At 40.7% G+C, this 57,671-nt stretch carries 40 protein-coding genes, 1 pseudogene and 1 CRISPR repeat array (1 of these 42 running past the window's edge); of the genes and pseudogenes, 22 read left to right on the forward strand and 19 right to left on the reverse strand.

All coding sequences use genetic code 11. From position 1 onward, the window contains the following. Positions 1-126: 126 nt before the first annotated feature. The 4 genes and pseudogenes from UH38_RS27685 to UH38_RS16035 form a co-directional block, all read right to left on the reverse strand. A pseudogene (locus UH38_RS27685) lies at positions 127-915 on the reverse strand (PDDEXK nuclease domain-containing protein); the annotation flags it as partial. Positions 916-988: 73 nt separating this feature from the next. Beyond that, entirely contained in the window at positions 989-3,775 is a 2,787-nt protein-coding gene (locus UH38_RS16025) for a DUF3131 domain-containing protein (RefSeq protein WP_045055687.1), read from the reverse strand. Between the two features lie 90 nt (positions 3,776-3,865). Further along, positions 3,866-5,302 (reverse strand): DUF3131 domain-containing protein, encoded by a 1,437-nt coding sequence (locus tag UH38_RS16030; protein WP_052672424.1) that lies wholly within the window; start codon positions 5,300-5,302, stop codon positions 3,866-3,868. Between the two features lie 94 nt (positions 5,303-5,396). Continuing rightward, the gene (locus UH38_RS16035) at positions 5,397-6,620 is read right to left on the reverse strand and encodes a hypothetical protein (RefSeq protein ID WP_045055688.1); all 1,224 of its coding nucleotides are present in this window, start codon (positions 6,618-6,620) and stop codon (positions 5,397-5,399) included. A gap of 256 nt (positions 6,621-6,876) precedes the next feature. Between UH38_RS16035 and UH38_RS16040 the strand changes: the two genes are divergently transcribed. From UH38_RS16040 to UH38_RS16055, 6 genes are all read left to right on the forward strand, one after another. Continuing rightward, the gene (locus tag UH38_RS16040; protein ID WP_200892466.1) at positions 6,877-7,341 is read left to right on the forward strand and encodes a CBS domain-containing protein; all 465 of its coding nucleotides are present in this window, start codon (positions 6,877-6,879) and stop codon (positions 7,339-7,341) included. Between the two features lie 22 nt (positions 7,342-7,363). Next, positions 7,364-8,032 carry a phycobilisome degradation protein NblB gene (nblB, locus tag UH38_RS16045; RefSeq protein WP_045055689.1) on the forward strand — a complete coding sequence of 223 codons (669 nt, stop codon included), beginning with the start codon at positions 7,364-7,366 and terminating at the stop codon, positions 8,030-8,032. Next, positions 8,033-8,194: a hypothetical protein gene (locus UH38_RS27690; RefSeq protein ID WP_235355300.1), complete on the forward strand. Its 162-nt coding sequence runs from the start codon at positions 8,033-8,035 to the stop codon at positions 8,192-8,194. Further along, positions 8,178-8,291 carry a DUF6888 family protein gene (locus UH38_RS28215; RefSeq protein WP_407640457.1) on the forward strand — a complete coding sequence of 38 codons (114 nt, stop codon included), beginning with the start codon at positions 8,178-8,180 and terminating at the stop codon, positions 8,289-8,291. Before UH38_RS27690 ends, UH38_RS28215 begins: the two co-directional genes overlap by 17 nt. 2 nt (positions 8,292-8,293) lie before the next feature. After that, the gene (locus UH38_RS16050) at positions 8,294-8,506 is read left to right on the forward strand and encodes a DUF6887 family protein (protein ID WP_200892467.1); all 213 of its coding nucleotides are present in this window, start codon (positions 8,294-8,296) and stop codon (positions 8,504-8,506) included. Between the two features lie 190 nt (positions 8,507-8,696). Further along, positions 8,697-9,272, forward strand: a complete 576-nt coding sequence (locus tag UH38_RS16055; RefSeq protein WP_045055690.1) for a hypothetical protein — start codon at positions 8,697-8,699, stop codon at positions 9,270-9,272. A 304-nt stretch (positions 9,273-9,576) separates the two neighbouring features. Here the strand turns inward: UH38_RS16055 and UH38_RS16060 are convergent, their stop codons facing one another. Continuing rightward, complete coding sequence (locus tag UH38_RS16060; RefSeq protein WP_052672415.1) at positions 9,577-10,509, reverse strand: hypothetical protein; 933 nt, start codon at positions 10,507-10,509, stop codon at positions 9,577-9,579. Between the two features lie 155 nt (positions 10,510-10,664). Between UH38_RS16060 and UH38_RS16065 the strand changes: the two genes are divergently transcribed. After that, positions 10,665-10,901 carry a ribbon-helix-helix protein, CopG family gene (locus tag UH38_RS16065; protein ID WP_045055691.1) on the forward strand — a complete coding sequence of 79 codons (237 nt, stop codon included), beginning with the start codon at positions 10,665-10,667 and terminating at the stop codon, positions 10,899-10,901. Between the two features lie 44 nt (positions 10,902-10,945). Here UH38_RS16065 and UH38_RS16070 read toward each other — a convergent pair whose 3' ends face one another. From UH38_RS16070 to UH38_RS16080, 3 genes are read right to left on the reverse strand one after another with little or no spacing between them, the layout of a single operon-like run. Further along, positions 10,946-11,845 carry a DMT family transporter gene (locus UH38_RS16070; protein WP_045055692.1) on the reverse strand — a complete coding sequence of 300 codons (900 nt, stop codon included), beginning with the start codon at positions 11,843-11,845 and terminating at the stop codon, positions 10,946-10,948. Continuing rightward, positions 11,845-12,573, reverse strand: coding sequence for a pyridoxine 5'-phosphate synthase (locus UH38_RS16075; RefSeq protein ID WP_045055693.1), 729 nt, complete (start codon positions 12,571-12,573; stop codon positions 11,845-11,847). The genes UH38_RS16070 and UH38_RS16075 overlap by 1 nt, the downstream gene beginning before the upstream one ends. 42 nt (positions 12,574-12,615) lie before the next feature. Then, positions 12,616-13,284 (reverse strand): pyridoxamine 5'-phosphate oxidase family protein, encoded by a 669-nt coding sequence (locus tag UH38_RS16080; protein ID WP_045055694.1) that lies wholly within the window; start codon positions 13,282-13,284, stop codon positions 12,616-12,618. An 89-nt stretch (positions 13,285-13,373) separates the two neighbouring features. Here UH38_RS16080 and pdxR point away from each other — a divergent pair, with 89 nt between their 5' ends. After that, complete coding sequence (pdxR, locus tag UH38_RS16085; protein ID WP_045055752.1) at positions 13,374-14,834, forward strand: MocR-like pyridoxine biosynthesis transcription factor PdxR; 1,461 nt, start codon at positions 13,374-13,376, stop codon at positions 14,832-14,834. On the opposite strand, the gene lepB is transcribed toward pdxR, so the two are convergent. From lepB to UH38_RS16100, 3 genes are all read right to left on the reverse strand, one after another. After that, a complete protein-coding gene (gene lepB, locus UH38_RS16090) occupies positions 14,827-15,363 on the reverse strand; it encodes a signal peptidase I (RefSeq protein ID WP_235355302.1) in 537 nt (178 codons plus the stop codon). The genes pdxR and lepB overlap by 8 nt on opposite strands. Positions 15,364-15,525: 162 nt before the next feature. Further along, positions 15,526-16,350, reverse strand: coding sequence for a DUF3598 family protein (locus UH38_RS16095; protein ID WP_045055696.1), 825 nt, complete (start codon positions 16,348-16,350; stop codon positions 15,526-15,528). A gap of 4 nt (positions 16,351-16,354) precedes the next feature. Beyond that, on the reverse strand, positions 16,355-18,232 hold the full coding sequence (locus tag UH38_RS16100) for a sensor histidine kinase (RefSeq protein ID WP_052672416.1): 1,878 nt from the start codon (positions 18,230-18,232) through the stop codon (positions 16,355-16,357). Between the two features lie 310 nt (positions 18,233-18,542). Between UH38_RS16100 and def the strand changes: the two genes are divergently transcribed. From def to cas2, 6 genes are all read left to right on the forward strand, one after another. Then, positions 18,543-19,118, forward strand: a complete 576-nt coding sequence (gene def, locus UH38_RS16105) for a peptide deformylase (protein ID WP_045055697.1) — start codon at positions 18,543-18,545, stop codon at positions 19,116-19,118. Continuing rightward, positions 19,115-19,315, forward strand: coding sequence for a hypothetical protein (locus UH38_RS16110; protein WP_045055698.1), 201 nt, complete (start codon positions 19,115-19,117; stop codon positions 19,313-19,315). Before def ends, UH38_RS16110 begins: the two co-directional genes overlap by 4 nt. Positions 19,316-19,399: 84 nt before the next feature. Next, on the forward strand, positions 19,400-20,752 hold the full coding sequence (locus UH38_RS16115; RefSeq protein ID WP_045055699.1) for a PrsW family glutamic-type intramembrane protease: 1,353 nt from the start codon (positions 19,400-19,402) through the stop codon (positions 20,750-20,752). A 102-nt stretch (positions 20,753-20,854) separates the two neighbouring features. Then, positions 20,855-21,130 (forward strand): CRISPR-associated protein Csx18, encoded by a 276-nt coding sequence (csx18, locus tag UH38_RS16120; protein WP_045055700.1) that lies wholly within the window; start codon positions 20,855-20,857, stop codon positions 21,128-21,130. Next, positions 21,130-22,122, forward strand: coding sequence for a CRISPR-associated endonuclease Cas1 (cas1, locus tag UH38_RS16125; protein WP_045055701.1), 993 nt, complete (start codon positions 21,130-21,132; stop codon positions 22,120-22,122). The genes csx18 and cas1 overlap by 1 nt, the downstream gene beginning before the upstream one ends. A 2-nt stretch (positions 22,123-22,124) precedes the next feature. Next, positions 22,125-22,403: a CRISPR-associated endonuclease Cas2 gene (gene cas2 / locus UH38_RS16130; RefSeq protein WP_045055702.1), complete on the forward strand. Its 279-nt coding sequence runs from the start codon at positions 22,125-22,127 to the stop codon at positions 22,401-22,403. Between the two features lie 182 nt (positions 22,404-22,585). Beyond that, positions 22,586-34,465: direct repeats of the CRISPR family, unit length 36 nt; unit sequence GTTCCTATTAATTAGGGAAATTATTTGAATGGAAAC. 46 nt (positions 34,466-34,511) lie between these two features. Here cas2 and UH38_RS16135 read toward each other — a convergent pair. Beyond that, a complete protein-coding gene (locus tag UH38_RS16135) occupies positions 34,512-34,988 on the reverse strand; it encodes a hypothetical protein (RefSeq protein WP_045055703.1) in 477 nt (158 codons plus the stop codon). Positions 34,989-35,129: 141 nt separating this feature from the next. Here UH38_RS16135 and UH38_RS16140 point away from each other — a divergent pair, with 141 nt between their 5' ends. The 7 genes from UH38_RS16140 to UH38_RS24905 all read left to right on the forward strand — a co-directional run bounded on the left by UH38_RS16140 (position 35,130) and on the right by UH38_RS24905 (position 44,158). Further along, complete coding sequence (locus tag UH38_RS16140; RefSeq protein ID WP_045055704.1) at positions 35,130-35,333, forward strand: hypothetical protein; 204 nt, start codon at positions 35,130-35,132, stop codon at positions 35,331-35,333. 106 nt (positions 35,334-35,439) lie between these two features. Beyond that, positions 35,440-38,544 (forward strand): type III-B CRISPR-associated protein Cas10/Cmr2, encoded by a 3,105-nt coding sequence (cas10, locus tag UH38_RS16145; protein WP_045055705.1) that lies wholly within the window; start codon positions 35,440-35,442, stop codon positions 38,542-38,544. Beyond that, positions 38,544-39,641 carry a type III-B CRISPR module-associated Cmr3 family protein gene (locus UH38_RS16150; RefSeq protein WP_045055706.1) on the forward strand — a complete coding sequence of 366 codons (1,098 nt, stop codon included), beginning with the start codon at positions 38,544-38,546 and terminating at the stop codon, positions 39,639-39,641. The genes cas10 and UH38_RS16150 overlap by 1 nt, the downstream gene beginning before the upstream one ends. Continuing rightward, positions 39,634-40,422 carry a type III-B CRISPR module RAMP protein Cmr4 gene (cmr4, locus tag UH38_RS16155; protein ID WP_045055707.1) on the forward strand — a complete coding sequence of 263 codons (789 nt, stop codon included), beginning with the start codon at positions 39,634-39,636 and terminating at the stop codon, positions 40,420-40,422. Before UH38_RS16150 ends, cmr4 begins: the two co-directional genes overlap by 8 nt. A 10-nt stretch (positions 40,423-40,432) precedes the next feature. After that, positions 40,433-40,831 (forward strand): hypothetical protein, encoded by a 399-nt coding sequence (locus UH38_RS16160; protein ID WP_045055708.1) that lies wholly within the window; start codon positions 40,433-40,435, stop codon positions 40,829-40,831. Between the two features lie 3 nt (positions 40,832-40,834). Continuing rightward, positions 40,835-42,619 carry an RAMP superfamily CRISPR-associated protein gene (locus UH38_RS16165; RefSeq protein ID WP_052672417.1) on the forward strand — a complete coding sequence of 595 codons (1,785 nt, stop codon included), beginning with the start codon at positions 40,835-40,837 and terminating at the stop codon, positions 42,617-42,619. Positions 42,620-42,652: 33 nt separating this feature from the next. Beyond that, the gene (locus UH38_RS24905; RefSeq protein WP_052672418.1) at positions 42,653-44,158 is read left to right on the forward strand and encodes a hypothetical protein; all 1,506 of its coding nucleotides are present in this window, start codon (positions 42,653-42,655) and stop codon (positions 44,156-44,158) included. Positions 44,159-44,250: 92 nt separating this feature from the next. On the opposite strand, the gene UH38_RS16175 is transcribed toward UH38_RS24905, so the two are convergent. From UH38_RS16175 to UH38_RS16185, 3 genes are all read right to left on the reverse strand, one after another. Next, positions 44,251-44,859: a hypothetical protein gene (locus UH38_RS16175; RefSeq protein WP_045055709.1), complete on the reverse strand. Its 609-nt coding sequence runs from the start codon at positions 44,857-44,859 to the stop codon at positions 44,251-44,253. 225 nt (positions 44,860-45,084) lie between these two features. Then, entirely contained in the window at positions 45,085-46,704 is a 1,620-nt protein-coding gene (locus UH38_RS16180; protein ID WP_045055710.1) for a CHAT domain-containing protein, read from the reverse strand. A 201-nt stretch (positions 46,705-46,905) separates the two neighbouring features. Further along, positions 46,906-49,290, reverse strand: a complete 2,385-nt coding sequence (locus UH38_RS16185) for a protein phosphatase 2C domain-containing protein (protein ID WP_052672419.1) — start codon at positions 49,288-49,290, stop codon at positions 46,906-46,908. Between the two features lie 244 nt (positions 49,291-49,534). On the opposite strand from UH38_RS16185, the gene pbpC reads away from it, so the two are divergent. Then, positions 49,535-51,844: a penicillin-binding protein 1C gene (pbpC, locus tag UH38_RS16190; protein ID WP_045055711.1), complete on the forward strand. Its 2,310-nt coding sequence runs from the start codon at positions 49,535-49,537 to the stop codon at positions 51,842-51,844. An 80-nt stretch (positions 51,845-51,924) separates the two neighbouring features. On the opposite strand, the gene UH38_RS16195 is transcribed toward pbpC, so the two are convergent. From UH38_RS16195 to UH38_RS16210, 4 genes are all read right to left on the reverse strand, one after another. Further along, positions 51,925-53,481 carry an RluA family pseudouridine synthase gene (locus UH38_RS16195; protein WP_045055712.1) on the reverse strand — a complete coding sequence of 519 codons (1,557 nt, stop codon included), beginning with the start codon at positions 53,479-53,481 and terminating at the stop codon, positions 51,925-51,927. Positions 53,482-53,489: 8 nt separating this feature from the next. After that, positions 53,490-53,705 carry a hypothetical protein gene (locus UH38_RS16200; RefSeq protein ID WP_045055713.1) on the reverse strand — a complete coding sequence of 72 codons (216 nt, stop codon included), beginning with the start codon at positions 53,703-53,705 and terminating at the stop codon, positions 53,490-53,492. Further along, on the reverse strand, positions 53,702-53,887 hold the full coding sequence (locus tag UH38_RS16205; protein ID WP_045055714.1) for a hypothetical protein: 186 nt from the start codon (positions 53,885-53,887) through the stop codon (positions 53,702-53,704). Before UH38_RS16205 ends, UH38_RS16200 begins: the two co-directional genes overlap by 4 nt. Before the next feature lie 95 nt (positions 53,888-53,982). Continuing rightward, positions 53,983-57,671: the 3' portion of a CHAT domain-containing tetratricopeptide repeat protein gene (locus tag UH38_RS16210; protein ID WP_052672420.1), read on the reverse strand. The gene runs 214 nt beyond the window's last position; only the last 3,689 of its 3,903 coding nucleotides appear in the window; its start codon lies off the right edge, out of view; it ends in the stop codon at positions 53,983-53,985.

Raw genomic sequence — 57,671 nt, forward strand, 5'->3', positions numbered from 1 at the left:
TCCGCAAAGCTTTCGCGGTTTGTCCTGAACAATTGGATGCGGCAGCGATGGGATGAATTTGATAACTTTCGTGATTGTGTTGATGCCGCCTTCAAAGACTGTCCTAATGTTCTTGCGTAGAGCTATACCAGAAAACTCTGGCTGGAAATTAGACATTTTCAAGTCAACGACCACATAGCATCTCAATCGTAGATGATAGAACAATAAATCGATGTAAAAGTCTTGTCCTCCTACCTCAAGATGGTACTGGCTACCTACAAAAGCAAAGCCTACTCCTAGTTCCAACAAGAAATCGCGGATGTGGTCTATCAAAGCTCGTTCTAAGTCGCGCTCTCGTGCATCTTTTCCCAAACTCAAAAAGTCAAAATTATAGGGATCTTTCAATAACTGCTGTGCAAGTTCTGATTGAGGTTGAGGGAGAGTGCGATCGAAGTTATTAGTTGCTTTTCCCTGGCGGCGATACAGTCCGCTTTCAATCTGATGAACTAGAACGTTGCGACTCCAACCGCACTCAATTGTTTGCTGGATATACCACAGCCGTTCGCTAGGGTCTTTTACCTTATCTAAAATAGTACAGTTATGAAACCAAGGTATTTGTCCAGCAAGCTGCTGGACAATTTGCTCGTCCGAGTAAGCTTCAGCAAATGCTCTCATGTAAAGCAAATTTGTCCTAGAAAAGCCTTTCATTTCTGGAAACGAGGTTCGCAAATCAGCAGATAAGCGCTCAATTACCTTTGCTCCCTAGCCTTGCTGTTGTTGTCTACTCAGGATATCTCGCCCAATCTGCCAGTACAGTAATACTAATTCGCGGTTGACAGCTAGTACCGCCCGCACTTGGGCGCTGCGGATGCGTTCTTTCAAATCTCGGAGGAAGTCATCGTAACCTTTAGCTATTGAAGAGCGATCTTTTGCCATACTATTTCTAGTGTTTCAGCAGGTCTATTGTAAAGGCACAATGCGATCGCGCCTTTACAACATCATTTATGTTTTAACGATCGCTTGTTACCCAATATTTGCCTGCATTATCAGACATCATTTGCGCTTGGGGTTTAGCAATTGTTGGTAAACCACGACCAGAATTTCCCGATGCGATCGCTCGCCACCAAGGAGATTTGGCGTTACGATTCGGTTGAATAAAAGGCTGCTGCGTTGCTGAGTACAACAATGATTGCAAAATTGTACTGTTGGTACTGCTAGTAAAACCGATCGCAGTTTTCCCAGTTTTTTCATAGAAGCCCTCATAGAATCCTAGCAATGGGTTATATAAGTCAGTCGTTGCTGCTGCTAACTCTTGAGTATATTCATTGTCTGGAACCAAGGCTTGAAAAGCGAATGCAACTGCTGTACTCACCAATCGCTCATCTGGTGCGGGTTCGCCATCATCTCCTACAGCTACCCAAGGCTTACCTTCAGCGATAATTGTGCTGTGAATAGTGTAAGGTTTGCGGTCAATTAAGGTAGTTGCTGAGGCTGTAAGGGTTTTGGTTTGACGGTAACGTTCGGCTTGCGCCATTAATATTGGCTCAAAAAGCGATCGCATTTTCGGATCTAAGCCAAATTCCAACCCGTACAACAAGAAAGGATCGCTAACTGTATATTGGTTTTTAGTATTAGTATCGTTGCGGCGGCGTTGGATTGGAACTTTCATTCCTTCAACTTCAGCCGTTTGATATTCACCGCCCACAGCAGATTTATTTACATCAAAACCCCACAATTGAAAAGCCCGCGCGGCGTATTCTTCATAACCCAAGCGAGTTTCAGGGTTGACACGGGTAAAGAATCGCCCGTCAGCATCTTTAGTCACGTTAGCGCTAGATAAAATACCATCGCGCACTACTCGCAAATACGACCAATCGAGGACAATTTTATCGACAGCAGTTGTATATTCGGGGTGAAAAGTCTTTAAGTTGTAGAGCGCTGCTAGCATTCTACCTACATCCAAAGCCGACCAGCCAGTACCTTCAGGAACTACATTGCCACCATAGTCTACAGGTTTTAGCGACCGAGTATCGTAGCCGCGATTGGGCAGTTCTCCAGCAAATAGCGGCAATTTACCCACAGCAGCTAATAAATGGCGTACTCGATAGTCGAATTTCTGTGCAGAGATTATATCAAGCGATCGCGCGGCGTGGAGTGCTGCTAAATAATCGCCTAATCCCCACAAAGTTGCACCTTTAAAGTCACTGCGATCGTCTATCAGCCCGTTTTTATCATGATAGTTGGTATCAAAATACTGCCAAGCTGCCGTTGCATAACGTTTTTCTACAGCACTTAGGGGTTTAGCTAATTTGATAGATGCAGATTTAGGCTTACCAACTGCGGCTATTGGTTCAACAGCAACTTCCAATAACTTAGGTTTAGTAGGAGCAGGATTAGCCGGAGTTGAAATAGTAACTTGGGCATTAGGACTAGGTGTTTCTGCTGGTGGGGGAGTATTTTCCCCAGGCGTACCCGTAGAAACGCTCACACCACTAGAAGCAATTAAAGGACGATTTCCCCTAGCTTTATAGTACAAAATTTCCAAAATCAGCCCGTTTGTATTACCAGTTAGAGCTTTATTTGGTTGTTTTGTCTCTTCATAAATTCCAGCATAATAGCCGCTATCTTCAGGGCTACGGAGGTCTTTGACTGCATCAAAAAGCTTTTGAGCATAAGCATTATCTGGATAAAGATAGCGCCAGCCAAAAGCAGCTTTGGTACTGATACTACGCAGTTGAGGATAAGGCTGGTTAGTATCGGTAATTGTTGCCCAAGTCTTACCGTTAGCATAAACAGTGTTATAGAGAAAGTAAGGAGCTTGGTCAATATTGTCTTCTGTGACCGCTGTTAGCTGTCCTGTCTCTTCGTAGCGACGTTTTTGCACTTCCAAGACTCTAGCCGCATAGTCGGCTAAATCGCCTTGCAGACCAAATTCAATCGCATCTAGGATGTAGGACTCGCTGACGACATAGTTATTAGCGTTTGTAGTTTGAAAATCGCGCGTATCAACTGGGATTTTTACACCATTGATTTCAACTAAAGTAAATGGTTCAAATGCGATCGCTTTATCAGCCTTAAAACCCCAGCGTTCGTAACCTCTAGCGGCATATTCTTCATAACCCAAACGACCTTCTTGGACTAAAAGCGTACTTTTATCAGCCTGAATCGTTGCTCCTTGCAATTGTCCCTTAGCAAGCGATCGCCCTATTTGCCATTTGGTAACAATACTTGTGAGCCAATCATTATATTGAGGATGACAAGAGCGCACAACATCAAATGCTGCTAGCAACCGCCCAATATCTAACGCCGACCACCCAATTCCGCGTTCTACTGGATTATTGCCATAATCGCTCATCTGAGCGTTAGTTGTGTTGTAGGCTTTGTTGGGTAAAGTATCTTCAAATAATCTCAGTCCGCTAAGAGTAGTCAAAAATTTATTCAAACGCGCGTCAAAGTCTGCTTGGTCGATCAAATTCAACCACCGCGCAGAATTGAGCGCCATTACATAGTTACCCACATCCCAAAGCGTAGTTGAGGGATAACCACCTGTAGCATTAGTAAGTCCGGTTGCAGGTTGATAGTTTTTGACAAAATATTGCCAAGACGCACGAGCATAAGTTAGTTCGTCAGGAGTAAGAGGAACGGTAATATTACTACAGCTATTTGGGGTAGAGGTAGGACTAGCATTCTGCGCTAATGATTGGGTAGGAACGTATAACAAAAATGAAGTCAGCGTCCCAATCAAAAACAAAGCAATCCATCTCACCCGCTTTGATCGGCGGTGTGTTTGCATCATAGTTAAGTAAATTGTTGGTAAATTTCAATTAATAATGCGGGAACGGCATTTTTGGTCCGTAATTACGAATTACGAATTACGAATTACGAATTATTCACTAACTCCAGCCCAAACAATCAGAGGTTTGCCTACTTGTTTGTAGAGCAAGCTTTCTAAAATTACGCCGTTATTATTAGCAGTCAAAGAGCGATTTGGTTGCTTGAGCGTTTCATAATAGCCGTTATACCAACCACTTTCTGATTTGAGGTTAGCTTGGACAAAATCAACTAAAGAGCGGGTGTAGTCAGTGTGATAAAGTACGTGCCAACCGATCGCAGCTTTGGCACTCAAAAAGCGCAAATCGTTGTGTTTTGTGCGAGTATCTGAGATTGTTGCCCAAGGTTCGCCGTTGACAAACAAGCTGCTGTAGACAAAATAAGGCGCTCGATCTAAGTTATCTTCGGTAACGGCGGTTAATTGTTTGGTTGCTTGATAGCGAGCCTCTTGAGCGGCTAAAACTCTGTCCGCATAAGCTTTAGGTAAGGACTGAAATCCTGTTTCAATCCCATCTAAGATATATGGTTCGCTCAGTACGTAGTTATTAGCGCCAGATGTTTTATAATCGCGGCGATCGTAGGGAACGCCTTGTCCGTAAAGATTGACAAAAGCAGTGTTAGAGCGATCGCCCAATGCTTTCCTCACATCCAATCCCCACAATTTCAAGCCATAAGCAGCATAATCTTCATAACCTAAGCGCCCTTCTTGGTTGTACTGTTCTTTGCCATTAACTACAGCAGTACCATACATTTGCCCGCCAGAAGTCAGCCGTTTGACTTGCCAATGTTTCCAGACTGCGGCTGTTTGCCCTTGGAACTGGGGATACTTTGCTCCAACAATTTTGAGCCATATTGCCATTCTGCCTAAATCGATAGCCGACCACCCAATTTCCGCGCGTTTGTCTAATTGTCCGTAGTTGACAGGGACGAGAGTTTTGGCATTGTAGACTTTGTTTGGCAATTCTCCTTTATACAAAGGCATAGATGCTAGAGTTTTTAGCATCTTAGTCATTTTGCTTTCAAACTCAGCTTGGGAAACAAGGTTGAGTTCTTTGGCGCTAACTAAAGCTGCAATCCCCGCTGCTTGATCCCACATCGTTACCGAACTAAATTTGTCGGCAGAATTAACTAAGCCAGTTTCATCGTTCCAGTTACGCTCGAAATACGACCACGCAGAAGCCGCAAGTTCTTTTTCGGCTGAAGTTAAACTGCCAACGTTGGGCGCAACATAAGCAATTTTATTAGCTGTCAGTTCGTCAGGACTTATAGGTTGTCCAGGTAAAACTACTGATGCCGCATCGAGACTAGCAATTGATTCAGCTTGGGGGACTGTTTTTGCAGATGTCGTTGCTAATTGTTGTTGGTTAGCCGATTTGGTAAGCTGCTGCGACCAAAAATTTAAACCAGCGATCGCAATTACTGCTGTCACCACTCCACCTAGAGAAGCTAGCCAGGATAACTTTGTCGGTGGCGGTTCAAAATCAAAATTCATCGGGAATGCAACCTCTTGGATAAATGTAAGTTTTTGTTGCTTCATTCCCTCTTCATACTTCCCAAGTTTTTGCATTAAGTAACATTAATTTCGATCAAAATTTAAATCGCAGTTGACCTGTTAAAGTGCGACCGTTGTAGTTCTCAGCACCCGTATTATTTTTGACGTTAGAAAAAGCATAGCCAAGGTCTGCTTCTACATTGGGTGAAATTTTCGCCGTACAACGAGCTTGGTAGTCATTAGCACGATCGATTTTTCCCTGCAACCTTTGTCGTCCTAAAGTTGCAGATAGCCGACAGCTTAAAAACTCAAAAACATCGCCTTCCCAAGCTAATTCAGCGTTGTAAACCAAGAAATCAGGTGGGGAAAAATAGCCGCTGGTAGATTCTAAATTGCGATCGTAACTCCAGTTAAATAAGTTAGCAGCTACCGAAAATTGCCCTAATTTGCGCTCTAACCTGCTAAAAAGCTGCCGTTCGTCGTTGCGATCGTTGTATTTACCCAAGCGAAATGAAGCAAACAAGCTAGTATTAGAGTCAATTTGCCAATATAAGTCAGGACCAAATCGCCAAGCAGTAATTTGATTGTCTAAAGTTCTAGCATTGTGTTTGTATGGTCCTTGTTCTAAATTTGCCGATACCACCAAACCCGATCGCAATTTACCCGTAGGATCGACGTTTATACCAATAGGCGCTTCTACCCTAGCATCAAGATTAATAGCTGTAGGCAATCTGTCAAATAAATCGACTCCTAATGCTGTTTGCACAGTCAGTTGGTTAATTTTTCCTTCCCAGCCAACTTGAAAGGGAATATTGGTAATTGATTCTACTCCTGGTTGGTCAAAAGAGTTAAAACCTGTTTTAAAGATAATTTTGTTCCCATTTTGCAAGCGAAACTGCGCCGTTGGTTCGATAAATTGATTGCTTTGGTCAACATTATCTAAATTGTTGCGAAAATCTACTTGCAGGCTGTCCCATACGACAGTAGGTTTAGTGGTCTCTATCAGGGCTGGAGGCTTTGGTGCTTCTGGAGGTTTTGGTGGTGGTGGCGGCGCAATTTTTAAGCTGGGATTGAAGTTTTCTGGCGCAGCAATTAATAACGGTTGACGGCGTAATAAGGTTGAGGAACTTGCTCTATTAGTAGTGTCCTTATTGATAAATTCTCGACTGAACCCAGTCTCAGGTAGTTGGGTAGCAGCTTGTAAGTCGGCGGTAAATAACAACCAAATGCAGAGATTTCCTATTCCCCATCCTAGAAGCTTTAAAGTAGATACATCATGCCCAAACAGAGAAAGATTAGCTAGAAAAATTTTTAGCATCTCAAAGTACGGTTTATGGGAAACAGCGCGATCGCATTAGCAGGTGTGAGAATACCTAGCTAAAGCGTTTGTCCAAGGAAAATTTCCTTTTCCCCTTCATAATTCCCAACCGATCGGTAAAAGTAACGTTGCCTAGAGATTTAATTTGCACGCGATCTAGGCATTTGTAGAAATAACAATCTTTACATTAAATTTCTGGGGAGCCGCAATTTTCTACAATAAATGTAGAACCACAATCTCAACAAGCAGCTTATCAATGCCTAAAACCGTTGCTGAAGCGATGACACCTCAACCAGTCGTCGTTAAGCCCCAAACACCTCTTAATGAAGCGATCGCAATTCTGGCAGAACGCCGAGTTAGCGGGCTACCAGTTGTAGATGATGACAATCGTTTAGTAGGAATTATTTCGGAAACAGACTTGATGTGGCAAGAAACTGGCGTAACTCCGCCTGCCTACATTATGTTTCTCGATAGCGTCATTTTTCTCAAAAATCCTGCTACTTACGAGCGCGATTTACACAAAGCATTGGGGCAAACTGTTGGGGAAGTCATGAGCAAAGATCCTGTGACTATTGCACCTGACAAGCCTTTACGCGAAGCAGCGCAGATACTTCACGATCGCGACGTGCGCCGTTTACCTGTAGTAGATGGCGAAAGTCATGTTATCGGGATTCTTACTCGTGGCGATATTATCCGCGCGATGGCAGCAAGTCAAGATTAATCAATTTATCAAGTATAAAAAAATGACTGTTACTCCTGAATCTGTTAAGCAAATGCTCAGTTCTGAGGATTTGGGCGATCGCTTGCGGGCGGTAAACCAAATCCGCGAATTGGAAGATACAAAAGTTGCTTTTGAACTTGTCCAAAGCGCCAGTCAAGATCGCAACGCCCGCGTGCGCTATTCTGCTGTGAGTCAAATGGATACGCTAGGCGGACAAGATTTGGAACTATCTTTGCACTTATTGCGCGATCGCTTAATTAACGATCCAGAACCAGACGTACAAGCCGCTGCTGCTGACTGCTTGGGGGCTTTGAAACTTACTCAAGCTTATGAAGACTTGCAGCAACTTTATCACAATACTCCTGAATGGTTAGTCAAGTTTAGTATTGTGGCGACGTTGGGGGAATTAGGAGATCCGCGATCTCTAGATTTGCTGACTGAAGCACTAAATTCAGAAAATGACTTGGTACAAACTGCGGCGATTAGTTCTTTGGGCGATTTGGGAGACAAGCAAGCAGTTGAACTGTTAATTCCTTACGCTAGTAACGCAGATTGGCAAATTCGCTATCGAGTAGTACAAGCTTTGCATAAGTTAGGCGGCGAACAAGCCCGTAATACTATAGAGACGTTGGCAAATGATGAAGTAGAAGCAGTAGCTACCGAAGCTAAAAATTGCTTGCAGTCTGCATAATTGGAGGAGTGGCGATCGCATTTGGAACCAGATTGTGGTGCGATCGCTAGCAGCAATGTAATGAAGATGTCAAAAGAGGAGACAAGCTATTCCTACAACAGCACAAATAATGCGATGTTATATTCTAAGTTGCTGGGCAACGAGAATGTATTTACCCATTAATTTCGTCCGCTTTGACGATCGGACTAACAATATGTTTATGTTAATTGGGGAAGAGGTTGAGATTGAAATAGACCCACTTGGTGAATGGATAGAGTAATTATGAAACCAAATTTTCAGACAATGAGTAAGGAAGAGTTACGAACTTACGTCTTAAATCATCGCGATGATGAAGCAGCATTTCAGGCTTATATGGATAAGTTGCACGCGCAGGAAAATAGAATTAAACACCCAGCTACGAATTCTTTTGACGAACTAGAAAATTATCCTGAATTTGCTCGTAGATTGCAAAAAGAGGCTAGCAGACAAAAATAGAACTTTGCATTCAAATTACATAGTTACATTGTGTTAGTAAAGCTGAATAACGGTAGCTTTTACTATTAGCTGGGAAATTGTCAAATTCAGTATTAAAGTACCTTTCTAGTCTCGTATTATTATGCTTGTGTAGGCGCGATCGTCAATTATCTACTTAAGTAGTCCTTAGTGGAAAACTAAACTATAACAGATGGCAAACTTCAAGCAGAGACTAAGTACCTTTTTTGAATCAGATATATTTGTATTACATGAAGATGAAGTCGATACTTTTTTGAGCAATTATCCTCCAGAAGAGGTTGTTGAATGTTTAACAAACAAACTAAAGCTTTTATCAGTATTTCGAGACGGAGATGAAGCATGGCGATTAGGACGGATATTTTGTTACATCTCCTCTAAATATTCTGCTGACACGCAAGTATATTCTCTACTGAATACTTCTACACTGTTTAATAGAGAATCAATGATGCATTTTTTATCGGGGTACTGGTATGGTGATTCAAATGCTGATTTAGAGATTGTAGTGAAAATTGCCGAAGAAGTTGTAGATGCAATTGCTAATACCGACAATGTGAAATGCATTCAAAACTTGATTTTAGTAGCGATTGAAGCTGTCTCTGTTGCTTATTCGTACAACGAACAGTCATTTAAAGATAATAGAAATTTAGATAAGCAAATAAAAGAAAAAACTACAATTTTTAAAAAATATGTACTTGAGGTTGTTCCTACATCCACACATTATCAATTACTCTTGAATATTAAAGAATAAAAAATATACCGTCCATCACTCTAAATTGTAAGTCAAAACCTAAAATAATCTATGCAGTGACGCAATGACTGGTAAAACTTTTATTTCTGTGTGTTGTTTTGTCTAATGGCTAGAGCCTGATGTTTACGAAGTCACTTGCTAAAGTGATTAGTTATTCTGCTACCTGTACGTAAGCCATGATGTAAATTTTGAGATTAGTTCTAGTTGCTGGTGCGATCGCATCTGGGGCGAAATTACGGTGCGATCGCCGCAAAAATTCTGAATTCACATAAACTGAGTCTCATTTTTTAAAAGAACATACTCATCAAGTCTCGGTGTCAATTTTGTATTCTCGTTCTAGAAAAGTTAATAATTTCTCTTCTAAATCAGTCAAATAAGTTTGTTTACTCAAAGCCTCTAACACAGAAGTCGCACCTCTGTCTAACTCGCATTGCCACAGCCGCCTAATTCGTCTCAAGACGATCGGAAATTGATGTACTACGTCAGGCGAATCAACTGATTTTAAATTTTCTGGTTTGACAGCGATCGTTGTATTACAAACATCCACCTTGACAGTAAATTCATTCAAATCTACCGCCACACAAGGGTAGCAATTATATCTGCGTTCCTCCCCCTCTAATTGAGTGAGCGTAAAAACATCGCCAACAGCACAAAATTCAGTAGCATAACGCAATGGTCTTTCCTTCAGTTGCTCAACAATACTTTTGACTATACGACCACTGGGGGCTTTCCCGCCTGCTGACTCTACAGCTTGCTGCCAAATCATGATTTGTTGGGCTGGTTCTAACTTGGTTAGCGGTCTAACTTGATATTCATTGGTTGGGAGAATGTGTGCGCCACTTGTGCCTGATTTTTTTTGTGCGCTATTAGCGCACAAATTCTCTACTACATCTGCAGCATCAATTAGTTGATAACAGTGACGACGGTGATATCCAAACCGATTTTTGCAGTAATCCTCAAATGTCCGATGCGTGTCTCTGTAAAGCTTTCTATCTCTAAGTTCTCGTAGTGCTGTCCCTGCCTCATAAAATACCCGTTCTACTCGCAATTCCAAGCGGTGGCGATCGCTCAATTCATCATCGCTTAATTCCTCAACAACTTCAGAACTAAAGTTGCGATCGCCATCTAACTCCAAGCCCAATTGATAGAAAGATAGGGAAACTTGCTTCTCAGCAACACGAGCAGAAACTTTTATAACTGAGTACGACTGACGGGCAGTTTGTTCTAGAATATTCATGGTGTCTAACCACTAAAAAACTGGGATGAGCGAGGTTCCAGCTTTCTCATCCCTAAATTAATAATATCATTGTACGGCGCTATAAAGACTATTAATTCATGCTATTTAACCCTGAAAAGCGCTATAATTAACCCATGTTAAGTTAGACTTTGCAAATGGCGCGACCAGGTGGCAATCCAGACTTTGGGACGAAGTACCGCTTTGATAACGGTAGAGCCGAGCCGCTATCAGAGCAGGTAAAGGCGCAGGTGCATCCAGATGTCAAGCACCAGCTAAAAGAGTTAGCGATCTCCAAACAATGCACAGTACCAGATTTAATCAGAGAGGCGATTGAGCAATATTTAGCGAAGGCGCAAGCTGAAGATACAAGCAAAGACGCGATCGCCCTTTAGTTATTCTGCTTGCAAACACAATTGCTAGCGATCGCACCTTTATTCTACCGAGCGATCAATTGGCGTTGAACTGCTGCTTTTTTGCCTAAAATTACAGAGATAAACACAAGAATCGCACAGCCAATAGTTATAGGTGCGATCGCTTCACCTAATAACAAAGCTGAAGCAAAAATTGTCAAAAATGGTTGCAACAGTTGAATTTGACTAACCCTGGCTACACCACCAATTGCCAAGCCTTGATACCAAGCAAAGAAGGCAAAAAACTGACTGACAACACAAACATAACCAAACCCCAACCAAGCCGTAGGCGAAGCAACTAACCCATGCTGCATTATTGCAAAAACGGTGGGTAAAAATGCGATCGGGGCAGCTATTACCAAAGCCCAACAAATAACCTGCCAACCACCCATTACCTGCGCCAAACGTCCGCCCTCAGCGTAACCGAAAGCAGCAAAAATCATTGCTGCTAGTAAGGCAATATCTGCCATTTGCAAATGCCCTGCACCAGAAATGACAGCAAAACTAACTACTATAATGCTGCCGAAAATACTAGCAAGCCAAAAACCGAGCGTTGGACGATCGCCCGCGCGGATAGTTCCAGCGATCGCTGTTGCCAAAGGACCTATACCTAAAACAATCGCCCCGTGAGATGCAGGTAATCGCTGCATCGCCCAAGCAGACAATAGAGGAAAGCCGAATATTACACCTAATGCAACTATTAATAGACTTTTTATTTGCGTTCTAGAAGGGCGCTTTTGTCTAGTTATGCCTAAAAGTGCTGCTGCTAAAATAGCTGCAACCAAAGCACGTCCCAAGCCAACTAAGATAGGATCTAAATCGGCTACAGCTACCCGCGTTGCTGGCAAAGTTAGACTAAAACCGAGTACGCCAAAAAAACCGTAGATTAAACCAAGAGTTTCTACCTCTATAGGCGATCGCTGCATCAGTCTCCCTTTGTATTCGACAGAACCTTTAAGTATTGTTTGACTGCATTAAATAACCCCATATCTAAAGCATCAGCTACTAATGCATGACCGATAGATACTTCTAAAATGCCTGGGATAGAACAAAACTTACCAAGATTATGCAGATTTAGATCGTGTCCAGCATTTACACCTAAACCAATTGATTGAGCTTTACGAGCAGCATTAGCGTATTGTATAAAGACTGATTCTACATTACCCGTTCGATATGCTGTAGCATAGGGTTCTGTATATAGTTCAATTCGATCTGCTCCTATTTCTTGAGCGCGTTGAATTTGAGCTAGATCGCATTCCATAAATAGACTAACTCTAATTCCCAAGTCTTTTAACTGTTGAATAATTGGTATAAGGCAATCGCTTTCCTCTAATAAATTCCATCCCCGATCTGAAGTAAATGCATCAGGCGCATCGGGTACGAGAGTGCATTGAGTTGGTTGCACTCTACAGACAATCTCCATAAATTCCGGCGTGGGATTGCCTTCAACGTTAAATTCAACTGTTAGTATCTCTGCTAGTGCATAGACATCCGCATACTTAATGTGTCGCTCATCTGGACGTGGGTGAACGGTGATACCATGTGCGCCAGCGTTTATACAAGTATTTGCCGCTTGAATAACGCTAGGTAGGTCTAAATTACGACTATTTCTAAGTAGAGCAATTTTATTTAAGTTAACGCTGAGATTAGTCATTATCTATAGCCTGAAACTTGCAATCTAAGCTCGATAGTCCTCTTACACCCTATTTTTGCTAGTGTAATTCTGCACGTAAGCGGGTAACTCAATTTCTGAGCGCAAACGAGAATCGGCAATTGGTGTAGATGCGACTAACTGCAATGGTATTTCTCCAGCCCATACTGGTAATTGATAATCTGCTTCATCATCATTAGGCGCACCAGTACGGATTTTGGCACTAGCTTCTACCAATGGTAAAGATAATACTAGAGTGCCAGCAATTTCCTGCGGACTTGGCGATCGCACTTCTGCCCATCTTCCAGGTATTATATGCTCGGTAAAGGCATACAGGGCTGCTAGCTTTTCTTGAGGATCTTGCACTGTTATTACTGTACCAAATACTACTACTGAGCGGTAATTCATCGAGTGATGAAATGCCGATCGCGCCAATACTAAACCATCTAGTAAGGTAACGTTAACGCAGACTTCTACTCCTTTTTGCAAAGTCCGTAACATCCGACTAGCAGGCGAACCGTGAATATACAAAGTGTCTTCAATTCGCCCGTAAGCTGTAGGTATTACATAGGGCTGATTGTCAACAACAAAGCTGACGTAACATATCAATCCTTCATCCAAAATTTGGTAGATAGTTGCGCGATCGTATTCTCCCCGCTGCGGTAAGCGCTTAATATTGCTTCTTGGTGTCGGTGTAAAGCAAGTCTCGCTCATGTCTATTTAATTTTTGACTACACAGCTACACTAATAATTAAATTGGACTTATACAAGTGCCAATTTTAAATTTATCTACCAGTCCAGTTATGGAATTTGCGATCGCTCTCGATCCTCAAAGTAACCTACCCTTGCACCGCCAAGTGTACGAAGCCTTGCGGCAATTAATTTTAGCTGGGAAATTGTTACCCAAACAGCGATTACCTTCAACGCGGGCTTTGGCAAAGTCTCTATCAATTTCCCGCGCTACAGTGACTCAAAGCTACGAACAGCTAATTAGCGAAGGATATCTGCAAACAATTAGCGGCGGGGGTACTTATGTCTGCGACTTTTTACCTGAAGAATTTTTGCACTCTAAGCCTACCCTGCAACCAAATACAGATTGCGTAACCGATAACATCAATCTCTCTACTTATGGCACTAACTTAATAACTAATGCACCTTTATATTCGCCACGCTTGAGTTTACCAATTGAGTTTCGCTACGGACAACCTGCTTTAGATGCTTTTCCTTTAAACTTGTGGCGGCAATTAATCTCGCGTCATTGTCGGCAAAGCGATCGCCTAATGTTAGATTATGCAACTGATTCTTTGGGATATCAACCCCTTAGAGACGCGATCGCCCGTTATCTAATCCAGTCGCGGGCTGTTCAATGCCACGCCGACCAAATTATCATTGTTGGCGGTTCTCAACAAGCCCTCGATTTAGTTAGCCGCGTAGCGATCGATCCAGGCGATGGAATAGCAGTAGAAGATCCAGGCTATTTAGGAGCGCGTCATGTTTTCCTTTCTCAAGCAGCCAAGCTTTATCCTATACCAGTAGATCGCTTAGGAATGCAAATCGAGCAACTATACCAGTTGTCTAATATCAAATTAGTCTATATCACGCCTTCTCACCAGTTCCCCACTGGAGCGTTATTATCTTTGTCGCGACGGCTAGAACTATTAGCTTGGGCGAAGCAAACAGGCGGATTAATTATTGAAGACGACTATGATAGCGAATTTCGCTACGAAGGACGACCTATACCAGCATTGCAAGGATTAGATCGCACTAATTCTGTCATCTATATTGGTACATTTTCTAAGGTTCTATTTCCTTCATTGCGAATTGCTTATTTAGTAGTACCGCCTAAATTAGTAAATGTATTTGCCCGCGCTAAATGGCTGGTAGATAGACAATCGCCACTTTTAGAGCAATATGTGTTGACAGATTTTATCAACGAAGGGCATTTAGAAAGACATATCCGCCGCATGAGGGCGCTTTATGACAGGCGACGACAAGCTTTAGTAGAAGCATTAGTAAACGACTTTAGCGATCGCATCACAATTTGCGGCGAAAATGCAGGTATGCACTTGATGGTGCGATTATCTACTAATTTGAGCGATCGCACCATAATTGAACGGGCTAGGGCTGTAGGTGTAGGCTTAGTTAGCGCTCGTCAGTATTACCTCAAAAACACTTGCAACTGTGAGTTTGTCTTCGGTTACGCAGATTTAGACGAGGCGGAGATTGCAACTGGAGTACAAAAGTTAGCCGCTGCAATTAACTAGGTAAAATACTAATACGTTCGGGGGGCCAAAAGCGAACGACTGCTTTACCAATAATGCGATCGCTACTAACAAATCCCCAAATATGTCCATCGTAGCTCTGATTGCGATTGTCTCCTAGTACCAAATAAGAGTTAGCAGGCACAACTTGCGGTCCCCAAGTATAATTTGGTTGAGCGGCAATGTAATTTTCTCTTAAAGGCATATTGTTCGCGTACACCTGCCCGCCTTTGATTTCGATTTGCTCTCCTGGCAAGCCAATTACGCGCTTAATAAACGGATCGTTAGAACGCTCTTTCTCAGTGACTTTTTGCGGTGGCGTAAATACGACGATATCACCGCGATTGGGTTTGGTGAAATGATAGCTAACTTTATCTACAACTAAGCGATCGTTCGTTTCTAATGTTGGTTCCATCGAACCAGAAGGAATTAAGTAACACTGCGCCGCAGCCATGCGAAAGCCAAAAGCTAAAATAACGGTTAATCCTACAGTTCTTACTGCTTCTAGCCCAGGATTTTCGGATTTGCTCAACTGAAAACTTTGCAAACGAACAGATTTAGCAATTGACTTCACGATACTTCTCAGTATTTTTTCTAGATACTATTAAAATCTGATGTTACACATATCTATCAATATGCGTAGATTTACGTAGTGTTTTTGATTTTACCAAACAAGTACATAATCAGGAAAAAATTATTGACGCTGCTCCCTAATTAAAGTTAAACTTATCCATTCTCCCTTATCGCTGTAGGCGCGAACCATCCTTTGGCGTTGTTGGGGTGCAACTAGCCAACCGACTTCCAGAAAAAAAGCTTTTCCTCCTTTTACCTGACAAGGAGAAGTAGCAGAAGCACCATCAGGGAGTAACAAAATTTGAGTATCGTCGAAGTAGAGAACAGAACCATTGATACTTGCTTGGGAAGTAATATTGCGTCCTAAAAAACTTAACTCTTGGCGCAAGCGATCGCCTACTTTGATTATTTTCAAGCTAGTAGGGTAAATATCGGGCGATCGCCAATCGGGATAAATCGTTACAGCCTCACCCAGCCACTCTCCTACCAAATCGTCTACAGTTAATTGCGGGCGTTCAGGGGTACTTGTTCCAGCTAGCTGTTCGCGGATTAAAGTTAATCTATCTAATTTTCCGTTGTTAAATAACTGTACCAAACGCAAGCGGCGATCGCCCAAAATCAAGCCTAATTCTGCGCCAAATTCCGCAAAAGGCGCTAATTGGATCGAACCAGAGGAAAAAGCGCCATTATCAAAAAATAAGACCCCGCGTCCTAAAGAACTATATTCTAAAACCTTCTCATCTACTGGTTGATTAGGTGGCATTCGCCGGACGACTTGGCGCATTGTTTGGTTGTCATTTAGTCCTGTAAAAGAAACTACCGTCGGTGTATCTTCTAATACATTACCTTGAGGCGAAAAGCGGGTAAAAGAACCATGCCATGCGCCTAAATTTTCTAGCAAACACTGCCATTGCGATCGCGTAGTTTGAGTATTTGATTCTGGCATAGCTTCATCCTGCCTGCACTAGCGGTATTTTTAAGATAAAGCAGGTTTGCCCCCCACCGCTACGAACTTCAATCGTGCCATTTAAACGCGCGACTATTTGGTTAACTAAAGCTAATCCTAACCCCGTCCCTCCCTGCTTCCAAGGATCGTTGTTGGGGATGCGGTAAAACTTCTCAAAAATGAGGGTAAGTTCGCGTGGGGGAATTTCTACACCATAATTGCAGACACAAATCTGCATTGTATCTGCTTGAGCGCTGACGCTAACGCTAATTTTTTCGCCTTCAGGCGTATATTTGCAAGCATTATCTACTAACTCGCACAGCACGCGCCCCAAACTGGTCGAATCGCAAATTAAACTAGGTAAATCGGCAGGAATATCCAAAGTTAAATCTTGCTGTTGGCTGCTAGCGCGGTGGATGAATGGTTCTACTAATGGCGGCAACCATGCTTGTAGTTGAATCGATGTTAATAGTAAAGGTTGCTCGTCTGCAAATAGGTGTTGCAAATCTAAAAGATTGTTAATCAAAGATAGTTCGCGATCGCACTCGTTTTGCAAAATCTGATAGTAACGCGCTACTTTACTTTGTTCGCCTGGGGGTTTTCGCAGTTCGTTAAATAGTTCTTGGCTGCGATTTAAAATAATTCCTAGCATCTGAATTGCCATTTTCATATTGGCTAGGGGTGTCCGCAGTTCGTGAGAAACGGTGCTTAAAAAGTCATCTTTAAGCCGATTTAACTTTTCTAATTCTTGAACTTGAGCTTGCACTGCTTGATACAACCGCGCTTGTCTAGTGGCGATCGCGCATTGATTGGCGACTTGCTGCACCAGTTTAATTTCTAGCTGGTTAAAAGCCTCTGCTTGGGGCTTAAACAGCCATAAATCGCCGATGACACCGCGATCGTCAAAAATTGGACAAGCCAGCATGGCGACCTTACCCCGACTACCTGGTACTAATTCGCAAAATTGAAAAAACTGACCTTGCAATAGTTGATTGTAACCAACTTGGAAGTCTTCCATCCGTACTACTTTGCCTTGTGCGGAAGGTAAAGTAGTAGTGTACTCGTAGCTGATAGTAGCGGTAGTTTGACCAAGATCGTACAAAGCACTATCGCAACCATTTATATTCATCGCTACAGCTAACTCCCATACGGCAATTTGCAATATTTGATTTTCGTCTAGAGTGTCGCGCACGTCGTCGCTGATGCGTTTGAGGATTGCTTCGTAGTCAAGCGATAGCTGTAATTCCTTGGTGCGCTCTTTGACTTGATTTTCTAGCTGGGCATTTAATTGTAAAACTTGCTGGTATAGTTGCGATTGTTGAATAGCAATCGATACTTGCGTTCCTAATTCTTTGAGTAGTTCGACTTCCAATTCTTGCCACTGACGCGTTTTAGAACACTGATGGATAGCTAATAATCCCCAAAATTTGTCGCCATATAGCAAGGGTACTGTCAGGCTAGCTTTGACTTGTTGCTGCTGCAAAAACTCGTTGATAGCCAGGGGGCTACTTTCTTGTTGGATATCGTGGAGGACGCGAATATCGCCTTGTTGGTATAGTGCTAAACGTTCGCCAAACAAGGGAGTTGCAATAGTTATATTTAATAGTGACGTGCAGTTTTGCAGTGCTGATTCGGCAACAACTCTAGCTGTTCCAGTGGCTAGTTCGACTTGGTAAACTACTACGCGATCGCAATTAAGAAATTGTCTGACTTCTCTGGCTGTAGTATTAAGAATTTCGTCCAAGTTTAAAGTAGCGCGAATTTGAGCGGCGATCGCTGCCATCAATCTTTCGCGTTCTGTTTGCTGCTTAAGTTCAGCCAGTAGTCGCTGTCTTTGGGCTATTTCTTGTAATAAAGCTGCGTTAGCTTGAGAAGGTTCCACTGTCTGTAATTTATTTGCTTAACTTGGGCGCGTCAAAAGAGCGATCGCTGATATCTCGTCATCACTAATGTAATTCAAGTTTCTCGTACATCATCAACTTTTTGGTACAACCTTGGGGATAAGGGGGCTAGGGGACAAGGGGACTACAGGGGGATCTCTACCCGCTCGCTTACTAACTCAAAACTATTTTTACTTCTTTTAACTCAAAACTTAAAACTCAAAACTACTCTTTACTCTACTGCTCCAAGAGTTGTTAAAATTGAAACTAGATAAATTTGGGAAAGTAGCATAAAAAGCGAGTCATCGGTACATGGCATCTATAATTGCAGTCGAAAAACAAAAGTTAAAAAATCCACCGTTAGAGCTGCGCTATTTGGGCGATCGCGCTTTGCGGCAATCTACTAAGCGGGTGGCTAAGGTAGACCAGGAGTTGCGGCAGTTAGCGCGGGAAATGCTCCAAACAATGTACACTGCTGATGGTATTGGTCTTGCTGCACCCCAAGTAGCGGTGCAAAAACAACTAATTGTAATTGACTGCGAACCAGATAATGCCGCGAATCCACCACTGATTTTAATCAATCCAACAATTAAGCGTCTCAGTAAAGAGTTATGCGTCGCTCAAGAGGGTTGTCTGAGTATTCCCAATGTTTATATGGATGTGACTCGCCCTCAAGTAGTAGAAATTACCTACAAAGATGAGTACGGTCGTCCCCAAACTTTGCAAGCTACTGAATTATTATCGCGTTGCATTCAACATGAGATCGACCACCTCAATGGTGTATTGTTTGTAGATCGAGTAGACAATGCTTTGGCTTTAAATCAAGAGCTATCAAAGCATGGCTTTTCGGCAAAAGCTGTTAAACCAATTACTGAGGAAACAAAATGAATGCAATGACTCCGAAAAGTGGGTTGTTCTTAGGGGGTTCTTGCATAGCGGCGATCGCGGCTGTCGGCTCAATTTTTGAACTATCTTCTGGCAATCCCGATTTAGGCGGGTTAACCACGAGTATCATTTTGGCTATTAGTGCGCCGCTAACGGGGTTATTTTTTGTTGCTGCTGTGCGCGATGCGAATAATCGCTGAGGTAGATAGAAAATAGGGAAAGGGTAAAGGAGATCGATCCTGTTATCCTTTTTGTTTTATCTATTTCGGCAAGAAGTCTGTACTATGACAAATCAAGAGGTTGGCGAGTTTTTTTTAGAGCAGTTGCCCGCTTCAAATAGCGGACGCAATATCCCACCTCGTCGCTACTTGCTGGCAAAGGATCGAGAAACTGAGATCGGGCGCGATCCTAGTTGCCAAATTGCGATAGATTCTGCTGTTTATGGCATGGTTTCTCGCCGTCATGCAGCAATCAGACCTCAAGAGCGAGCGCGCGTTTTGTTATGGTCGGTCTGCGATTTGGGTAGTGCTAATGGTACTTATGTAAACGGACAGCCGTTGTCTGGCTGCCAGCAGTTGCAATCGGGCGATCGCTTGATGTTGGGCGATCGCGGTCCAGAATTTAGGTTTGTCTGCCCAGAATTACCCCCAGTAGGGACGCACTTTGCGGTCAATGCTAATTTAGCTAGCGATCGGCAAGAAGCTGAGGTAAGTATTACGCAACTATTTCCCATTATTTCTACAGGACGCGATTTAACTAAGAAAGCCTATTTGGTTCCAGGAATTTTGACTGTTGTTTTTGTCGTCTTAATGTTTGCAACTGTAGGGCAAAAAGAAACAGCATTTTTCAATCAAATGCTGGTTGCTACTTATTTGGCGGGTGCTGCTTATTATTTTGTTTATCAACTTTGTGGCAAGCATAAGCCTTGGTGGGTATTATTTGGCTCGGCGATCGCCACTGCACTAATTTTACTCAGTCCTATATTACCGTTATTTATTGTTATTTTCCGCGTTATTCTGCCTGGGCGGTTGCCAACTCCAGATGAAGCTGTGGGGGTTCCTCAGTTGCTAATTAGAATGTTTTTTGGCGCTGGGTTGATGGAAGAATTGCTCAAAGCTTTACCTATTCTAGCAGCGTATTTTATCGGTCGGCGGCTTGCAAGTCCTTGGCGGGAGCGAGTTGGCGTGTGGGAACCTTTAGATGGAATTTTGTTGGGTACGGCTTCAGCAGTAGGTTTTACGTTGTTAGAAACTCTCGGTCAATACGTGCCGGAAATTACTCGTAATTTTAGTTTGCAGGCGGGGGATGGCATCGGTCAATTAGTGGGTTTTCAGTTGCTAGTACCGCGAATTATCGGCTCTGTAGCCGGACACATGGCGTATAGTGGCTATTTGGGGTATTTTATTGGTTTAAGCGTTCTGAAGCCACGCCAGCGCTGGCAAATTTTGGGTGTAGGTTATCTAACAGCGGCAGGGTTGCACGCGCTATGGAATACTACAGGGTTAATTAGCGGGTTATTTTTGGCTGTTGTTGGGGTGTTGTCTTATGCTTTTTTGACAGCGGCAATTTTGAAGGCGCGATCGCTGTCGCCAACGCGATCGCAAAATTTTGCTACTCGCTTTATCGAACGTCCATAAAATCGGCGCAAGTGTGAAGATAAGGCAGCGATTTAGTTTGCAGAGGTTACATTTCTAGAGTATAAGTTTATACTTTAGTAAAGAGATTTTTGCTAGTCAAATATGTATATTTCACCTCGCGCTACTTTAGTTCGCAATGTATCTGTGTCCTTGATTAATGGTACAGTGACGTTGATAATATTGCTGATTGCACCGCTAGGATTAATGGCTGTAATTATTAATACTGTACTTATTGCATTAGCTACTTATATTGTATCGGTAGGTGCAGACCGAGTAACAGCATATTTGCAGCGTGAAGAGCAAGCGGAGTTGCTAGCGAAAGACAGGCGATCGCAAATGCGGGTTGCTAGTTCTGCTAAAGTAACTCGGCGGCGGTAATGCGATCTTTATATATTTCCCAGCAGGGATGTTATGTTTGCTTGCAGCAAGAAACAATCCTTGTCAAGCAAACAGATAAAATTCTCGGACAAGTGCAATTACCTTTATTAGAGCAGATTCTAGTATTTGGGAAATCACAAATTACCACGCAGGTAATTCGCGCTTGTTTGTGGCGCAATATTCCCATTGTTTATCTTTCGCGCATGGGGTATTGCTACGGGCGGATTATTCCGATTGAGCAGGGGTATAGGCAGTTATCTCGCTATCAGCAGCAGTTACTAGCTGTAGAGAGGTTAGTAGTAGCAAGGCAAATTGTGCAAACGAAGCTCAAAAATAGTCGGGTAATTTTGCAGCGTCAGCAACGCCGCCAGTCTTCTAATCTGAGTGCGGTAGCGATTCAAAGTTTGGAGCATTTGATTGAAAAGGCGGCTAAAGCTGATAGTATCGAGCAGTTGATGGGGTTTGAGGGGGCGGCTGCATCGCAATATTTTTCAGCGTTAGGTGAGTGTATCAGTAATTCTGAGTTTATTTTTACTGGGCGCAGCCGTCGCCCGCCAGGAAATCAAGTAAATGCAATGTTGAGTTTTGGCTATCAGGTGTTATGGAATCACTTGTTAGCACTAATTGAGTTGCAGGGTTTAGATCCATATCATGCGTGTTTGCATCAAAGTTCGGAGCGTCATGCAGCTTTGGCTTCTGATTTGATTGAGGAGTTTCGTGCTTATTTGATCGATTCTTTGATGTTGTGGTTGGTAAATCGTCGCAGTATGGATGCTGGCAATGATTTTGTGCATCGCGATGGCGGTTGTTATCTTAATGATTCTGGGCGCGCTAAGTTTTTGCGTGCTTTTGTGCAAAGAATGGAGGAGGAAGTGCAAAATGATACAGGTGAGAGAAGACCAAAATGGGATTTATTGATGCAGCAGGTGAAGGCTTATAAAAGGTTTGTTTACGATCCCAAGCAGCTTTATTTGCCCTATCAAATTCGTTAGTAATGTTGTTCTATTTAGTGGTGTATGATATTCCATGCGATCGGCGGCGTAAGAAAGTATCTGATTTATTAGAAGGGTACGGGCAAAGGGTACAATACAGTGTTTTTGAGTGTTTTTTAACGCAAGTTCAGTATGATGAATTGCGAAAAAGATTGAGGAAAAGGGTAAAATTATCAGAAGATAGTGTGAGGTTTTACCCATTATCTAAGCATACTTTTAGTCAAGTAGAGGCATGGGGTGGCTTTCCAATTACAAAGATTCCTGGTTCGGTAATTATTTAGCGATTAGCTGCGAGGTTAGGGTAATATGCCAGAAATTAAGTAAATACGTTGCGAACCTCGAAGCAGTGCAGTATAAAGTTTTGAGCTATTATTTTTCACCAATGCTATCTATTTTTCCTAGTAAAATCAGCAACCCTCGCAAACTGGTAGTGGACACCAGGCTGGATATAGGTTTAAATTGGGTTCCTATTAATTAGGGAAATTATTTGAATGGAAACCGCACTTTAGCTGTAGTATGGCGTTTGCTATATGAAGTTCCTATTAATTAGGGAAATTATTTGAATGGAAACCAAAGAAGCTCTTTTAGCAGTAAAGCAAGGGTTAAAAGGTTTCTATTAATTAGGGAAATTATTTGAATGGAAACAAAAGTCAAAACATCTAAGATAGTACCAGAAGGTAAAATCCAAGTTCCTATTAATTAGGGAAATTATTTGAATGGAAACTGCATCATTTACTTCTACACGTGGTAATTTGATAACTTTCTCGTTCCTATTAATTAGGGAAATTATTTGAATGGAAACAAACGTATTCATACTAGCCCACCTACTAGGTTAATGTAAATAGGTTCCTATTAATTAGGGAAATTATTTGAATGGAAACATGACTTAGCGGCAGCATTAGTCATGACCAATAGAATGTTCCTATTAATTAGGGAAATTATTTGAATGGAAACTGTGGCAGCGGGTACAACGACCATAGACTGCTATTCGCGTTCCTATTAATTAGGGAAATTATTTGAATGGAAACACGTAAAGAAGGATATGTTACAGAGAGTTTCACTTTAGGTTCCTATTAATTAGGGAAATTATTTGAATGGAAACGGATGTTGAAACCTTTGTCAGCTAAGAAAGCGATCGTCTTGTTCCTATTAATTAGGGAAATTATTTGAATGGAAACGGTCTTTGTGGTAAATACCAACGGATCTTTTTACGAGTTCCTATTAATTAGGGAAATTATTTGAATGGAAACAAGCGGCGGTATGAAGCCAACGACTTGCGAGTAGGTTTGTTCCTATTAATTAGGGAAATTATTTGAATGGAAACTTATCTAAATGCTTAGAGAAACTATATCGAGACTTATCAGTTCCTATTAATTAGGGAAATTATTTGAATGGAAACTACCATACTGCAAACCTTTGTGTTCTGCCTTAATAGTTCCTATTAATTAGGGAAATTATTTGAATGGAAACATCAGTTATTGAAGTTAGCAATGCTTTTGGTAGTAAAGCAGTTCCTATTAATTAGGGAAATTATTTGAATGGAAACTTTTTAGCTCGTAAAGAAGATTAGCAAATTCTTCCTTAGGTTCCTATTAATTAGGGAAATTATTTGAATGGAAACATTTGGATTAACAAATGCTGGTCCAGAACCAGAGGTTAAGTTCCTATTAATTAGGGAAATTATTTGAATGGAAACATCTTAAAGTTATTGCAGGAACACAAAAAGTTTATATGTTCCTATTAATTAGGGAAATTATTTGAATGGAAACATAATGTATATTCTCTCAGTCTGGTTTTTTGCTTTTACACTTGTTCCTATTAATTAGGGAAATTATTTGAATGGAAACGATGTGCTCCAAAACCTAATACTTTTGCGCTTTTGATGGGTTCCTATTAATTAGGGAAATTATTTGAATGGAAACACCATTATCTTTGGTAATGTCGAAAGAGATGCCATCTGGTTCCTATTAATTAGGGAAATTATTTGAATGGAAACAAAGTCCAAGAAAGGCTAGCAACTATTGGTACAGGCAAGTTCCTATTAATTAGGGAAATTATTTGAATGGAAACCAGACAGAAACTTTAGGGCATTTACACATCTTTTTATTAGGTTCCTATTAATTAGGGAAATTATTTGAATGGAAACTAAAATCTTCACTTCCATGAAATAGAAATACTTTAGTTCCTATTAATTAGGGAAATTATTTGAATGGAAACAAAAGTTGTGACAGCAGCTATGTTTCCATAGCTCTCAGTTGTTCCTATTAATTAGGGAAATTATTTGAATGGAAACACACAAATACTCCTATTGCTACTGTTTGATTTGTTTTAATGTTCCTATTAATTAGGGAAATTATTTGAATGGAAACTAAAATGGAATCTAAATTTAACATTTTAGAATCTAAAGTTCCTATTAATTAGGGAAATTATTTGAATGGAAACGTATTGTTTCTGCCAAATGTACATTTGTTCTCTAGCAGAGGTGTTCCTATTAATTAGGGAAATTATTTGAATGGAAACTTTATCCCCAAAACAAACTAAACACTACAAGGGGGTAAGGTTCCTATTAATTAGGGAAATTATTTGAATGGAAACATCTCTAAATAAATGATACATTACTGTATCAAGTCTGTTCCTATTAATTAGGGAAATTATTTGAATGGAAACACAATAGGTTGATGAGCTTTTTTACCCGTACCAATAGTTCCTATTAATTAGGGAAATTATTTGAATGGAAACCAAGGATGTGTAATGATAATCCACACAGATAGAGGCTAGTTCCTATTAATTAGGGAAATTATTTGAATGGAAACGCTAATGTAGTTGGACGCTCTAAGTCTGCTTTTCGTGTTCCTATTAATTAGGGAAATTATTTGAATGGAAACATAACCAAACTTTAATTATGTATTTTGATGCTTCCATTATTGTTCCTATTAATTAGGGAAATTATTTGAATGGAAACAAGTTAACTCAATATGGCGATCGATAGAAGTATTTATGTTCCTATTAATTAGGGAAATTATTTGAATGGAAACAATACTGTCTTGCGGCTAAGAGCTTCTAGAATTCCAAGTTCCTATTAATTAGGGAAATTATTTGAATGGAAACGATAGTAAGAAAGCCTACATTCTAGGTCATCTAAAGTTCCTATTAATTAGGGAAATTATTTGAATGGAAACAGGTCCGAGCTAGGTTTATTTACCAACACTCCTTCCTGTTCCTATTAATTAGGGAAATTATTTGAATGGAAACTGGAGATACCTGGTTTAAACATCCCTAAAGAGTTTTGTTCCTATTAATTAGGGAAATTATTTGAATGGAAACGAGGTTTTAAATTAACTTCTCACATTACTGTTTATTGTTCCTATTAATTAGGGAAATTATTTGAATGGAAACCTGTTTCTACCCAGCGATCGCGCTCGGCTTTGTCTAGTTCCTATTAATTAGGGAAATTATTTGAATGGAAACTGATACATTACTGTATTAAGTCTAGATGAATTATATTGTTCCTATTAATTAGGGAAATTATTTGAATGGAAACGACTCTTTCTTAGATAGTGCTTTATCGTTAGGTAGGTTCCTATTAATTAGGGAAATTATTTGAATGGAAACAACAGAACTAGGAGTGCGGTTAGTTGCCAGTGCTATACCGTTCCTATTAATTAGGGAAATTATTTGAATGGAAACGTCGCCTCGGTAGCGTTTCGGTGCTTCGGGCGGAAAGTTCCTATTAATTAGGGAAATTATTTGAATGGAAACGTTAAAGTCGTAGCTACGGGTGAATATACTTGAAGTACTGTTCCTATTAATTAGGGAAATTATTTGAATGGAAACTTATATGGGCTATGATTGATTTAATCGTCAATTCATGTTCCTATTAATTAGGGAAATTATTTGAATGGAAACCGCTCACCAACTTCTTATGCAAAGCTAGAAGTCCCAAGTTCCTATTAATTAGGGAAATTATTTGAATGGAAACAAGCGATCACGCGCTGCTCGTCAGCTACACCTTTAGCCCAGTTCCTATTAATTAGGGAAATTATTTGAATGGAAACAGTTAGAAGCGGAGCGATCGTCGTTTGGGCTTCTCTAAGGTTCCTATTAATTAGGGAAATTATTTGAATGGAAACAGGAAAGTAGCTCAAGCTACTTTGTTTTGCGGTACAAGTTCCTATTAATTAGGGAAATTATTTGAATGGAAACAATGCAAGCAAACGATAAAGGAATATTGTATTCCTTTGGTTCCTATTAATTAGGGAAATTATTTGAATGGAAACTCTTTCAATGCAGTTTGTGGATTAAACACAATATCACGTTCCTATTAATTAGGGAAATTATTTGAATGGAAACACAGCAGCTATGTTTCCATAGCTTTCTGTTTGTTTGATGGTTCCTATTAATTAGGGAAATTATTTGAATGGAAACTCTCTACATAGATAGCATACTTAGCATCGTTAGTAATACGTTCCTATTAATTAGGGAAATTATTTGAATGGAAACAGCCGAGCTTGCTGACGAATATGGTAGCTTTGACAAGTTCCTATTAATTAGGGAAATTATTTGAATGGAAACGTAGGGTAAGCCGACTTGCTCAGGTGCTATGTATTGTCGTTCCTATTAATTAGGGAAATTATTTGAATGGAAACGGCACAATTCGAGTAATGCGATCGCTGAATGGATCAATTGATGTGTTCCTATTAATTAGGGAAATTATTTGAATGGAAACACACGTACCAGCTAACCTACGTGTCATAACCACTAAGTTCCTATTAATTAGGGAAATTATTTGAATGGAAACTTAAATTGCCGTCGGCTAAAGCGTCAGCTAAAGAGGTTCCTATTAATTAGGGAAATTATTTGAATGGAAACACCAATGCTATAGAGACTTTGAACTCTTTAGACTACTGTTCCTATTAATTAGGGAAATTATTTGAATGGAAACTACTTAAACCGTAACCTACTACTGCATAAGCTATCTGAGGGTTCCTATTAATTAGGGAAATTATTTGAATGGAAACTCATCAAATATTTCGACAGCACTTCACAAACCGATAGAGTTCCTATTAATTAGGGAAATTATTTGAATGGAAACAGTTGGAGGCTGGTGAAAATGTAGCAAACACTCTCAAGGTTCCTATTAATTAGGGAAATTATTTGAATGGAAACCAAAGACTATCAAATTGTTTTAATTTTGATAGTTTTTGTTCCTATTAATTAGGGAAATTATTTGAATGGAAACTAAACCGCAATCGTTAATTGCAGCAACTAAAGCTTTTGGTAAGTTCCTATTAATTAGGGAAATTATTTGAATGGAAACCTCTAAACCTGTTTGCCAAGCTAATTCTTCATCAATGTAGTTGTTCCTATTAATTAGGGAAATTATTTGAATGGAAACGAACATATGTCATGTACCGTACTACCCTTAGCACGGCTGTTCCTATTAATTAGGGAAATTATTTGAATGGAAACTAGACATAAGAGAGTACCTGCGTATAGGTGTACAATAAGTTCCTATTAATTAGGGAAATTATTTGAATGGAAACAATGACCGTATTACCCGTTTGATGAATTTCTCCTAAAGTTCCTATTAATTAGGGAAATTATTTGAATGGAAACTGGTATTGCGAGTTCCTATTAATTAGGGAAATTATTTGAATGGAAACTCGTTATCTAAAGTAGCACCGTAGTTCTTCGCTTTAGTGTTCCTATTAATTAGGGAAATTATTTGAATGGAAACCGTCTTGTAGGTGTTCTAAAACTTGAAGATATTTATGTTCCTATTAATTAGGGAAATTATTTGAATGGAAACTCTAAAGGCTAGCCTTCTAGCTGGTATACATAACACATAGTTCCTATTAATTAGGGAAATTATTTGAATGGAAACTCATCTCGCCAAGGTAGTGAGCAATCAAAAATAAAGTCTAAGTCGTTCCTATTAATTAGGGAAATTATTTGAATGGAAACACAAAGAGTGACGTGCTAGCATTGACGCTGAATTACTTATAGTTCCTATTAATTAGGGAAATTATTTGAATGGAAACATAAACATTCCAATTAGTAGACTCTCTCTTATCAAGTTCCTATTAATTAGGGAAATTATTTGAATGGAAACATCATCTAAGATTTGTAGCGCCATTTCTTTTGCTGTTCCTATTAATTAGGGAAATTATTTGAATGGAAACGCTTTAGCTGTGCGGGAGTAAGGTAAGTTACAGTAGCTAGTTCCTATTAATTAGGGAAATTATTTGAATGGAAACGCAAAAGTTTTATTTTGAAATCTTCAAATGGATAGGAGTTCCTATTAATTAGGGAAATTATTTGAATGGAAACAGACAAAACAAGTTGGGGTTTCGATTCCATAGTAAAAGTTCCTATTAATTAGGGAAATTATTTGAATGGAAACAGTCATCGTAGTAGCTACCTTTGTCTAGCGACTTAACTGTGGTTCCTATTAATTAGGGAAATTATTTGAATGGAAACTTGTTATATAATATTCTAACAAAAAGAAAAATAGTACAAAGGTTACTATTAATTAGGGAAATTATTTGAATGGAAACTTAAGAATACCTAAATAACAAAAAAAGGACCACTTTAAGTTCCTATTAATTAGGGAAATTATTTGAATGGAAACACCTACAGCAAAAACTATTGAAGACATTCGATCGCATTAGTTCCTATTAATTAGGGAAATTATTTGAATGGAAACTAGCGCTTCAGTAACTACTAAAGATAAGCGCTTAGTCGTTCCTATTAATTAGGGAAATTATTTGAATGGAAACCAGGAGTGCCAGTAAGTTTTAGTGTCTTCCATACAGGATAAGTTACAGGGTTCCTATTAATTAGGGAAATTATTTGAATGGAAACACGATGGAGAATATCACGGTTACTGGCTGAAAAGCCCAGTTCCTATTAATTAGGGAAATTATTTGAATGGAAACGATATTCCTTTAGCCAATTTGAGAGTGCAGCCGAAAGAGTTCCTATTAATTAGGGAAATTATTTGAATGGAAACTAAAATAAGTTTGTCAGAAATACAAACAACTTTGAAGTTCCTATTAATTAGGGAAATTATTTGAATGGAAACCACTGATAAATTTTCATAAGGTGCAGCAGAAATTAGGTTCCTATTAATTAGGGAAATTATTTGAATGGAAACTTAACAATCAAACTAAAAAAGAAAGTTAAAGGTTAAACAAGTTCCTATTAATTAGGGAAATTATTTGAATGGAAACCCACCATTGCATATAATACTTCTTCGTTGCGTAAGTCTTTGTTCCTATTAATTAGGGAAATTATTTGAATGGAAACTTATTGAGATTAAAATAAGTTTGTCAGAAATACAAACAGTTCCTATTAATTAGGGAAATTATTTGAATGGAAACGAGTTTCTGGTTAGAACGTAAGTTTAAAACACTTATTAAGTTCCTATTAATTAGGGAAATTATTTGAATGGAAACTCAAGTAGTAGAGCATTGCGAAGAGAAGCGATTTTGGTTGTTCCTATTAATTAGGGAAATTATTTGAATGGAAACGGTTACTGTGCGTGCTGGTTGTGCGGACATGCAAGCAGTTCCTATTAATTAGGGAAATTATTTGAATGGAAACTTTAGATTCTAGAGATTGCAGAGTTTCTCTGATATCTTTACAAGTTCCTATTAATTAGGGAAATTATTTGAATGGAAACATTTCGCTAACTCTGCTTCTTTCAACAACAACAATCAAGAGGTTCCTATTAATTAGGGAAATTATTTGAATGGAAACCTGGTCCAGCATTTGTTAATCCAAATCTAACTTTAGATGTTTGTTCCTATTAATTAGGGAAATTATTTGAATGGAAACACGTCCGTAGTCTGTTCATCCATAGGGTAAATGAGTTGGTGTTCCTATTAATTAGGGAAATTATTTGAATGGAAACGACCAAATGCTCAAAGCTCAGGACGCAGCCATCTTTAAGTTCCTATTAATTAGGGAAATTATTTGAATGGAAACTTAACATGATTATTAACATACTCAAAGGGTTGTTTGGTAGTTCCTATTAATTAGGGAAATTATTTGAATGGAAACCCCTCCTGCAACGAAAAAATTAGACAGTAAATTATTTACTGTTCCTATTAATTAGGGAAATTATTTGAATGGAAACGGTTAGACTTTGAGTGCTTTCTAGAAGACGTAGGAAAGTTCCTATTAATTAGGGAAATTATTTGAATGGAAACCTCTTACGAGTAACATATGGCTTAGGTGTTTCCATTGTGTTCCTATTAATTAGGGAAATTATTTGAATGGAAACGGTACAGTTGTATTCTTGGCTAACAACGACCTAAACCAAGTTCCTATTAATTAGGGAAATTATTTGAATGGAAACATATCAAAGAAGATGTACATGTTATTAAAGAAGACAGTTCCTATTAATTAGGGAAATTATTTGAATGGAAACGTAGTAAGCCTTTTTGGAGGATTCTAACATTTTGTTGATGTTCCTATTAATTAGGGAAATTATTTGAATGGAAACACCTTTATGGGCTGACTCTACCAGAACCTTTCCAGAGCGTTCCTATTAATTAGGGAAATTATTTGAATGGAAACGGAAGGAGTAATATCTGCTTCCTCAGTTCTCCAGAAACTCGTTCCTATTAATTAGGGAAATTATTTGAATGGAAACACTACATCGATAGTTTTCCAATACTTAGGTACTTCGTTCAGTTCCTATTAATTAGGGAAATTATTTGAATGGAAACTTCGTCAAAATCAATCTCTAAGCTAACGCCTAAAGCTTGTTCCTATTAATTAGGGAAATTATTTGAATGGAAACGTTAACCGTACTAAACTATTCACCTGCAATAGTGACGTTCCTATTAATTAGGGAAATTATTTGAATGGAAACGCAAGAAGTCTGACCGCGCCCTATTCTATCAAAATCTCCCGTTCCTATTAATTAGGGAAATTATTTGAATGGAAACAAACCAAATAAATGGTTTGATTTAATTAGAGGAATTAATAGTTCCTATTAATTAGGGAAATTATTTGAATGGAAACTTTAGCAGCGTAACCAGGAGTAATATGAGGATTTTCACGTTCCTATTAATTAGGGAAATTATTTGAATGGAAACCTACTTGGAATAAATCTTATCTAGATAAACGTACTAAGTTCCTATTAATTAGGGAAATTATTTGAATGGAAACCGAAAAAAGGCTTAGGTATCACTAACGATGCTAAGTGGTTCCTATTAATTAGGGAAATTATTTGAATGGAAACCATCACCCTTAGTGTAGTATCTACCAGCTTTTACAGTTTGTTCCTATTAATTAGGGAAATTATTTGAATGGAAACTTAGCCACAGCTTGAGCATCTGGGCAGTTGTTTAAGTGTTCCTATTAATTAGGGAAATTATTTGAATGGAAACTTGATAGTTTCTGTTTTATCTACATAGCCTTTAACTGGTTCCTATTAATTAGGGAAATTATTTGAATGGAAACATTACTCAAAACAAACAACCAGTTTTAAATATTTTAGAGTTCCTATTAATTAGGGAAATTATTTGAATGGAAACTGATGCATCAGGGTTAGTTAATCCAGCATCAGTAGAGTTCCTATTAATTAGGGAAATTATTTGAATGGAAACTTGGAAACAAGAGTTGTTTCTGCTCGTCAAGAACGTGTAGGTTCCTATTAATTAGGGAAATTATTTGAATGGAAACTTTATATTGAAATGGTGTTAATCTTATAAATGCTTTAGTTCCTATTAATTAGGGAAATTATTTGAATGGAAACTCCATGAAAAGTGAATACTGTTTGATTCTCTTTTTTGTTTGTTCCTATTAATTAGGGAAATTATTTGAATGGAAACCTCTTGTTCTTCATCTTTAGGAAGAACCTCAGTTTGTGTTCCTATTAATTAGGGAAATTATTTGAATGGAAACTCCCAACAAATTTGTTTACAGGGATAGGAGGCTTATGGAGTTCCTATTAATTAGGGAAATTATTTGAATGGAAACAAGAGCGTTTAGCAGCTATTGGTACAGGTAAGAAAGGTTCCTATTAATTAGGGAAATTATTTGAATGGAAACCAAATTCAATTTTGTACTTCATTTGTTTCTATCCAATCTGTTCCTATTAATTATGGAAATTATTTGAATGGAAACTTTTTGGGAGGATTAGCGCTAGTGAAGTAATTTAAGCAAAGTTCCTATTAATTAGGGAAATTATTTGAATGGAAACTTTCATCTGTCGTCCAATATCCTACATGGTTAATTGTTGTTCCTATTAATTAGGGAAATTATTTGAATGGAAACAAAGTTAAATGGGGAACCGACTACAAATCCTTTGAGGAGTGTATGGTTCCTATTAATTAGGGAAATTATTTGAATGGAAACGCACTACCTGCTGATGCTTGTCCGCTGTCAGAGGAAGGTTCCTATTAATTAGGGAAATTATTTGAATGGAAACATCTTCCGCAACGGTTTCTAGTTCGATATCGTTTAGTTGTTCCTATTAATTAGGGAAATTATTTGAATGGAAACAACTCAATTACTAATTCTTCTAAAGTGACTGCCATAAGTTCCTATTAATTAGGGAAATTATTTGAATGGAAACCATTTGCTCTGTGGGGAATGTAACCGTATAGCTTAGTGTTCCTATTAATTAGGGAAATTATTTGAATGGAAACTGACGTCTTTACGCAATAAAGCCTGTTCGCCTTGTTTTTTGTGTTCCTATTAATTAGGGAAATTATTTGAATGGAAACTGATTTATCAGCAGCATCTACTGACTCGGTTTGAGGCAGTTCCTATTAATTAGGGAAATTATTTGAATGGAAACCGACTATGCGATTAGTCGTGAGATTAACTAATGTGAGTTCCTATTAATTAGGGAAATTATTTGAATGGAAACGCGACTCCTTGGATTGTTTGCTTTTTATTGCTTCTAGGGTTCCTATTAATTAGGGAAATTATTTGAATGGAAACCAAACAATAAAAACCAAGTAACCGCGCCAAAAGATGTTCCTATTAATTAGGGAAATTATTTGAATGGAAACACGCTTTCGACGACAACATAGCCAAACAACTAAAAAGTTCCTATTAATTAGGGAAATTATTTGAATGGAAACACCGCCGCAAATTTCTTAGTCGTCATTTTGTGGCAACGTTCCTATTAATTAGGGAAATTATTTGAATGGAAACGACAAAGTAGCATCTTGATAAATTACCGCTTTAAACGTTCCTATTAATTAGGGAAATTATTTGAATGGAAACGGAAACGTCTTTTGTAACCCACCTGGTGGAAAGTTAGTTCCTATTAATTAGGGAAATTATTTGAATGGAAACGCTCTTCTTTAGACATAAAGTCTAGTCCGATAATAGTTCCTATTAATTAGAGAAATTATTTGAATGGAAACGAACTGCACCCGACCCTTCGCGTTTCATTGCGTCTTGGGTTCCTATTAATTAGGGAAATTATTTGAATGGAAACTTATGACTACAAAGGTAAGCTTTATATTAAACATAGGTTCCTATTAATTAGGGAAATTATTTGAATGGAAACTGGTCTTTTTGGTTGCTCTTGTAATTGTCTTACTAAGTTCCTATTAATTAGGGAAATTATTTGAATGGAAACCCCAATATAATGGTTTGTTTCTATCTATGATGTACAGTTCCTATTAATTAGGGAAATTATTTGAATGGAAACCTGCTACCATACCTACGCTAATTCCAATCGATACGCGTTCCTATTAATTAGGGAAATTATTTGAATGGAAACCCTTCAACTACTGACGAGATGAGGCGTTCTTTCTGGTCGTAGTTCCTATTAATTAGGGAAATTATTTGAATGGAAAGCCGATTACTACACAAATAGCGAATCTACTGAAAAAGTTCCTATTAATTAGGGAAATTATTTGAATGGAAAGGATCGCAAACTCAGCTTCCAAGTCTTGAATGCGACGGTCTTGTTCCTATTAATTAGGGAAATTATTTGAAGGGAAAGTCTAGCGTCTCATCAATGCAACCAAAGCGATCGCACAGTTCCTATTAATTAGGGAAATTATTTGAAGGGAAAGTAAGAATCATGAAAACTCACAAAATTGCAGTTGAGTAGTTCCTATTAATTAGAGAAATTATTTGAATGGAAAGCTGTTGATAGTTTCTTACAAACTTTGCATTGATACCGTTCCTATTAATTAGGGAAATTATTTGAATGGAAATAATTCCTCGTCTATGTAATTGTCATCAGCAAGATAGAGTTCCTATTAATTAGGGAAATTATTTGAATGGAAACTAGAAAAACTGAATGTTGGGCGGTGACAGGACGCAGGTTCCTATTAATTAGGGAAATTATTTGAATGGAAACTTAAAGAAGCGATCGCCCTACACTCTAAAAACAATTGTTCCTATTACTAACTCGCAACTTTTAAATCCTTTATTGGTACTGGGAAAGCCAACAAATCTAGTTGAGCTACGCCATTGACGATCGCCACAATTGCAAACGGCTCCCACTGCTGCAAATAAGCTAAAGTCGGCTTGTACTCTACTAACCGGACACGATCGCCTACTCTAAAACTAGCACTATGCTGACTGCGAAGATTATTAATCGCGATCGCCAACTCCCTAACTATCGCCAACCACGCGCTAGTTAGCCTTAAATCTAACTTTTGACCCAAAACCTGGAGATACTTCTTAATTTCTGCCGTACTGCTGCACCCAGAACGTTGAAAAGACCGCTTTTTTGCATCTTTAAACCTAATGCGTTGCTTATCGCTGTAACGGGCGCGACGTTGAGGCGTTATTAGCCGCCACACCACTACAGTAATTAAACCAGATTGAAACTCTAAATCCTGCTCTGCTTCAATTTGAGCGATCGCAAAATTGTTCATTACGTTAAAATATTCCTGAGCGCGAATAGCATTTAATGCTTGTTTGCCTTTTTACTCGGCAAGTCGAAGGGTTGAAGTTGGTAGCTTGTCCCTTCGCTTTGCTAACACAATTATAACTCAATACAAGCGTTAACTTTCAAAATGGGTAGAGGCAATCCAAATCCGAAACATAAATACGTATCTCCTAATCCCGAACCTATGTCAGAAAGGACGATAGGAGTAAGGCTACCTTTGGAATTAGATGCATACGTGCGATCGCTACCCAATCGAACAGAGTGGTTGCGGCGGGTAATTGCTGAAGCAATAGAGCAAGAAAAGTCGCAAGCCAAAGTAGATAGAGCATAACAGCATCGAATCCTCACTAAATAAAGTTTTGTAAATTAGTTAGTTCCCACTTAGAATTGGGCATATTACCTCTAGCGCAGTTTAGACACCTAGAGGAAATCAATTTGTGTCCGATATATACTGGCAAGCAAAAATCTGGGGATTACTCCACGATCCAGCCCTTAAAGCCTTACATAACAATAGTGGACGAGGCGAAAATAGCTGCTGGCAAGAACTAGCCGTAATGAAAAATTGGCAGGAAAATAACTGGAATCCAGAAGATTCCCAAGGAATTGCCCTGAAGCATATCTTGTTAGCAGATTACATCACCTCTGCTAGCGATCGCTCTGCCATTGGTAGTTTATCTGCAAGCATTAACTACGCGCCTAAAAAAGCCCCCAACAAAGGACTAGAAATCGCTCACCTACTATCAGGAGCAAAACATCAGTTTAAGCTAAATAATGCCAAACATCAAGAACTAATTAGTCAGCCTCATCGCGGCAAATATTTAAGCAAACTAGAACAAGACCTATTTTCATTACAAATAACAGATCCAAGCGATCGCACCAATCCCCAACAGCTAAAAACAATTAGAGAAGTAGAAGATAAACGCAAACTCTTTTGGTGGCTGTGGCGTTGTCTACCTATCGCTACCTGTAACGCCTTTGGCGACGAGCAATCTTTGCTCCTCATGCCAGCAGAGACACGCATTCCCGACAGTTCTATCTGGAGTCATACCAGCCTCACCGCCGCCTTATCAGGTGCATTAGCTGGATACGACCTGACAGCAGAAGAACTGCAACGCTGGACAAACAATAAAACTCCCTCTCACCCATATTTAGCAATATTTAGCTTTAGCCCCGTTCAAGAACTAATCAAAGCCAGCCGGAAAATGCGCGACTTTTGGGCGGGTTCTTGGCTGCTGCATTACCTCTGTGCCAAAGTATCTTGGGCGCTAGCATGGAAATATGGACCTGATTGCTTAGTATATCCCAGCTTATTTGCACAACCTTTAATAGATAACTGGTTGCTAGAAAAATGGGCTGACTTTCAACCTTGGGTAAAACAACCAACTAACCGCCAACTCCTCACTGCTGGATTTCCCAACGTCTTAGTCTTAATTCTACCCAAAGACAAAGTTGCCTCAGCAATGCAATTGGCAGAACAAACCCTAAGAACAGAGTGGCTAAAAATTGGCAGCATCGTACTTACAGAATTGCAAAGCCGTCACTGGATGCCAGGACTTGAAAAAGATAGCAAAAATTGGAACGGCTGGCTAGATTCGCAATGGCAAACATATTGGACAGCTTCACCAATAGGTAAAGAAGGAGAACAACTCAAAAACTCAGCCATCCCCAAAACCGAAGCAGAGAAACTAAAATCCTGGCTAGATACGCAGAATATAGCTTACAACCTGCAAAATAATCACAAAGAACAATTATTCCAAGCAGCAGAACTAGACTTTCTGCGGGCTGCTTATGACTTGCGACTCAAGCAACAACGTAAATTTAGCGTCAACGTTGGTTCTTGGTGGTGTCACGTCTTCGATCAAACGCGCTTGAGCCTAGCAGCCGTCAAAAACGCGCGTAACTGGCAACTACCCACAGCCTTCAGCGTCCGTTCTACAGTATCGGGAATAGGCGCAGCAGTGCATCCTGGCGATGATTGGCTACCAGAGGGAGAAGTCAAAAAGTTGTGGAAACGCCACGCAGGTTTATTTGATGGTAAAGAACAATTAAATGCAACTGAAACATTAAAACGCGGATTGCATAAAGTTTTACCACAGTTAATCGGTGACTTGAATGCCAACGCAATTGACGCATCTTACCCCGACTTAACAGCAGGAGTAGCAGGCTACTTAAAAGTAAGCGACTTCTCCCATCTAGAATACTTCCATAAAGTCTGTCGTTTCCTAAAACGCGAATTATCTCAAGAAGTTCCGCAAAAATGGGGAATTCCTTGGATAGACGAACATCAAAATGCAGACTTGCAAAAATTTCCTTCTCGTTATTTAAATGCAGGTTGGCTAGCAGAAGAAATAAAAACCTCAGAAACCCAGCAAATAGAACAAAAAATCAACCGCGAACAAGATCCATCAATTGTCGATTCACTCAATCAAGAACTAATCGACATCAAAAATCAATACCGCGCAACTATCCAAACCATCCTCGATAAATCCTACCCCGCCAATAATCCTAGCGATTGGTATGTCTTAGCTGCTGGTGATGGCGATGGGATGAGCGAATGGCTAAAAGGCAAAAAGCTAAAAAACTACCGTGACTACATTCCTACAGAATTATCTAGCTTAGAAGAAGATCCAGACAATAACTCTAGCGAAGAATCTCCCGAAAAAAGACAAGTCCGAGAGACTTTCCCCAAGTTTTTAAACGAGCAAAAGCGCATGGGACCTTCTACCCATAGTGCATTAAGCCGCGCCTTACTCGACTTTTCCAATCAACTCGTACCTTACCTTACCGAACAGCGCTATGCAGGGCGACTAATATATAGCGGCGGCGATGACGTATTAGCTTATACAAATCTCTGGGAATGGGATAACTGGGTTTGGGATATTCGCCAATGTTTTCGTGGTGCAAAAGAAGATTCTGAGTTTGAAAACAAAGGCGATTATTGGTGCTGGAAAAACCCCCAGCAGCCACCACAAAACCTCTCAGCTAGACCTTTATTTACAATGGGTAGCACAGCAACAATTAGCTTTGGCATCGTTATCGCCCATCATAGCGTCCCCTTAGCGATCGCTCTCGAAAGCCTCTGGGAAGCTGAAGCACAAGCCAAAGAACATATATACGTCAAAAATAACCAAAAACAAGTAAAAGATGCCATTCAAGCCCGTGTAATTTACGGTAATGGCAACACGCTCAAAGTTACGAGCAAATTTGATGTATTTGACAATTGGCGATCGCTTGTAGAACTAACTAAACCAATTCCCAATTTAGACAGCGCCATATTTGAACAAGCCGCCCAAGTATGGCAACAACACCCCGCCCCAATTAAAGATGCGATCGCATCTTGGACGCAAGCATTTTGCAACCGTCGAGACTTATTTGCAGGGAAAGACGAAGATCGAGAGAAATTTAGCTACTACCTCACTAACTTTATTGCTACTCTCTGGGAAACTACTACCGCCTTAAAACGCGACGAAGAAATTCAAAACTGGTTAAAACTTGCAGCCTTTGTGTTGCGCAACCGCCACATTGCTATAGGAAACATTTGATGTATTGGTACACCATAACCCCTCTAGATGTGCTATTAATGCGCGATGCCAAGCCCTTTACACCAGGAGAAAGAGCATGGGCAGGCAGCATATTTCCGCCCACAGGTCATGCGCTCGCTGGGGCATTACGGAGCATACTAGGGGGCGATCGCTTAGAAATAATTGGACCATTTTTCTGCCGCGATCGTACTCTCTACTTACCCCGCCCGCTAGGATTTTATCAATCAACTCCCTTAATTCCTTTAGATTGGGAGCATAATTCTCCTCTGCATCACTGTTTAACTAACTCCATGCAACCGCGCCCATTAGTTAAGGCTACTGAAACTGGATCGCCAAGCGACGTGGAAGATGACAGCGATGAAACTAAATTTCGTCAGTACATTCCTGCTGATGTTGCCCAGTCATACTTAAAAACAGGCAAAATCGAGCGGAAAAATTGGGAACTTAAGTATGCAGGTGAAGACAAGCCTTGGCTAGTTGAAACTCGTTCCCACAACTCCATGAATGCGGGAACGCGCCAAGTTAAAGATGCTGACGGTTACTTTGTTGAGAATGCCATCAGATTGCTGCCAGATTGGAGTATAGCGATCGCCCTCAACCAAAATATTCCTACCCCAGTAACATTGAGGCTAGGAGGAGAAGGGCATCGAGCCATTTTAGCCAAATGCGAAGCTTTAGCCGCACAATGGGATAAATTGCAGAACTTATCTCAGCAAAACTTCAGCAAACCAGGTAAATCGCTAGCTTATCTAGTTACTCCTGGCATATTTGAACGCAAACACGATGGCGGAAACTCAACTTGTAAAGCTTATCCTTGGGAGTGGAAACTAGCTCATGCTAGAGGGAATTTAGTTAGCGTTGCAACCGAAAAGCCAGTAGCAATAAGTAGCAGAAGACGCGATCGCACAGACAAAAGTATCCCCGCACCTCAAGTATTTGCCGCACCTCCAGGCAGTATTTACTACCTCAATCAACCGCAAAGCTTATTTGCCGAGGATGCAGCATCCAAACCAGGCAAAGCATTAGATGCAGCCAAAAATCTGCGTCAACTAGGTTACTCACAACTACTTTGGATTTCCTATCAAGAACATGATTAACAACATTGTTTATCTCTACCTCATTTCGCCATTACATACAGGCGGTACAACTCAAGAGGGAAACTTACTCGGAATTGCCCGCGAGTCTCACACTAACTTGCCTTATATTCCTTCTAGTACAATACGGGGCAGATTGCGGGCAAGCGTTGCTAGCGAAATGCGATCGCAACTATTTGGTACAGATTTAAAAGATACTCAGCAACTAGAACAAGGCGATATTTGGATTGGTGATGGCTCAATTTTGTGGTTACCCGTTCCATCCCTAAGTCATGGAGTTGTATGGATTAGTTGCCCCATGTTATTGCAACGTTGGACGAGATTTAATCCTGGTGTAACTAATATTCCCACCGAGTACAGCAGTAGTTTAACAAATACTACTCGTGTCTACCTCAAAGATGCAATTTTAGACAAGTTGCAACCTTGGCAAGATTGGCAGTCATTTGTTCCTCAAGTAACAGAAACTAGCTGCATCAAAGAAGTAATTGTGCTGCCCAACCAACACTTTGCTACCCTTACGCAGATGAGTTTATGGAGACAAGTAAAAGTCAAGCTAGACGAACACAAATCTGTAGAAGGTGGATTTCGTTATGAAGAAGCAATTCCCCCCGATACTTTGATGTACTTTCCTTGGGGAACCACATCTCAAGCCAACGGTACAGCAAAACAATCTCACGCTAATTTTGAGAACCTTCTAGACAGTAACTCTATTTTGCAAATTGGCGGACAAGAAAGTTTAGGGCGGGGGTTTGTGCAACAGTGGATGTCTGCTAGTGCTAAGTAAGGAGATTTAAATGATATTCGATCCGCGTACTATTGCTACACCTGTATATAATGCTTTAAGCGAATTGCGATCGCAGCCTAACCAAGACGACACTCGCCTTAAAGAGCAAAAAAATCAAGCAATTGAACTATACACTTATCTATCTACTTGGGGCATGATGCGCCTCAAAGCAGAAGAGAAAGCCTTGAGTCAAGAAGGTAAAAAGCAAGTAGTCAAGAAGTTTTTTGAGTGCTTGCAGGAACTTTCTCTTGTTAATAATCTTGCTGGTAACAATGGTCTAAATCATCTCAAAAATTTAAGTACAGATGATTATTTAGGGCTTACAGGCTTGGGATTATCGCTCGCTCAAGAGTTCAGTTTTTGGGCAACAGCAGTTTACCACGATGTTAAAGACTCACAGGGAGAATAATTAATGTCTGAAGATAGCAACTCAACTAGCAAGCCTTCTCCCTGGCTTAACCCCAGCAATGAGCCTCAAACAGATAGAAGCGCTAGCTTTGTCGAATATTTGCGCTGGATGAGGGAAAAATCTGCCAACAATTTAGTTAATAGTGGTACTTTACTCGATTTACTAAACAGGTTTAAACAAAATGACTGGTATGCAATCTTAAATCGTCTAACTCAAAAAACTAGAGTTTTAGCCCATGAATCTTTTGAAGCAAAATGTTCGTGGCGGATTAGAGTGGGTGGTATAAAAGGTCCAGAATCTATGTTGCTACCTGCTTTTGATAACTTAGGAATGCCTTATATTCCTAGTAGTACGCTACGAGGAGTAGCAAGAGCGATCGCCTCAAAAGATAGCAAATTTACTCAGGAGCAAATCAAAGCTATTTTTGGCGATGTTACTCCTAACTCATCAATGGGTAAGGTAATTTTTTTAGACGCTTATCCACTACCAAACCACAACAAGCAGGGTGGCTTAAAACCAGATATGGCAAATGCTATCTGGAACTGGAAAGGCGAAGGGCTACCAGAATACAATACCAATCCTAATGTATTTCTCTCCCTAGAAAAACCAACATTTGTTGTTGGTATCCGTAGAACATCTAGCTGTGACGATGCCATTCTTCAACAAGTTAAACAATGGCTAATCAATGGATTAGCTCAAGGAATTGGAGCGCAAGTTAACAGCGGCTATGGAGGAATGGATGCTTTAGAACTACGCCCTGTGAAGAAAAAGGTAATCGTCAAAGTAGGCTTTGAACTACAAGGACAACTTATTCATGGCAGGCAAGAATTTACCTCTTGGCAACTAAATGGTGCTGGAACTGGATGGAAACCACCAGGAAAAGCCGAAGCCGAACTTCGCCCTACTGCTTTTCGTTCTATGCTTCGTTACTGGTTTAGAACTTTTGCTTTAGGAGTTTTGCCAGCAAAGCAAGTCCAAGAATTAGAAGCTGAAATTTTTGGTGGTATTGAGCCAAAACATACAGGTTTGTTGCGTTTAGAAGTTAGTGGTCAGGTGCGTAAAGATAATGCTTTACCTACTAGAGAGGGCAAAAACGAGTCTTACGGATTGATAACAGGTAGTCTGATGGTGCGTAATTCCTCTCAAACAGCCAGTCGTAACGAACAAGAGAAAACAGCACTTGAAGGATTACTAAAAAATTTAACTTGGATGATGTTTCATTTAGGTGGTGTAGGACAGGGTGCAAGACGACCTTGTTATTCTCGACAGCACCAGCAGAGAGGTCCTTGGTGGCGCGGGTCAACTCTCATAGCTAAAAGTGAAGATAGTTTCTGGGATTTGCCTGATTCTGTACCAGAATTCCAAAAGCTATTTCGTCAACGTCTACAAAGTTTCTATGTTGCTTTAGCAGTTTTAGCAAAACAAACTATCAATACGCGATCGCCTCTTAGCATTGGCACTGTAGCAAAAGACAAGTGGACAGAAGCGATTGATGCCAATTGTCGCATAGTAGTATGTGCTGGTGAAGCAAGTTTCAATAAGCCTTTTGCTTTAGCTACTCTCCATAGTCAACAATTAAAAATTCATGGCGATTACGATGGTAATCTTTGCGGTAAAGTGCGCGGGGGAGTTAAACCATCTCCTGTGTGGATTGCTGATTTAGATGCCTACCAAGTTGTAACCATCTTCGGTATAAACCCAGAACCGCAAAACCCTCGCAACAAATACTTGAAACTGCTACGCCATGAAGCAAGTAGCTATGCTCAAATTTTGTTATTAGATAAATAGCGCTCGCATCTCCCTGCAAAACCAAACTACAAAATGTCTTCAAAACAAGCCATCTTAATTGCGACAATTGGTACTCGCGATCTTGCTTATCAAGATTCATCTCACACTTGGCTAAGTATTGGCAACGATCGTGCTGAAAATGGCAAAAGCCAAATGGGTCAAGTAAAAGAAGATTTAAGTACAGAACCAGGCACTCCAGTAGGCTTAGAAAGCTATGACTTTAGAAGTTTAACGGAATACTTCGCTATTAATTTTCAGCAATACAAAAATCGTCTTCTCCCAATAATATTAGGTAAACTTTTACAAGACGAATGCCAGCGAATCCAAAAAATTTACCTTGTTGCTACAGATCAAAAAGTGGAAATCAAGGAAAGAATAAGAGATACTTGTTGGTCTGCCAAAGTTATTAAACAATGGATTGAAGAAAATCATAAAATTCCTACAGAAGTTGTTCTCCAAGGGCAAGAAGGTAGAAGCCCAGCAGATTTTGAGCAAATATTACCTTGGTGGAAACAAACCTGGCAAAGTATTGCAAGTCATACCAAGAATCAAACAACCTTATTATTGTGTCTTAAAGGAGGTGTAAATCAATCTTCTATTGCTTCACAAATAACAGCTTTAGATTATTTTGGAGAAAATTGTAAGTTTTATGACTTTATAGAAAATCCACCAGAAAACTCTAAAGGCAATCCTTCTTGCTATACTGCACCAATTGCAGGCACTAACTACTTATGGGATCGCAAGCAAAAAGAAGCATTATCTTTATTAGAGCGTTTTGATTACTCTGGAATTAACACTCTGCTAACTCCTAGTTGGGAGAATATTCCGAATGACCAAAGATTAATTAAAATTCGCGATCTACTACAATTAGCTAATCAATGGAATATTGCCGACTTGCATCAGTTTAAGCAGTCTCTAGCTAGAGCAGTAGAAAAAAAATACGTCGCGAAAAGTATAGCACGCTCAGAAAAGTGGTTTTGGGCATCTTATGAAGCTGGATACCTCAGTTTTATTCGTTATAAACAGGGAAATACTATTGAAGCGCTTTTTCATAGTGTTCGTGCTGTAGAAGGCTTAATGACTGAATGGGCAATTAGTTACTATCGCGAGTACATTAAAGAGGAAGAAGGCAAGTCTCCTGCTCTTAATAAATCTGTATGCGACGATCCTAAATATATAGAACTAAGAAACTTTAAAGAAGAGTTTAAAGAAAAATCAAATTTGTATTTGTACGGTACAAAGATAGACAAATTATTGAAATATAATAAGCCAGCAGCAGTAGAACACGAGCATCTAAAATATTTTTTTAAAACTACTAGGGAAGAGCGCAATCAAATATTTCATCGGCTAAAAAGATTGCGTGAAGCAGATTTGTTTGCAGCTTGGGGAACAAATAACTCACAACAGTGGCAAAAAAGAGTTATCGGCTGTCTTAATTTTTTGTCTGACCAAAACTTTACTTCTCTTGAATCTGCTAGCCTTATGACTCTAGTACATGAGGAACTAAAAACTGCAATTACGTCTTACCATCCTAGCTAAAACAAGATTCCATTCAAGAATTTGAATAGAAGTTCTATATCTAGGAGCTATCTTGATGAGGATAAATAAATATATACATCAAACCTAATAATTTATACTTCTTCGTCTGCTTGGAGTTGCTCTAAAGCATAACGGGCGATCGCCAAACTCACTTTAGCTTGCTGAACTTCTGATAAAGTTGCCCACTTTTCTGGAGTAATATTGCCAAGCATTTTCGGCATCTCGTCACTACCACTCCGCATCGCATAAGCATAAGGACGTGCTAATACTTGTAAATCTTCAGCGCCACAGTTGGGTAGTAGTTGTTGAACGCATTCTACTAATTGCCCTGCTAAAGTTTCCTGCGTGGTTATTGCTTGACGTGCGTGTTGGGCGATCGCATCTAACCAGTTTTGCGGAATGCGATCGGCAAATTGCGCCCGTAACTTTGCTTGCAGGCTGGTAATCGCGTTTGCTGGTGTTGCTGCTTGCCAAAGTCGATCTAACTGATTTAAAAAACTATGCGATCGCGCAGACATCTCCTCTACTTGCCAAGACGCACCAAACTCTTGCTCTGCGGCAATAAAATAAGCTTCTGTCTCAGCAGTTGAGCCATCCCAAGGATAAATACTATCTTCTGCTAACAGGGCTGCTAACATTTCTAATTCTAATAATGACCTGGTGTAGCTACTATCTTGGTAGTTATTCATGCTATCTGTCATTTTCGACTCCTAATATCTAGATAAGACAAACTATGGTAAGAGTAGCTACAGCAATTGTGCATCTATTTCCGTAACTAAATCAGAACTCTTAAGTAGCAATTAAATCCAAATAAACTTCTACCTCTTGATAGATGCAATAACATCAAAATTTTTTTTGTTCTTCGTCAGTATACTTTGCTACATAATCCGAACAGCAAAAGTATATTTTGATACTTTGTCTACTCCTCAACCTTCAACGATAAACTCAAAAGTTTCTCCCTGAGAACTACCAAACTTTAACTGCACTCCAGAATGTAGAGGCACTTCCTGAAGATGGACTTTCCTCCATTCGTCAAGTTCAAAAATAAACGTGCCAAAACGGGAATTATCGCTAATAAAATAAGTTGGAACCGTTTTGCCATCGCGCTTTTCATTGCGGCAAAATATCTTAGCGTGTTGTTTGCTAATCCAAGGCTCGTCTATAGCAATATCATTGTGATCGTTTACCCGCCCTAACAAGGCAAATCCCGCCTGCAACGACCAAACTTTTTTAGGTACAGAAAGCGATCGCAGCGTTGCCTTCAAAGTTCTTTGTCTAATCTCTGAAAGTGAATTTTCTGGTAGCTGGGTTACTTCCTCCTGTACTGGGCGGATCAACTCACCGTCAAATTCGGGATGCAAGTAGAGAATAGGTAAAGTCCAGGTAGGAAAATTAAACCGATAAATTGTCAAAAGTTGTTGTCTGGCGATCGCCACTGCGCGATCGATGGACTGTCTAGTTGCCAATGCTTGAGCAAAAACTTGGATAAATTTGAGCGCTTCCTCATCACCAATTTGATCGCGCATTGCTAAAACTGCTGGTACGCCATGATGAATCAATACTTCTGCTAAAGAACTATTTTGCAAAGTATTTTTCTGCACAAATGCGGGCCACGCGCCCCAACACGAGTTAAATACACACAATTTAACTTGGCAGCGGGTCAAAACTTGAGCTAACTCTGTACCGCTGATACTTCTATTCGAGCGTAAAAATATTTTGCCGCCATCAGGTGCGCTCTCACCATGTCCTGCATAAAAAAAGACGTTGTAACTTTTATTTTCTAACTGCGATATTAGTTGCTCTGGCGTAGGTTGCAGTAAGGTATCTACCTGACATTTAACCGTTGTGGCGGCGTTACCCACTGCATCGTACCGATAACTTGTTAAAGCTTGAGTTAAAACCTCAGCTTCTTCTTCTAGGCGCAAAGGTGGAGATGCAACCTTAGATTTTGGTAGATCGATATTTTTTTGTCCTAAAACCAGCAGCACATTTAAACTTTGACTAACTGGTAGGCTAGCTAAAGATTCTACATCGTTTGTCGTGCGACTAAACAGCAAGTGTTGTGCCAATGAAATTGCTGCCTTACCTGGCTGGGCTTGCATAATTTCCCAAGGTAAAGTAATTAACTTAGGATCGCGGATATCTAGACGCAGCCGTAAAGGTTTATTTTTACCGCTGGCTATACCGATACTGCGTTCTAGAGTATTTAAAATCGGTCCTTGAAATAACCAATTCCATAGCTTAATCCCCAAACTTTGCATTAAGCGGCTGCTATGAGTTTGATTCGGTTCGTAAGTTGAATTCGCAAGCTGCTGGGGAGGCGTTTCTAAGAAAGAGTCAAAAGAGCCATCAATTAGCTGATCGTAGGCAAACATTTCTTGCCAAGCTTGCCACACTTGGGTTAGTTCTGAGGACCAAAAACAATCGTGTAAGATTGCTCCAGCCAAATAAGGAGTTTGTACTACCCAGATTGCAAAGGTTTCATTGCCAATCGTGGAGAGACGAGCGATCGCCAAATTCAAGCAAGGACTCTCAGACACAGGCATCAGCACCTATTAAAATTGAACTTGGAAATATAAACATTTTTTTATTAGTTTAGCGATTGTTGAGCTTAACTTTATTGAGGTTTTGGTTAATTTTATCTGCGGTTAAAAGGTGAGTTAATTTTTAAGCTGTAATATAACTTATTTTAAAAGCCTATTTGCTGGTGCTATCGTGCGCTGAAACGCTACTACAAACGGGCAATCTCAACTGCCCTTAGTTAAAGCTTTTGGCGATACTTGTGGAGTTGGCTGTGAAGAACTTGGTGATTTATTAGTAGTTGCTGGTGTTGATACCAGACAAGTATTTACAGGTGCTTGTTGCGATAATTGGGTAATTTCTGTTTCAAGAATCCAACCTTGGAGAATAGTTGCCTTTGGCGCAGCCTGACATACTTTAATTTTCAGCCAGCTTTGCCCATTCGAGTTAGTTTGGCGCTCGTCAACTTGGACGATGCTACCTGGAGCAATGCCAATGAGGATCTTATTATTAGCTAAATCTGGTGTTTGGCGCAGCAATGGTTGTGTTGGGGTGCTTGTGACTGAGTTAGGTGGTGTTTTGATTTGCAATATTGAGCCTAAATCCACCATTGCAACTTCATTTGTAGGTTGAGTAGGAGCATCAGCAGCAGTTGGACTCGATTTTACTTCAGGATTGTATAAGCGAGCGATCGGGTCTTTTAACCAGTACGCCAATCCACCTAAACCAACTAAGATCGATAATCCTATTAGTATAGGTGCTACGATCGCTCGCTTTTCGGATACAGGCGGAGCTACTTGTTGCGTCGGCAAGGATGAAGGCGCAGCAGGGGAATCGAGATTGCTAATGTCTGTAAGCGGAATGATGATACTGGTGTCGGCTTCTGCGGGCGGAACTATAGGCTCTCTAGTAGTAGTAATTTCTGGTGCAAACACCGCAGTGGCGCTAATTGGATTTGGTTCGTTTGCCTTGACTTGACAGTGGATTAGACCAACTGTAACGTTATCGTGACCGTTGTGGGTGTTAGCAATTTCAATTAGACGCGATGTGGCACTAGCTAGATCGGTTTTACCTTCTAATACGGGTAAAAGTTCGGTTTCCCAATGCTGCTCGACTCGATCGTAATCGCTCAAACCATCAGAGCAAAGCAAGAATATACAGTCTTCATCCAGGATAAAGCGCTCTACTGTCGGATGCAACGATAAACTCATGCCCAAAGCTTGAATCAACGAACCAGAAGATGGTTGCAGTACAGCATCGCGGTAGAAACAATAGCCCAAGCGTACTTCACGGGCAGCAACATCATCATCAAGGGTAACTTGGTGGCAACCTGTGCGCGTAATTAGGTAGCCGCGACTGTCGCCGACATGAGCGATATATACTTCATGTTGATGTGCTAAAGCCATAACTAAAGTTGTCCCCATCCGTTGACGACCTTGGCGATTTTCGCTATCGTTGCGATCGCTGATCCGGTCGTTGGCGGCATGAGTTGCTTTATCTATAGCACTACTAATCGTTGCCGAGTCTAAATAAGTATTTTCTCGATTTAATTGTTGAATTTGTTGGTGGACTGTTTCAATTGCTAAATTAGAAGCAACGTTGCCACCTTCGTGTCCGCCAATACCATCGCAGACTATGGCTAAAGAGGCAGCAAGGCTAGTCGAGCGCTCTATTGAGTCTATTTGTGCCAACGTGCCGCTAGGCGGGTAACAAGCATCTTCATTGCGTTGGCGGCTAGGTCCTGTATCTGTGCGGGTACTAATAGTTATCTTATGCTGCTGCGATCGCCCGCATTGGGCTATACCGCGATCTAATATGGCAACTAACTCGTCTGCATGACTAATTTCTTCTTCAATTAGTTGCTCGGTAATTTTTTCTAAATACTCAGAAATTGCTGGTTTTGCTGCTGGTAATAGTTGTTGCCACACTTGTCCTAATTGGGCTAAAGTTGGCGGCATGGCAGCTATGTCAAGTTTTAGTTGCAGCAATCTCACCAAAGAACTTTCTGCGCGTATCAATGGCATTTCCAGCAAGCTAGAAGCTACGCCCTCTGTACTTAACGGTTGCCATAGCCCAGCAATTTGCCACAACCAGTGCAATTGACGCAAGCTAGAAGCTGTTTGCCACTCGGTTGTAAGTTCGGGGATTAATTGTCCTGCTACTGCTCTACCAGTGGGGTAGATGGCAGCGTTTTCTAATAGTAAAATTTCGGAAGCATTGTCCTGTTGACTGCGCGGATTTTGGCTGTCTCCTCCAGAATTAAATAGCGCACCCGCTGCGTGAGTTGATGGCAAAAATCCATAAGCTTGAGGTACGTGGAGCCGATAGGGAACAAGCCTTAAATACGGTTTGACTTCGTAACTTATATCTGCAAAGTGACTTTCTAACGCTGTTCCTGGTTTGGTATCGACAAAAATGCGATCGCTTGTAAGTAAATAGCGCGATTGGACAATATCGCCAACTTTGTAGGCGGAAACTCCTTCACCTACAGCCCACAAATAGCGTTTGCTCAGGGGCGTACCGCAGCGCTGGCAATACTTATCGGCTTCATTATTGCTAGCGTTGCACTCTTGGTTGGGACATTGGTTTGTTGTTGCTATGTCATTTTGCATAGGTTTCGCATCGGTCAGCCATTAAACAATATTGATTTAGAAATCGCCAGGATATAAGGGTTGTTTTGTTTGCCACTTGCAGTTTTTAGTCAAAATACGTCTTGCCTCTGTATTTAATTTAGGCTGCTTGCAACTCCAAGCTGTTAAATATGCTACTTTACATCCCGATTGATTTTCGCCGAGGGCAACAGTTTTAGCTGTTACCTTGTCTTTATTAATAGCAACTTACGGTTAAAAAGTCGCAATGAATAAGTGGGCTAGGCGCAAACACAGTTGGGTTTTTAAGATTGGGCAAATAACATTGGTTTTGGTGCTGATTGGGCTATTAGTGCGACTTCTTCCTTATATGTTTCCCATTTATGCGAATAATCTAACTCAAGAGCGTCAAGCAATCGAGTTTAGCGATCGCCAGGGTTTACCTTTGGGAACGTTGCTGACTCGCGATCTCGAACATACTGCTGTTGTCCCTCTAAATCGGGTGTCTTCGCACTTTATTCATGCCATTATAGCCGCTGAGGATAAGAGATTCTATCAGCACGGAGCATTAGAATTACGCGCGATTGCTCGGAGTTTGGTGCAAGCTGCACGAGTAAAAAAAGTTGTCTCAGGGGCATCAACTATTACAATGCAACTAGCGCGGATGCTAGATCCTAAGCCGCGCAACTTGGGTAATAAACTGCAAGAAATTTGGCTTTCTTGGCGTTTATTTGCAGGGATGAACAAACATGAAATTTTATATGCTTATGTAAATCGTCTAACAATGGGTAGCAATATATACGGAGTTGAGGCGGCGGCAAGAATTTATTTTGGCGTTCCAGCTAGCGACTTAAATTTAGCTCAAGCAAGCATTTTGGCAGCGCTACCGAACGATCCTACTGATTTAAATCCTTATACTGGGTGGGAAAAACTGAAACATCGGCAAGCGTACGTTTTAGGGCGGATGGTTAAAGACGGTTATATTAGCCGCGAAATGAGCGATCGCGCCTTAGCCGAAAAAATTACCCTCCAGCCGCGCCAGCAAGGAATTATCGCCGCCCCACATTTTTTATTTTGGCTGGCAAGTCAACTGCCTAAAAATAGTTCGTCTCAAGTCAAAACTACTATAGATAGACCCTTGCAGCAGTTTGTCGAAGCGCAAGTTCGCCAAATCGTCCAAAATCTCGCCGTCTATAATGCCCATCATGCTGCTGCTATTGTCATTGGCAACCATTCGGGCGAAGTTTTGGCATACGTAGGTTCTCCCGATTATTTTTCGTTAACTGACACTGGGCGCAATGACGGAGTACAAGCACTGCGTCAACCAGGTTCGACGCTAAAGCCATTTTCATACCAATTAGCCCTAGAAAACCGCGTAATTCACACCAATACAGTTTTGGCAGATGTGCCGACTCATTATGCCATTCCTGGCGCTAAATTATACAGTCCAAGAGATTACAGCGAGAGTTTTCAAGGACCTGTAAGAGTCCGATTGGCATTAGCTAATTCTCTCAATGTTCCAGCAGTAAAAGTATTGGAAAAAGTGGGCGTACCAACTTTCCTCAATCGCTTGCATCAGCTGGGTTTTGACCAATTAAAGCATCCGCCAGAATACTACGGCTTAGGTTTAACGCTAGGTAGTGGCGAAGTCAGCCTATGGGAATTAGCTCGTGCTTATGTAACTATGGCAAGAAACGGGCAAGCTTTGCCCCTAACAGTTACATCTCCCCATCTCCCTATCTCCCCATCCCCCCATCTCCCCAAATCTCCGACTTGGGCATTAATTACAGACATATTAAGCGATCGCCATGCCCGCGCTAGAGCCTTTGGGGTTGATTCTGTGTTGAGTTTGCCATTTCCAGCAGCGGTAAAAACTGGTACATCGTCTGATTACCGCGATACTTGGACAGTAGGTTTTACAACAGATTACACAGTTGCTACATGGGTAGGTAATTTCGATGGCGAACCAATGAAACAGGTTTCGGGGGTAATGGGGGCTGCGCCTTTATGGAATCGAATTATGCTGCATTTGCACGAACATAAAGAACCTGCTGATTTTGCGCCGCCTGCAAGTTTGGTGCAGCGTCCAATATGTGCTATTTCTGGGTTAAAGCCTACGCCTGCTTGTCCTACTGTAGTGCAAGAATATTTTTATCCTGAAGATTTACCAGATTACGATCGCAATTTAGATACTTTCTACCGAGTTGTTAATGGCGAATCGCGGCTAGATTTGCCTAGCGAGTATAACGAATGGCTGGCGATGCAACAGCAAAGCGTAACTACAGATGGTTTGAAAATTGTTTCTCCACGTAATGGCGATCGCTTTTTGGTATATACAAATTCGCAGCAGCGTTTGGAGTTGAAGTTAGCTACTTTGCCAGATAAACCTGTAGAGTGGTGGATAAATGGGGAACGGTTAGCAAATAGTGCTAGTGGTGCTGTTTTTTGGGCTTTGCGTCCTGGTAATTGGACTGTGGAGGTAAAAAGTGGGGAAATGCGCGATCGCGTTAATTTTCAGGTAGAGGTAGCTGAAAGTCAGTCTAGTCGGCGAGGTTTTTCGATTGCGCCAAGTAGATAGTTGGAACGCAGATGCACGCAGATGAACGCAGATAGAAGTCTATGCTACTGTAAAGTGCGCGATCGCATTTGTAGTGTTGGTTAAAAGGGTGTTTCTACTTGAAGAAAAACTGTTTTTCCTGAGTGGGGATGTGCAAAGGTAAGCTCTCTAGCGTGCAAATGCAAGCGGTTTGCAGCCTGCTGACAGCCGTAGAGGCGATCGCCTAGTATATGTATGCCTAATCCTTGTTTATCGGCTGCATGGACGCGAATTTGATGGCTGCGCCCTGTTAATGGGAGGAATTCCATTCGAGTATAGCCGTCAATTGTACTAAGTCTTTGATACCGAGTCAGGCTAGGTTTACCTTGCTGCCAATTAACTTGTTGATAAGGGCGATTTGTGGGATCTCCCCATAAAGGTAAATCAATTGCACCACTATTTGTATCTACAATTCCTGCAAGTACCGCTTCGTACACTTTGTGTACTTGCCTTTGTTGAAACTGTTTGCTGAGGTGGCGGTGAGTTTGGCGATCGCGTGCCAGGATAAGAATACCCGATGTTTCACAATCTAAACGATGGACGGTAGCGATATCTGGTATATGCCGCAAACGCCCTAAAACGCTATCTTGAAGGTGGCGATAACGACCTGGTACAGATAGCAATCCTGAAGGCTTATTTACAGCAATTAGCCATTCGTCCTCATACAAAATAGTTAATGGCGAATCTTTAACTGCAACTATAGGCTGCTGTGACAAACCCGATAACAAAAAGCCCATTAGCGGCTGACAGCGTTCTACGCAAGCGCCGTAAAATTGCCCTTGGACTTTATCGGCTGATGAAGAACCCCACCAAAACTCTGCCATAGCTAGCGGTTTTAGCCCCATAGTTGCTGCATAGTGGAGTAATTTGGGCGCACAACATTCGCCAGTACCAGTAGGCATACCTGTAGGCATCAATTCTTGCAAAGGTGCGGACTCTCCAGCAAAATTAGTTAACCAGTAGTTAGCGTGCATCTGCGCTTGCAGTTGCTTAGATAAGGTTTTGCGCTTTTGCTTTAATTTGCGTCTTTTATTAAGTGCTGCCTCTATTTTTGCTTTTAGCGGCTGCAATACAGCATCTCTTTCGCGTTTAAACAGCTTGCGTTCGATTCCATCTTGGCGGCTTTGTTCGTTTAGTTGTTCTAACGCTGCGTCTGCAAGATTGAGAATTTGTCTTTGGTGTTGTCTTGCTTGCTGGCGCTGGGAGTGGAGTAAAGTAAGAGCGTGCGATCGCTTTTCATACTCTTGCAGCAGTAATTCATACTGCCTTTGTTCTGGAATTTCCTGCAAAGCGATTAGTTCTTGCTTCAAAGCTTCTAAACTTGCGAGCGTACAAGCTTCTTCTAGAGCAACTGTATCTCTACCTGGAATTGGTGGAACCCAACCTTCCACTGTACTTTTACCATTTAATAGCCCAGAGAAGGCTTTAATTACTTGTTGCCCAGACTGAGTTTCGCCCAACAGTACGCCATACATTTTCCCTTCACGGGCATACATTTCATTACTAGCTAGGTGTTGCATTAATTCGCTAGCAATAGCCTCTACCAAAGGGGTGCGGGGCAATCCTAATAATTTGCCACTTTGAGGGCAATGTCCTTCGTACCAATAAGTCACAGTCATCGATAAGCTTAACTTTTGACCTGTGCAGAGTTGCGATCGAACAGTTGTCTTCCAATTTCTATCAACTCTTGCTTCTCTGCGTCAGTTAGATGATCTTGATTATTTAGGCTACCTCCTGAAAGATAAGGATCGCCACCTGCCCTTAAATATCTTTGTCTTCCTGTAGCAAAAATTTCTTGTAGTCTTCTGTATTGTTCTATTTCTCGTTCAGTTTGCTTTTTCATGTTTGTATTGTCCAATTCGTAGGCACGATATCGCCATTTTGCAGAACCATAGATATTGGTAAAACACTACTAGGAGTTGCGATGTACCATTCTCCTCTATCTTGGTCGTAAAAATCGTAATCAAGCAGTCCTAAAGTCTGTAAAGCATTAACAATTAAATACTGAGATTCAGTTGGTTCCACAAGTTACTTTTGTATTTTAGCCTCAGCTATCTTACAAGATATAGCGATCGCGCTGTTGCAAGCTGGAATGCGATCTCATAGATTGCCCAACAGCTTTATTTCCACTCGCCTTGCAATCCAAAAGCTGACCAATAATAGGGCGATTTCCACTGAGTTTGTAACATTTCTAGTTGTGCTGCTCTCAATGCAGCAGCAGGCTGCAAACCTTTTTTTAAGATACCTTTATAAAATCTTGCCATCAGTTCGGCAGTCGCGCGATCGTCTACATTCCACAAACTTACGACAACTCGCGGGCTACCTGCATACATAAAACCTCTGGTTAATCCTACTATTCCTTCTCCTTTTACTTCTTCTCCTAATCCTGTTTGACAAGCGCTAATTACAACTAACTCGGCTGGCAAATTTAAGTTGAAGATTTCATGCAGGCGTAAGAAACCGTTTTGGGCTGCTCCTTGTCGATCTACTAAGGATAGTACAATTCCAGATAGCTCTGGATTGACGCTGTTGAGGATGCCATGAGTTGCAAAATGCACAATTCGGTATTGACTAAGTTGGGGACTTGTAACCGCCTCACGGTTAGCGTCAAAATCAAATTTTTGCAAGCGATCGCCCGCCCGTACAAGTTGCAAAATCTCTTCGGCTTCAGTGCGAGTTCCAAGTAACCGCGCAAAATTCACACCCGATCTGGTAGCGGCTCTAACTAAAGCTCTTTGTTCGATATTTGCACTATTATTCTGCTGCTTTGTACTGCGCTGTATGCGATCGTCATTAGGGCTAAAAACAGGATCGGCGAGAATCGCTACATTTTTAATTGCTTTTTTGCGTCCTTTAAGTTCTTGCCGGAGAACAGCTAGTGTAGAGGCAGAAGGTAAGCTAATAATTTCATGCTTGGCTATTAACGGCGATGGATTTGAGGCTTCAGTAGGAATTGGCAATGCAGCAAATGGCAAGTATTGTAATGCTCCATCAGCGACGATAACTAAACGCTTTTGTCCTAATTGCGCTGCTGCGGGGGCTAATAAGATTTTGCTTAAGGCAGTGCCAACATTGGCGACTCGCTGCGGATTGTTTCTGAATTTGGGGTCAGTTATCGTATTATAAAATCGCTTGGTAGTAGCTTCAATCTCTTCTTGTTTGGGCAGTTGATAGCTCTTAATGCCTGTTTTGCTGACAACCCATAAATAGCTGCGCTCTTTGCCTAAAGAGTATTCTAATAATAAGGTGCGATCGTCGAGTAATTGCTGAATTTTGGCGCTTGTTAGCGGTTGTGGTTGGGTTAGGGCAGCGTAGCGAGGACTATTGGCGCGAATTTGTGCTTGAATTGTCTGATATTGGGCTAATAGGGCTGAGTTTTCTTTTTCTAAATTAACTAGCTGCTGTTCGCTATATCGATCGTTAACTAGCTCTAAACGACGTTTTTCTAGAGCATTAAGTTTTTGTTGTATGCTTGATTCTTGCTCTAATAGCTTTGGCTCAACTCCTTGGCGGATGTCTGCGTTAGCTTCGCTCAAAAGTTCGACTAGAGCGCGGGCGCGATCGCGTTCGCTAATTTGCAGAGCCATAGCGTCATATCCTTTACTCGGTTGCTTTTGATGCAACTGCATCAGCAGATCGATGTAAAATTCGTAGTAATTTTGCACTGAATCTGTGGCAAAAAAGGAAGTCCGCAAATCGGCACTGGTGACTTTAGTACGGATACCTTCAACTAGAGCGATCGCATTTTGAATTGGCGCTTGTGCGGCGATAAGATTACCGCTATTCCTTTGCGTTTGAGCGATGTTGTAGAGAGTTTCGGCTTGATTTAGGCGATCGCCCAATTTCTGCCACAATGCTAGTTCTTGGTTATATGCGGCAACTGCTTTTTGCGATTGCCTTAGATCGTAGCTTTTGCCAATATTCCGCAGAGCGTTGGCAGATTCAGCCGGATTGCCTACTTCTTGAGCTAAAGATAGAGCCTGGTTAGAGAAATTTAGGGCTTTTTGGCGATCGCCTGCTGCTAAGTAAATATTACCGAGCGAATTTAGAGCTTTGGCTGTTCTTAATTTACTTAGTTGACGTGACAAAGACAGCGCTCGATCGCCCGTAGCAATTGCTTGAGGATAATCGCGCAGTGAAGTATAGACTCCAACGATTTTAGAGAGTGCAAAGGCTTCTTGCCAAGAGTTTTTTTGTTGTTTCCACAACAACTGTGCCTGGTTAAAAGAGTTCAAAGCCTGGGTGTAATTGCCTGTTAATTGATAGACATCGCCAAGATCGCTGAGAGTTTGGGCAACACTTGCGCGATCGCCAATCTTCTGAAATAGCGCTAATGTTTGGTTGTATGTCTCAATGCTCAACTGATAATCGCCCAAGGAACTATAAATATTGGCGATATAGGCGAGAGTTTGGGCTTCTGTATCTGGCTGTTTTGCTGCGCGGGCGATCGCTATTGCTCGGTTGAGAGCGTCTAGCGCCTGCTGTGGCTCACCTGTCAAATTATAAATTTCGGCGATCTTGTTAAGCGTATATGCTTCTTGGCTGGGCTGTTTTGCCTGACGGGAAAACTCTAGGGCTTGGTTAAAAGAATTAAGTGCCTTTTGATTCTCGCCTAATAGTTGATAAGTATCGCCAATGCCTGCGAGGATTATAGACTCTTTGTACAAAGCTTGTTTAGATTTTAAAGTCTGCTGGGCATTATCTAACAAACCAGTTGCGGTATTTTGAGGATTTCTAACTTGTTGCAAAAGCACCCGCGCGCGATCGTAGAAATTGAGCGCCTGGGAGAAGTTACCTAGTTTAGTATTTAATCCCGCGATCGCATTTAAGGTTGAAGCTTGGGCGAGCAGGTTATCGCTTGCAGCGATTCCAGGCTTACTCTGCTCTGCTTGTAAGACTGACAGCACTTGGTTTTGAGTCTCTAGTGCTTTTTGAGTTTCGCCTGCTTGAAAGTAGAATATACCGATGAGATTAAGTACTAGGCTCTGACTTGATAGATCGCCTGTCTTTTTGTAGATTGCTACTGCTCGATCTAAGTATTCTAGTGCTTTTTGAGGATTGCCCGATTGCCCGTAAAATGTGCCAATAACCTGAAGCGTACTAGCTTGAGCAGATAGATCGTTGTTGGCTTTTTGGATTGATAGTGCTCGATTAAGAGCGTCAAATGCTTTTTGTGTCTCGCCTAACGTAAAGTAGCTAGGAGCAATGTTTTGAAGTATGCCAGCTTCCAATTTGCTAATTTCTAAATATTTAGCTTGGGGCAATTTTTTGGTTTTCTCAGTTTGTAGCAGTGCTAATGCTTGGTTAAGAGTTGCAATTTCTTTTTGGGTTTCGCCTAAGTTATTGTACGTAATAGCGATCGCGCTTAGGGTTGATGCTTGCTGACGAACTTCTCTTAATTCCCGCCAAATCGTGCTTGCCTGGTTGTAATAAGTTAGCGCCTTTGGATAATCTTTTAAACCTGCTGAATAGACATTACCGATACTTGAAAGAGTAAGAGCTTCAAAAACGCTTTGACCAGTTTCCTGCCAAATTTTTAATGATTCTTGGTATTTGACAAGTGCTTGCCGCCTCGCTTCAAGGGTTCCTTGCTGGGTTAGCTGCTTTCCTTCCCCCAGTAATTGCTGCCCTTTTTTAGAAACACCAGGATTGATAGCGTCTACTTTTGTAAAATATTCTGCTGCCTTTTGTTCGTTGCCCTGCAAGTAATAAAATATGGCTATGCCATTGAGCGTTTTTATTTCTTGCGATCGCTCTTTAATTTGCTGCCAGATTTTTAATGCTGCTTCATATTTGGCAATCGCTTGTT

This window comes from Aliterella atlantica CENA595 (assembly GCF_000952155.1).
Lineage (GTDB): Bacteria > Cyanobacteriota > Cyanobacteriia > Cyanobacteriales > Chroococcidiopsidaceae > Aliterella > Aliterella atlantica.

Coding starts and splice junctions, on each gene's coding strand:
- UH38_RS16095 (WP_045055696.1), bottom strand. CDS start 16,350: ATGCCAGAATCAAATACTCAAACTACGCGATCGCAATGGCAGTGTTTG.
- UH38_RS16150 (WP_045055706.1), top strand. CDS start 38,544: ATGTATTGGTACACCATAACCCCTCTAGATGTGCTATTAATGCGCGAT.
- UH38_RS16180 (WP_045055710.1), bottom strand. CDS start 46,704: ATGCCTGTGTCTGAGAGTCCTTGCTTGAATTTGGCGATCGCTCGTCTC.
- pdxR (WP_045055752.1), top strand. CDS start 13,374: ATGGAATTTGCGATCGCTCTCGATCCTCAAAGTAACCTACCCTTGCAC.
- UH38_RS16200 (WP_045055713.1), bottom strand. CDS start 53,705: ATGAAAAAGCAAACTGAACGAGAAATAGAACAATACAGAAGACTACAA.
- UH38_RS16035 (WP_045055688.1), bottom strand. CDS start 6,620: ATGCTAAAAATTTTTCTAGCTAATCTTTCTCTGTTTGGGCATGATGTA.
- cmr4 (WP_045055707.1), top strand. CDS start 39,634: ATGATTAACAACATTGTTTATCTCTACCTCATTTCGCCATTACATACA.
- UH38_RS16175 (WP_045055709.1), bottom strand. CDS start 44,859: ATGACAGATAGCATGAATAACTACCAAGATAGTAGCTACACCAGGTCA.
- UH38_RS16140 (WP_045055704.1), top strand. CDS start 35,130: ATGGGTAGAGGCAATCCAAATCCGAAACATAAATACGTATCTCCTAAT.
- UH38_RS16195 (WP_045055712.1), bottom strand. CDS start 53,481: ATGACTGTGACTTATTGGTACGAAGGACATTGCCCTCAAAGTGGCAAA.
- UH38_RS16185 (WP_052672419.1), bottom strand. CDS start 49,290: ATGCAAAATGACATAGCAACAACAAACCAATGTCCCAACCAAGAGTGC.
- UH38_RS16030 (WP_052672424.1), bottom strand. CDS start 5,302: ATGAATTTTGATTTTGAACCGCCACCGACAAAGTTATCCTGGCTAGCT.
- cas2 (WP_045055702.1), top strand. CDS start 22,125: ATGTTGTTCTATTTAGTGGTGTATGATATTCCATGCGATCGGCGGCGT.
- UH38_RS16040 (WP_200892466.1), top strand. CDS start 6,877: ATGCCTAAAACCGTTGCTGAAGCGATGACACCTCAACCAGTCGTCGTT.
- UH38_RS16070 (WP_045055692.1), bottom strand. CDS start 11,845: ATGCAGCGATCGCCTATAGAGGTAGAAACTCTTGGTTTAATCTACGGT.
- UH38_RS16160 (WP_045055708.1), top strand. CDS start 40,433: ATGATATTCGATCCGCGTACTATTGCTACACCTGTATATAATGCTTTA.
- UH38_RS16165 (WP_052672417.1), top strand. CDS start 40,835: ATGTCTGAAGATAGCAACTCAACTAGCAAGCCTTCTCCCTGGCTTAAC.
- UH38_RS16115 (WP_045055699.1), top strand. CDS start 19,400: ATGACAAATCAAGAGGTTGGCGAGTTTTTTTTAGAGCAGTTGCCCGCT.
- UH38_RS24905 (WP_052672418.1), top strand. CDS start 42,653: ATGTCTTCAAAACAAGCCATCTTAATTGCGACAATTGGTACTCGCGAT.
- nblB (WP_045055689.1), top strand. CDS start 7,364: ATGACTGTTACTCCTGAATCTGTTAAGCAAATGCTCAGTTCTGAGGAT.
- UH38_RS16055 (WP_045055690.1), top strand. CDS start 8,697: ATGGCAAACTTCAAGCAGAGACTAAGTACCTTTTTTGAATCAGATATA.
- UH38_RS16110 (WP_045055698.1), top strand. CDS start 19,115: ATGAATGCAATGACTCCGAAAAGTGGGTTGTTCTTAGGGGGTTCTTGC.
- pbpC (WP_045055711.1), top strand. CDS start 49,535: ATGAATAAGTGGGCTAGGCGCAAACACAGTTGGGTTTTTAAGATTGGG.
- UH38_RS16080 (WP_045055694.1), bottom strand. CDS start 13,284: ATGAGCGAGACTTGCTTTACACCGACACCAAGAAGCAATATTAAGCGC.
- UH38_RS16075 (WP_045055693.1), bottom strand. CDS start 12,573: ATGACTAATCTCAGCGTTAACTTAAATAAAATTGCTCTACTTAGAAAT.
- UH38_RS28215 (WP_407640457.1), top strand. CDS start 8,178: ATGTATTTACCCATTAATTTCGTCCGCTTTGACGATCGGACTAACAAT.
- UH38_RS16025 (WP_045055687.1), bottom strand. CDS start 3,775: ATGATGCAAACACACCGCCGATCAAAGCGGGTGAGATGGATTGCTTTG.
- def (WP_045055697.1), top strand. CDS start 18,543: ATGGCATCTATAATTGCAGTCGAAAAACAAAAGTTAAAAAATCCACCG.
- UH38_RS16060 (WP_052672415.1), bottom strand. CDS start 10,509: ATGAATATTCTAGAACAAACTGCCCGTCAGTCGTACTCAGTTATAAAA.
- UH38_RS16065 (WP_045055691.1), top strand. CDS start 10,665: ATGGCGCGACCAGGTGGCAATCCAGACTTTGGGACGAAGTACCGCTTT.
- UH38_RS16050 (WP_200892467.1), top strand. CDS start 8,294: ATGAAACCAAATTTTCAGACAATGAGTAAGGAAGAGTTACGAACTTAC.
- cas1 (WP_045055701.1), top strand. CDS start 21,130: ATGCGATCTTTATATATTTCCCAGCAGGGATGTTATGTTTGCTTGCAG.
- UH38_RS16135 (WP_045055703.1), bottom strand. CDS start 34,988: ATGAACAATTTTGCGATCGCTCAAATTGAAGCAGAGCAGGATTTAGAG.
- csx18 (WP_045055700.1), top strand. CDS start 20,855: ATGTATATTTCACCTCGCGCTACTTTAGTTCGCAATGTATCTGTGTCC.